This is a genomic window from Pseudomonas sp. MUP55 (assembly GCF_034043515.1).
Taxonomy (GTDB): domain Bacteria; phylum Pseudomonadota; class Gammaproteobacteria; order Pseudomonadales; family Pseudomonadaceae; genus Aquipseudomonas.
On record NZ_CP138214.1, the window covers coordinates 1,088,494 to 1,145,124 of the forward strand.

The following is a 56,631-nucleotide window of genomic DNA, read 5'->3' on the forward strand; positions in this document are numbered from 1 at the left end:
GCAGCAGTGCGCCGAACTTGCCGATAAACGCCAGGCTGATGGCAAACACCGCAGCCCAGGTCATGATTTTCGGGTTGTAGTTCTTGGTCAGCATCACCGCACCCGTCACTTCGGCGTAGGTGGTGTTCGGGGGGCCGCCGAACAGGCCTGCGGCCGTGGTGGCAATCCCGTCACCCAGCAGCGTGCGGTGCAGGCCGGGTTTCTTCAGGTAGTCGCGCCCGGTCACGCTGCCGACCGCAATCACGCCGCCAATGTGTTCGATCGCAGGGGCCAGGGCCACCGGTACGATAAACAGGATCGCCTGCCAGTTGAACTCCGGCGCGGTGAAGTGGGGCAGGGCGAACCACGGTGCGGCGGCGATCTTGGCGGTGTCGACCACGCCAAAGTAGAACGACATGGCAAAACCCACCAGCACGCCGGAGATAATCGGCACCAGGCGGAAGATGCCCTTGCCGAACACCGCGACGATCAAGGTGGTCAGCAGCGCGGGCATGGAGATCAGCATGGCTGTCTGGTAATGAATCAGCTCGCTGCCATCACCGGCTTTGCCCATCGCCATATTGGCGGCAATCGGCGCCATGGCCAGGCCGATGGAAATGATCACCGGGCCGATCACCACCGGCGGCAGCAGTCGGTCGATAAAACCGGTGCCTTTGACCTTCACGGCAAGGCCCAGGAAGGTATAGACGAAACCCGCTGCCATCACCCCGCCCATGGTCGCGGCCAGGCCGAACTGGCCCTTGGCGAGAATGATCGGGGTGATGAAGGCAAAGCTCGATGCCAGGAACACCGGCACCTGTCGCCCGGTCACCACCTGGAACAGCAACGTGCCCAGGCCAGCGGTGAACAGTGCGACGTTTGGATCAAGACCTGTGATCAGCGGCATCAACACCAACGCGCCAAATGCTACGAAGAGCATTTGTGCGCCAGACAGGATCTGGCGCCAAAGCGGGTCGTTGAATTCATCCTGCATGCTCAGGCGTCCTTCTGCTTGGTGCCGAAGATCTTGTCACCGGCATCGCCCAGGCCTGGGATGATGTAGCCGTGTTCGTTCAGGCGCTCGTCGATCGAGGCGGTGTAGATCTGCACGTCAGGGTGCGCTTTCTCGACCGCTGCGATACCTTCGGGCGCGGCAACCAGCACCATGGCGCGGATGTCGCGGCAGCCGGCTTTTTTCAGCAGGTCGATGGTGGCGACCATGGAACTGCCGGTGGCCAGCATCGGGTCGATGATCATGGCCAGGCGCTCGTTGATTTCCGGGACGAGTTTTTCCAGGTAGGTGTGAGCCTGCAGGGTTTCCTCGTTGCGGGCCACGCCAACGGCGCTGACCTTGGCGCCCGGGATCAGGCTGAGTACGCCTTCAAGCATGCCGATGCCGGCACGCAGGATCGGTACCACGGTAATTTTCTTACCGGCGATTTTCTCGACTTGTACGGGACCGGCCCAACCGGGGATCTCGTAGGTTTCCAGGGGTAAATCCTTGGTGGCTTCGTAAGTGAGCAGCGCTCCGACTTCCTGAGCAAGCTCACGGAAATTCTTGGTGCTGATGTCGGCACGGCGCATAAGGCCGAGTTTGTGTCGGATCAGCGGGTGGCGGATCTCGCGAGTGGGCATGGGAAAGGCTCCGGCGGCGGGCAAAAAAACCGGCCTAGATTAATCTATCCGAGAGTGTTGTCCTATAGACATCAAGTACGTTAGTCCATAAAGGCTTGATTGGAGCGCACGAGAAGCGTACCTTCGCCCGCTTTTCTTGCCACAGCACCCCTTGGAGAGCGCCATGTCCGCTGATCTCGAGCATATCCGTCAAATCATGCACGAGGCTGACTGCCTGTACACCGAAGCGCAAGTCGAAGCAGCGATCGCCAAGGTCGGCGAGCACATCACCCGCGAAATGGCCGACACCAATCCGGTGGTCTTCTGCGTGATGAACGGTGGCCTGATCTTCGCCGGCAAATTGCTCACCCACCTGCAGTTCCCGCTGGAAGCTTCCTACCTGCACGCTACCCGCTATCGCAACGAAACCAGTGGCGGCGACCTGTTCTGGAAGGCCAAGCCGGAAGTGTCGTTTATCGACCGTGACGTGCTGATCATCGATGACATCCTCGACGAAGGGCACACCCTGGGCGCGATCATCGACTTCTGCAAACACGCCGGCGCGCGCAAAGTGCACACCGCCGTGCTGATCGACAAAGACCACGACCGCAAGGCTCGCCCCGAACTCAAAGCCGATTTCGTCGGTCTGCCGTGCGTCGATCGCTATATCTTCGGTTATGGCATGGACTACAAAGGCTACTGGCGTAATGCCAATGGCATCTACGCCGTTAAAGGAATGTAATCGATGGCCCGCTTTCTTGATCAGACCTTATTTGCAGAATTGGCCGAGAAAGCGGGCGACAGCCCCCGTGGCCGCTACCATCACAACTTCCACCAGATGGAAGAGCCGTGTCATCGCCTCGCGGTGGCCCTGCAACCGAGTACCTATGTGCCGCCGCATCGCCACCTGAGCGCGGACAAGGCCGAAACCTTGCTGGTGCTCCAGGGACGATTGGGCTTGCTGATCTTCAGCGACACCGGTGAAGTCATCGCCAAGCGCGTCATGCAGGCGGGGGGCGAGTGTGCGGGCGTCGATCTGCCGCCGGGTGTGTTCCATGGCCTGGTGGTGCTTGAGCCAAACACGGTGATGTTCGAATGCAAGGCCGGGCCCTATCGGCCGGTGGGCGAGGGTGAGCTGGCCGATTGGGCGCCGCGCGAAGGCGAGGCCGGTGTGGCCGACTACCAGCGCTGGATGCTCGCTCAGTTCGATTGAGCTGCAGTGCTGCGCTAGCCTGAACGCAGAAGATCAAAGTGTGGGAGGGGGCTTGCTCCCGATGGCGACCGCTCAGTGAATGCATCTGTGACTGACGCCCCGCTATCGGGAGCAAGCCCCTCCCACATGGACTCTTCAACGCTTTCGAAGCCTGTGCACCACAGGTAGACTTCAAACCCCGTATCAATGTCTGCAGGCTGGAGTCGGTAATGCGTAAAGATAAAAAACAGGTGATCGGTGACGAGATCGGCGACGACCAGATCAAGTTGTTCCTGAACTTCGAGCCGGTGGATGCGACTTCTCCCTCCCTGCACAAACTGATCAAGGCCTATCGTGGCCTGCGTATCGACGACTTCGAGCGTTTCCTGGGATTCTTCAAGGAAGCCGGCCTGGACCTGGATGGCAAGGATGAGCATGGCCAGACCTTCGTCGAGCTGATCAAGGACCAGCGCAACGCCGCCGAGTACATCGAGCTGATCGACAAAGCCCGCAGCTGATTATTCGAGCCATAAAAAACGCCCCGGCCTCATAAGAGTCCGGGGCGTTTCGCTTTTAACGGTAGGAGCGAGCTTGCTCGCGAAGAACCTGAGAGTTCCGCGTCAAACCAGATGCGCTGCGCCATCGTTATCGTTTTTCGCGAGCGAGCTTGCTCCTGCAGGGTCCACCAGCTCCAGGCTGATGTTGTTCTGCGTATTGATCCTGCGATACAGCTCGGCATCCGTCTCCAGCACTTTCTCGCGTGCCGGGAAGATCTCGTGCAGCTTGGCCGCCCATTCGCCGGCAGCTTTCTCCGGGAAGCAGCGCTCGATCAGCTCCAGCATGATCGACACCGTCACCGAAGCGCCCGGCGAGGCGCCCAGCAACGCCGCCAGCGAACCGTCTTTTGCAGCCACAAGCTCAGTGCCAAACTGCAGTACACCGCCTTTCTTCGGGTCTTTCTTGATGATCTGCACCCGTTGGCCGGCCACTTCCAGGCGCCAGTCTTCGGCTTTCGCCTCAGGGTAGAAGCGGCGCAGGGATTCCAGGCGCTGCTCCATGGACTGGCGCACTTCGCTGACCAGGTACTTGGTCAGGTCCATGTTGTCGCGAGCCACGGCAAGCATCGGGCCGATGTTGCCGGCGCGAATCGACATCGGCAGGTCCAGGAACGAGCCGTGCTTGAGGAACTTGGTGGTGAACCCGGCGTATGGCCCGAACAGCAGGGACTTCTTGCCATCGACTACGCGGGTGTCCAGGTGCGGCACCGACATCGGTGGCGAACCCACCGCAGCCTGGCTGTACACCTTGGCCTGATGCTGCTTGACCACTTCCGGGTTATCGCAACGCAGCCACTGGCCGCTGACCGGGAAACCGCCGAAGCCTTTGCTTTCTTCGATGCCCGAAGCCTGCAGCAACGGCAGTGCCGCACCGCCGGCGCCGAGGAAAACGAACCTGGCATCCACTTCGCGGCTGTTGCCGCTGTTGACGTCCTTGATGCTCACGGTCCAACCAGCGCCATTGCGCTTGAGGCCGGTAACGCGCTTGCAGTACTTGACCTGGGCGTGCGCCGAACTGGTCAGGTGGTTGAGCAGCTGGTTGGTCAGGGCGCCGAAGTTGACGTCAGTACCGTTCATCACACGGGTCGCGGCGATTTTTTCGTCCAGCGGGCGGCCCGGCATCATCAGCGGCATCCACTCGGCCATCTCGCTGCGGTCTTCGGTGTAGTGCATGTCCGAAAATGCATGGTGCTGGCTGAGGGTTTCAAAACGCTTCTTGAGGAAGGCAACGCCGTTGTCGCCCTGCACGAAACTCAGGTGCGGAACCGGGCTGATAAAGGACTTGGACGAGCCAAAGGTGCCTTTTTTGGTCAGGTACGCCCAGAACTGCTTCGACACCTCGAACTGGGTGTTGATGTGCACCGCTTTCTTGATGTCGATGGAGCCATCGGCGGCCTGCGGCGTGTAGTTCAGCTCACACAGCCCGGCGTGGCCGGTACCTGCGTTGTTCCACGGGTTGGAACTCTCCGCGGCACCCGAATCCATCAGCTCAACGACTTCCAGCTTGAGGCCGGGGTCGAGCTCCTTGAGCAGTACGGCCAGGGTGGCACTCATGATGCCGGCCCCTACCAGAACTACGTCGACTGCTTCGTTATGCGCCATTTAACGCGTCTCCAAAATCTGCAGCACCAAATTGACGGCATGGCTGCCAGGAGTGACGGGGCGGTTCACGTGTTGCCCCAGGTTACCCATGGCCAGGATCGCCATGTCCGTTTCGCAATTCCTTGCAACTTCAGCGCACGCTTCCTGCCCGGCGAGTCTGCCTATGAACGCATTCATGGGCGCCTGTGGCAATTCGACTTATGGTCAACGCGTGCGATCCGTGCAATCAATCCGTAGCGGACAGGCTCAAGCTCCGGTTGTTGAGGAGTACTCGGTCCTGTGTTGGGCTGTTCCAGACGCTGATGGTGCTTGTAAACGCAAAACTATTCATTTGCTCGCCACACTCTTGTGAAGTTGTGAAAACCCGTTTTTTCACGCTCTTTTGAAGACGTGAACCTCAAAAAAGGGCTGCCCAGCTTGGCACCTGGCCCGCGAAACGGGCAAAAAACTCAAGTGGCCGAGCGCAATGGCAGCTCTGGCAGATTCGATAAAGACGGGTGGTTTGCAAAGGAAACAGCAAGCACGCCAGCTTCACTCGATCTGTGTGGGCGGCTCTCTGTGGGCGATTGGGGGGTTAATGCCGAGGCAATAACGATGCTGCGGGGCCCGATCAGGAGACGTCCTTATAATCGGGGGGAGATTGTAGCGAAGAACGCCGGGGAAATGGGCGTGTTTTATGACTTTTATTAGTGCGCTGGTCAGGAGGCCAACGCTTGTCGCGATTGTGCGCGTACAAACTGGGGGCTGACCCTGGCGCTGGCCGGTAGCGGGCGGTGCATCCAGCCCAGGTGTGTCTCCGCGACTTCCACCCAGCCTTCACCGACGGGCGGCGAGCTGCATTGCTTGAATGCCAGGCAGTGGCCGTGGGCATCGAGCAGGGCAAAGTGGCGATGACGGGGGTGTGACAGGAACAATGACTTGAGAAGGCGCATGGCTGTGTACCGGTTGCGTTACATGCTTGAAGGTTCTCAGTCTGCCATGACATTGGAATGACGATTTTATGTGAAATTGTAATTTGCCCATGCCTTCAGCTGCGGTTCAGGATTGCTGGTGAGTGATGCGCGTGCACCGTTATACTGGCCGCCTGTCTGCGCCTAGTCCTGGAGAAATGAGTATGTTGCAACGCCTGTTGTTCGGTTTGATCACTGTGACCAGTTTGGCTTTGGTTGGCTGCGCCAACAGCCCGCAACAACTCAGCCCGCAACCCAAAGTCACGGCGCAACTGGCCCCGGTCGGTCATGGCCAGCCTGTGTCGGTGCGTGTGGTGGACGGCCGTCCGTCGCCTACCCTCGGTTCGCGTGGCGGCCTGTACCCGGAGACCGCGCTGATTTCGGTGACTGGCCAGGACGTGCTGCCCAAGCTGCAGGCCCAGGCTGAAGCCGCGGTGCGCTTGCTGGGCTTCACCCCCACCAACTCGCCAGGTGCGCCGCAATTGACCGTGACCCTGGCTGAACTGAAATACCAGTCGCCCAAGGAAGGCCTGTATGTGACCGAGGCGTCCATCGGCGCGACGTTCAAGTCCGACGTCAGCGCCGGTACCCGTCGCTACAGCGGCCGCTATGCGGCCTCCCTGAACCAGCGCTTCGGCATGTCGCCGAACCAGGAAACCAACACCAAGCTGGTCAGCGACGTGCTCAGCGATGCATTGACCCGTCTGTTCAAGGACCCAAGCATCGGCCAGTTGCTCAGCTCGCAATAAGCTGTTCAAAAAAACCGGGCTCAGTGATGAGCCCGGTTTTTTTATGCCTGCGATTTTCACGCCGCTGTGTCGACATAAAAATCCAGCATGCTCACGCCAGTGAATAGATCCAGTTCCGGCAGGTCGGCGTGCGGCTGTCCGGCGAGGGCGCAATACACCAGCCAATGGCGGTCCTGGACGTTGAACGCGAGGCTGCCGATCAATGCCTCCTGCTCGTCGCTCTGGGCGATCAGATACAGCCGATCCTGGTTCTGCGCATGCAACATGACAAGCTCCTCAAGCGTCGAAGGGCAACAGAGTGGCTTGTTAAGGTGACGTTCAGGTGACGCTGTAAATTACTGGATACATTAGCCGTCAACGGGGAGGGAGCATTAAAGGCGCAGGAAGCCACTATCGTTCAGCTTTGTATCTGAATCGATACCCGAATACTGTTCCGCCGAGGTTTGCGATGGCGTGGCCCGCACTGCTCATCAATGCTGTTGCCCTACTGACTGCCTGCTCGGGCGCCGTAGTGCTGTTCATCACCCGCCTGCGTGCGCAACGTGCGATGGCCGATCTGGCCGTGCGCAGCGAGGAACGGGCCATTGACCAGCCGATGCTGTTTCTGGATACGCGCACCGAACGGGCGTATCGCCAGGCTTACCGCGTCGGGTTCGCCGGCCTGGGGCTGGCGCTGGTTCTATCCTGGCTCAGCACCCACCTTTAAAGAACACCGGAGCAAAATGTGGGAGGGGCTTGCCCCCGATGACGGTGTTCCAGTCAACATATCCACTGGCTGACCCACCGCTATCGGGGCAAGCCCCCTCCCACATTGTTTGGCCGGTGTTTTTACAACGCAATTCCGGCCTTGACCCGATACTGATTACGCACCGGCGTCGCATATTGCACCACCAGGTACGGACGGTGCTCGGACGGGCACTCGTTCAAGCGCCGCTCCCACTCCGCCTTGGCCTTGGCCAGCTCATCGGCCGGGAATAGGTCCGCAGCCTTGGGCACTTCAAGTTGCGGGTCGGCGTCGTTCCACTGGGCATACGCCAGGTAGTGCACCGGAAACAAGCGATAACCGCCCAGGATCTGCCGGTCCATTTCGGCCGCCAGCAGCTTGGTGTCTTCGAAGCGCTCGGTAATCGGCGGCGCGAAGTTCACGTGCACCCGGCCTTTGTAACCGGTGATGCCCAGCGCAATGCTTACGTCATCCTCGCCCGGTGCCTTGCTGTAGGTGCCGGTGGTGGCGCGGATGTACAACTCCCGGGCCTTGGCGGCGTCGCACGGGTCATACTCATAGCTGATCGACACCGGCGTCAGGTTCAACGACTGGATGACTTCGGCGAACGGCTCGTCCTTGCGGCTGACGTGAAACATCTTGAGGATCGCCGACTCGGTGCGATCATCCCCATCCTTTGCCCGGCCTTCGGCCTGGGCGATCCAGATGGACTGGCAGTCGTTGCGGATCGAATGGTTGATGTAGGCCGACAGCAACTGGTAGGCCGCCATCTTTTCCTTTCGCCCGGTGATCGAGCGGTGCACGATGAAGCTCTTGTTCAGGCGCATCAGGTCGCTGACAAACGGCTTTTGCAGCAGGTTGTCACCGATGGCGATGCGCGGCGTCGGCAGGCCGGCATGGTAGACGGCGTAGTTGACGAAGGCCGGGTCCATCACGATGTCGCGGTGGTTGGCCAGAAACAGGTAGGCGCTGCCGGACTTCAGTTGCTCGACGCCGGTATAGGTCACGCCGTCAGTCGCGCGGTCGATGGTATGGTCGACGTAGTACTCGACTTTATCCTGCAGCGTCGCCACGGTGGTGACGCCGGCGAATTCACGGCGCAGCTTGCGTGCGATCATCGGCTTGAGGAGCCAGCCCAGCGTGCCGGCAAAACGCGGGAAGCGGAAGTGGGTCAGGATGTCCAGAAAGGCCTTGTCACTGAACAGCCGGTCCAGCACTGCCGGGACTTCGCTGTCATTGTAAGGTCGGATGGTATCGAATTCGCCCATCATGCTCTCTTGTTAGAAACGGCTAGGGTAAGTAAAGGAAATACCAGGGTGCGGTCCAGGTAATTGGCCTGGCCGGAAATAGCCCTGTAAATAGACCGGCGATTATACGCACAAGTCACTCGGGAGACTGCGATGCTGGAATCTGCGCTGTACGATTGTCCTTATTGTGGTGAAGCGGTTGAGACGACGGTGGATTTGTCCGGCGGTGATCAGGTTTATATAGAAGACTGCCAGGTGTGCTGCAAACCGATCACTTTCAGTCTGCAGGTCGATGGTGACGAGTGGATGCTCGAAACCCGCAGCGAGAACGAATAAACAACGGGTACTTCCATGCAGCGAATCTACGAACCGGAAAACCTCATGGAAGGCGAGTTGCTGCAACAGATGCTTGCCAGCGAAGGGATCGAAGCGCACCTGGTGGGGCGCCATTTGCTCGGTGGCACGGGTGAGCTGCCGATTTTCGGCTTGCTGGGGCTGGAGGTCGATAATGACCAGGCTGCCTGTGCCCGCTCGCTCATCACCGCCTATAACGACGCGCAACCCTTGCCCGGCGACGAACCCGACAGCTTCCCCGACGTATTGGTCTGTTAGGCTGTCGGTCGGTTTACCCCAAGAGTCGTGTTGCCCCATGTGTGGACGTTATGCCCTGTTTCGCTGGAACCCCGCGTTTGCTGCCCTGCCGGGTTTTCCGGCCGACCAGAAAGCCCAGTGGAATATTTCCCCGAATGATTCGGTGCTGATCCAGCGCACCACCGATGGCCAACTGACCCTGGCGCGCGCACGTTGGGGTCTGACGCCGCCCTGGCTCACCGACCTGTCCCGTACACCGGCCCATGCCCGCGCCGAAACCCTGGCCGAGCAACCGATGTTTCGCGAAGCATTCCGCCAGCGCCGGTGCCTGCTGCCGGCCAACGGCTTTTACGAATGGCGCGGCACCCAGCGCAAACGCCCGTACTGGCTGACGCCGGGAGAGGGCTCCACGTTGTTTTTCGCGGCGATCTGGGAAGCGTATCCGGTGCAGGAACAGGTGTGGTTGAGTACCGCTGTGGTCACCCAGGCTGCGCAGGCTCAGCGTCGACCGTTGATCCTGGATGAGGCAGGGCAAGCCGCTTGGCTCAATCCCGAAACGCCGCTGCCGGTACTGCAAAGCCTTCTGGCCAGTGAGCCCACCGCGTTGCGCGAGCGGGTGCTGGCCAACATGGTCAACGATCCCAAGCTCAATGGGCCGGAGTGCCTCACCCCGGCTTGAGCCGGAGGGTTGTGAGATGCGTCCGAAATTAAGCACTTAAACCTCTGATGTATCTGGCGCTGATACAAATGTGCGCCTACGATACGCGCCATGTTTTCAGGGAGAGTGTTCATGATTAAGAAGTCATTGGCGGTAAGCGGGTTGGTCGCAGCGATGCTGCTGGCCGGGTGTCAGTCGGTCAACACCACCAGCGGCGGCGCGGTTGGGGTTGAGCGCAAGCAGTACATGTTCAGCATGCTGTCGAGCCAGGAAGTCGACCAGATGTACGCCCAGTCCTACCAGCAGACCCTGGGCGAAGCCAGTGGCAAAGGCCTGGTGGATAAAACCAGCGCCAACGCCAAGCGCGTGCAGGCCATCGCCAAGCGCCTGATTGCCCAGGCGCCCACCTTCCGCCCGGATGCGGCGCAATGGCAGTGGGAAGTGAACCTGATCAAGAGCGATGAGATGAACGCCAACTGCGGGCCGGGCGGCAAGATCCTTGTGTACAGCGCATTGATCGACAACCTCAAGCTCACCGATGACGAACTGGCTGCGGTAATGGGCCATGAAATCGCCCACGCCTTGCGTGAACACGGCCGCGAAGCCATGTCCAAGGCCTACGGCATCGAAATGGCCAAGCAGGGCGCCGGTGCGTTGTTCGGCCTGGGCCAGGACAGCCTGGCATTGGCCGATACCGTGGCCAACTACGGCATGACCTTGCCCAACAGCCGCAGCAATGAGAACGAAGCCGACCTGATCGGCCTGGAGCTGGCCGCCCGCGCCGGTTACAACCCGAATGCGGCGATCACGCTGTGGAACAAGATGGCCAAGGCCTCGGAAGGCGCGCCGCCGGAGTTCATGAGCACCCACCCGGCTTCGGACAGCCGTATCGCCTCGTTGCAGGCGGCAATTCCGAAGGTGATGCCGCTCTACCAGCAGGCCAAAAAATCCTGAAGCCTGACTGAGATCAAAATGTGGGAGGGGGCTTGCCCCCGATAGCGGCGTGTCAGTCAGCAGATGTACTGACTGAGACACCGCTATCGGGAGCAAGCCCCCTCTCACATGGATTAGATCCAGCCACTGCTTTGCATGGCTTTGTAAACCGCCACGATTGCCAGCACGAAAAACGCCGTAGCCGCCAATCGGCGAATCAACGTCAGCGGCAGTTTCTCCGCCGCAAAATTCCCCGCCAGCACCACCGGCACGTTGGCAATCAACATGCCCAGGGTCGTGCCGATGATCACCAGCCACAATTCCGGATACTGAGCCGCCAGCATCACCGTGGCGATCTGGGTCTTGTCACCGATTTCTGCGATAAAAAACGCGATCAACGTGGTCAGGAATGGCCCGAACTTGCGCGTGGTGCTGGCTTCGTCATCGTCGAGTTTGTCCGGCACCAGGGTCCAGAGCGCCGTGGCACAGAAGCTTGCCGCTAGAATCCAGTGCAGCACCGCATCGGAGAAGAAGCTCCCGAACCAGGCCCCCACAGCACCGGCCGCCGCATGGTTGGCCAGGGTCGCGGCGACGATGCCGGCGATGATGGGCCAGGGCTTGCGAAAGCGAGCAGCGAGAATAAGCGCGAGCAGTTGCGTCTTGTCGCCGATTTCGGCCAGGGCAACGATTGCGGTAGGAACGAGCAGTGAATCCAGCATCAGGTAGGTTTCCAGGGGCGGGTCGACACGGCTATGACACGTACAGCCTTCCCGCCCCGGGTAAGGTGTGCGTGTCATAGGTCTTGTCAAACCCCGGTCCGTCTGTGCGGACTCCTGGGTCGCATACGCCATGGTCTGCTGACCAAGTATGTTGACGTATGCCGGATGAGCGTGGGGCTCAAAGGAGACTACTCCCCTAGGACGGAGCGGATTCTGCCTAGGCAAAACCCATTCGGCAAGCGTTCTTTTTCAAGCGCCTGTCAGGGACGCTTGGCCCGGTAAATGCGGAAGCCGTTGCCTTCGGCCTTGACCGCGCAGATGCCCAGATGCTCTTCGATCAGCGGCTGATACTTCAGGAAGCTGTTGGCGACCAGGCGCAGTTCGCCGCCTTTTGCCAGATGTTTACCTGCTTTTCGCAGCAGGTTTTCCGTGGCGAAGTAGTCGGTGTGCACACCGACATGGAACGGCGGGTTGCTCAGGATCGCGTTCAAACCCATTGGCGCGGCGTCGATGCCGTCACCGGTCAACACCTCGGCTTCCAGGCCATTGGCAGACAGGGTCAGGCGGCTGCTGGCAGCGGCGAAGGCGTCCACGTCCAGCATCGTGACGGTGTTATGCGGGTAGCGACGTTTCACCGCGGCGCCCAAAACGCCGGCGCCGCAGCCGAAGTCGAGCAAATGCCCGCTGGGCAGCTTGTCCAGATGCTCCAGCAACAGCTCGGTGCCACGGTCCAGGCGGCCGTGACTGAACACGCCCGGCAGGCTCACCACCTTGAGCGGCCCGTCCGCCAGCGGTACTTCGAAGGTCTGCGCCAGGCTTTGCAGTTCGTGCGCTTGCGGCGCGTTCGCCACAGTGACCTGCCAGAGCTGACAATGCCGCGCGTTATCCAGCTTGCGCGGTTTGCCCAAGGGGATCATCTGCTTGGCGGCGCTTTCGATGCCGGCTTTTTTCTCGCCCACCAGGAACAGCTCGGCGCCGGGCAGGCGTGCGGCCACGGCGTTGAGCAGGTAGTCGGTGAGGTCTTTGGATTTGGGCAGGAAAATCACCGCCGCATCAAACCCGCGCTCGGGCACATTCACACCGAACTGGCTGCGCTCGGGAAAACGCGCCTCAAGCGCCGCCTGGTCACCGGCATGCCAGCACCAGCCACGGGCGTTGGGCAGGCGCCCGAGCAGATCGTCGGCAGGCAGGCCGACCAGCAACAGGTTGCCTTGAAAAAGTTCGGCCTGGCGAAGCAGTACTTCACTGCGCGGATCCATGGTCTGCTCCTTGAAAAAGGGACGCAGTTTATCAACTGACGACGCGCAGCGGGGCGCCGTTGAAAAAGCCCAGCGCGTTTTCACTCAATTGCCCGACGATCCGTTGCCGCGCCTCACGGCTGCCCCAGGCATTATGGGGAGTGACGATCAACCGAGGGATATCAGCGGCCAGCAGCGGGTTGCCGTTGACCGGAGGCTCCACACTCAACACATCGGTGGCCGCTCCGCCCAGGTGCCCACTGCGCAGCGCATCGGCCAGGGCCTGTTCGTTGATCAAACCACCGCGTGCGGTGTTGACGATAAGCGCGCCGGGCTTGAGCAATCCCAGCTCGCGCGCACTGATAAAGTCGCGAGTGTGCTCGTTGAGCGGGCAATGCAAGGTCAGCGCATCGACCTGCGCCAGCAGTTCATCCAATGGCACGCGGTCGGCGCGGGCAGGGCGGCCGGGTATGGCGCCGAGCAACACGCGCATGCCGAACGCTTCGGCCAGGCGTGCCACGGCGCCGCCCAGCTCGCCATGCCCGAGCAGGCCGAGGGTTTTGCCTTCCAGCTCGACAATTGGGTAGTCCAGCAGGCAGAACTGCTTGGCCTGCTGCCATTTGCCTTGGGCCACATCCCGTTGATAGTCCTTCAGGCGTGTGGCGAGGTTGAGCAACAGCATGATGGTGTGCTGGGCCACCGACGGCGTGCCGTAGCCCTGGCAGTTGCTCACCGTGATGCCGTGGGCGCGGGCGGCCTCAAGGTCGATGTTGTTGGTGCCGGTGGCTGAGACCAGGATCAGCTTGAGCTCAGGGCAAGCCGCCAGGGTCTGGGCGTTAAGCGGGATTTTGTTGCTGATGGCCACCTGAGCGCCCTGCAAGCGTTCGAGCACATTCTGCGGCGTGGTCTGCTCGAACAACTGCAACTCACTGAAGCAGGCGCGCAACTCGCGAAGGTCGAGATCGCCAAGGTCCAGGGAGGGGTGATCGAGGAAGACGGCGCGGCGATTGTTCATGATCAACTGTACCTTTTGCGACGAGGTTCGAAGGCGTAATCTGCTGAGCCTATCAGATGAAATAATCAGTTACTTAATGGAGTGAGCATGTACGTCGCCGAGTTTTTGACCGTAGCCTTGATTCACTTGTTGGCGGTGGCCAGCCCCGGGCCAGACTTTGCCGTGGTGGTCCGTGAAAGCGTGACCCATGGCCGTCGCGCCGGTACCTGGACGGCGCTGGGCGTCGGTTCGGCGATTTTTCTGCACGTTGGATACTCGTTGCTGGGCATCGGTTTGATCGTGTCCCAGTCCATCGTGCTGTTCAATGCGCTGAAATGGGCGGCAGCGGCCTACCTGCTGTATATCGGCTTCAAGGCGCTGCGCGCGCAACCGGCCAAGCCTGCCGCCGAAGGCGACTTGCATCGCGAGGCGGGCGAGCGCACCCCTCGCGGCGCGTTCACGGCGGGCTTCGTGACCAACGGCTTGAACCCCAAGGCCACGCTGTTTTTCCTGTCGCTGTTCACGGTGGTCATCAACCCGCACACGCCGTTGGCGGTGCAGGCCGGTTATGGCGTGTACCTGGCGGTGGCGACGGCGCTGTGGTTTTGCCTGGTGGCGATGCTGTTCAGCCAGCAGCGCGTGCGCGCCGGCTTTGCGAAGATGGGGCACTGGTTTGATCGCACCATGGGTGCGGTGCTGATTGCGATCGGGGTGAAGCTGGCGTTTACCAGCATGAAGTAGCCTGCCCGAATCCTGTGGGAGGGGGCTTGCCCCCGATGGCGGTGGATCAGCTGATAAATACTTGGCTGAAACACCGCCATCGGGGGCAAGCCCCCTCCCACATTTGATCTTCATGAATCCAGAATGATGTTGATCGTTCCCACGCTCTGCGTGGGAATGCCTCTTGGGACGCTCCGCGTTCCGCCACCGCTGCACGTTTCGGCAATTGCGCACGGGTGACGCAGAGCGTCACGGGCTACATTCCCACGCAGGAGCGTGGGAACGATCGTACACCGCCATCGGGGGCAAGCCCCCTCCCACATTTGATCTTCATGAATCTAGAATTGATCGTTCCCACGCTCTGCGTGGGAATGCCTCTTGGGACGCTCCGCGTTCCGCCACCGCTGCACGTTTCGGCGATTGCGCACGGGTGACGCAGAGCGTCACGGGCTACATTCCCACGCGGGAGCGTGGGAACGATCGTACACCGCCATCGGGGGCAAGCCCCCTCCCACATTTGATCTTCATCAGTTCAGACTGATGGCCCAAAGCTAGTATTTGCTGGGTCCTGCAAATCATTCCTTTGGCTGATTTGGCTGAAACATAACGTCTCTACAGTGCAGGTCTTCAAGCCAAGACCGCGCAGTCATAAAAGGGATTCGTATGTTGCAGACCCGTGTCATCCCACCCGCCGAAGGCGCTTACCAATACCCGCTGTTGATCAAGCGCCTGTTGATGTCCGGTACCCGCTACGAAAAGACCCGGGAAATCATCTACCGCGACAGACTGCGCTACACCTACCCGACCTTGATCGAACGCGTCGCGCGCCTGGCCAATGTGCTGACCGAAGCCGGGGTCAAGGCCGGTGATACGGTGGCGGTGATGGACTGGGACAGCCACCGTTACCTGGAGTGCATGTTCGCCATCCCGATGATCGGCGCGGTGATCCATACCATCAACGTGCGCCTGTCGCCGGAGCAGATTCTCTACACCATGAACCACGCCGACGACCGCTTCGTGCTGGTCAACAGCGAGTTCGTGGGGCTTTACCAGGCGATTGCCGGGCAACTCACCAGCGTCGACAAGACCTTGCTGATCACTGACGGCGAGAGCAAGACGGCCGATCTGCCCAACCTGGTGGGCGAGTATGAAACCCTGCTGGCCGCGGCGAGCCCGACGTACCACTTCGAGGATTTCGACGAAAACTCCGTCGCCACCACCTTCTACACCACCGGCACCACCGGCAACCCCAAGGGCGTGTATTTCACCCACCGCCAACTGGTGCTGCACACCATCGGCGTGGCGACCATCATGGGCAGCGTCGACAGCGTGCGCTTGCTGGGCACCAACGATGTTTACATGCCCATCACGCCGATGTTCCACGTGCATGCCTGGGGCCTGCCGTATGTGGCGACCATGCTCGGCCTCAAGCAGGTGTACCCCGGCCGGTACGATCCGGAATACCTGGTGGAGCTGTGGCGCAAGGAAAAGGTCACCTTTTCTCACTGCGTGCCGACCATCCTGCAAATGGTGCTCAACGCCAAAGCTGCGCAAGACGTGGATTTCGGCGGTTGGAAAATCGTCATCGGCGGCAGCGCGCTCAACCGTTCGCTGTACGAAGCTGCCAAGGCCCGTGGCATTCAATTGACCGCCGCGTACGGCATGTCCGAGACCGGGCCGCTGGTGTCCTGTGCCCACCTCAATGCCGAGCTGATGGCCGGCAGCGAAGACGAACGCACCACTTATCGCATCAAGGCCGGTGTGCCCGGCCCGTTGGTGGAGGCGGCGATCATGGACGCCGACGGCAACTTCTTGCCTGCCGATGGCGAATCCCAGGGCGAGCTGGTATTGCGCGCACCCTGGCTTACCGAGGGCTATTACAACGAGCCGCAAAAGGGCGCCGAGCTGTGGGCCGGGGGCTGGATGCACACCGGTGATGTCGCCACCCTGGACGCGTTCGGCGTGATCGACATCCGTGACCGCATCAAGGATGTGATCAAGACCGGTGGCGAATGGATCTCTTCCCTGGCCCTGGAAGACCTGGTCAGTCGTCACCCGGCGGTACGCGAAGTAGCGGTGGTGGGGATTGCCGACCCGCAGTGGGGCGAGCGTCCGTTTGCGCTGTTGGTGTTGCGTGATGGCCATGTGATAGGCGCCCGAGAGCTCAAGGAGCACCTCAAGCCGTTCGTTGAATTGGGCCACCTGAGCAAGTGGGCGATTCCGAGTCAGATCGCCGTTGTTACTGAAATTCCCAAGACCAGCGTCGGCAAGCTCGACAAAAAACGTATCCGCATCGACATCATTGAATGGCAGGCCAACAACAGCACCTTCCTGTCGACCCTCTGACGCTGCCTGCCGCGCCTGTTCGGGCGCGGCGCTGCTCTATCTCAAGCCTTTACTTGTGATTTGCCGAATTTCAGCCATCCTTCCCGCGTCGACCTTCGTCGGCGTGGCGAAAGGGTCGTGGCAGACGGGTTGGTGATGCAAATCACACTTTAGAGGGATCAAGCACTACCCCCTGCTGGCTATAGTCCCTTCCAGAGTTTTCGTAGATGTTGCGCTTCGGGTGAGGGTGGCCCGGTTGTCGCTCGGCATTGGAATCGTTGTATCCCGGCCGTTACATGCATCTTCAGAAAGAGCTCACTGCCATAACAATAAAATGCACATGGAGTAGCGTCGATGACCTCAGTAAACCAGTTCTGGCGCCGGGCACGACTGCCTTTGGCCGTCAGTCTCGCTTCTACGCTCGCCGGGCCCGCATTCGGCGTCAGTTTCAACATCGGTGAAATCGAGGGGAGTTTCGACTCATCCCTCTCGGTAGGCGCCAGTTGGAGCACGTCCAAGGCCAATCGCGACCTGATCGGCGCCAACAACGGCGGCAAGGGCCTGTCCCAGACCTCCGATGACGGGCACCTGAACTTCAAGCGCGGAGAAACGTTCTCGAAGATCTTCAAGGGCATTCACGACCTGGAACTGAAGTACGGCGACACCGGTGTGTTTGTGCGTGGCAAGTACTGGTACGACTTTGAACTCAAGGACGAAAGCCGTCCGTTCAAGGACATCAGCGACAACAACCGCAAGGAAGGCGCCAAGTCCTCGGGCGGGCAGATCCTCGATGCGTTCGTCTACCACAACTACTCGATCGCCGATGCGCCGGGTTCGGTGCGTTTTGGTAAGCAGGTAGTGAGCTGGGGCGAGAGTACTTTCATTGGCGGCGGTATCAACTCCATCAACCCGATCGACGTATCGGCGTTCCGTCGTCCAGGCGCCGAAATCAAGGAAGGCTTGATTCCGGTCAACATGTTCTACGTGTCTCAGACGCTCACCGACAACCTGTCGGCCGAGGCGTTTTACCAGTTGGAATGGGACCAGACCGTTACCGATAACTGCGGCACCTTCTTCTCGCAGCCGGACGTGATTTCCGATGGTTGCAGCAACAACCTGCGGGTGCTGAACAAGCGCTCGACCATCCCAGCCGCGGCTCTGCCGACCCTGGGCGCGCTGGGTGTGGACGTCAACAGCGAGGGCGTGCTGGTGCGCCGTGGCCCGGACCGCGATGCCCGCGACAGCGGCCAGTTCGGCGTGGCCATGCATTACAACTTCGAGCCGCTGGATACCGAGTTCGGCGCCTACTTCATGAACTACCACAGCCGTGCGCCGATCTTCAGTGCACAGGGCGCGCCATCGGCGGCCTACACCCGTCCGCTGGGCCCGCTGGGCGCATTGCGTCCGCTGATCGTGGCGGGCAGCTCGAACTACTTCGTCGAGTATCCGGAAGATATCCGCCTGTACGGCTTGAGCTTCTCCACCACCTTGCCAACCGGCACCGCGTGGAGCGGTGAGTTGAGCTACCGTCCGAACGCACCGGTGCAGTTGAGCACCACCGACATCCTGTTTGCCGGCGTCACGCCTATCCCGGGCTTTGGCAATGCGTCCGTGCTCAAGGGCACGCCAGGCCAGGACCTGCACGGCTACAACCGCAAGGAAGTGACCCAGTTCCAGACCACCTTCACACACTTCTTCGACCAAGTGATGGGCGCCAGCCGCCTGACCACCGTCGGTGAAATCGGCGTGACCCACGTGGGTGGCCTGGAAAGCAAATCCCAGGCGCGCTACGGCCGCGATCCGGTATTCGGGCCCGGTACCCTGCCAGGCGGCTTCTGCAACGCGCTCAACAACTCCACCGCCAACGGCGCCGGCTTGCCCAACGCGGCGGGCCTGAACACCAACTGCAACAACGACGGCTACACCACCGCCACCTCCTGGGGCTACCGCGCCCGTGCCATCTGGGAGTACCCGGACGTGTTCGCGGGCGTCAACCTCAAGCCCAACGTGGCCTGGTCCCATGACGTCAAAGGTTACTCGCCAGGCCCTGGCGGCAACTTCGAAGAAGGGCGCAAGGCGGTCAGCCTGGGCCTGGACGCCGAATACCAGAACACCTACACCGCGAGCCTGGCCTACACCAACTTCTTTGGTGGCAAGTTCAGCACCGTGGATGACCGGGATTTTGTCGCGTTGAGCTTTGGCGCCAACTTCTAAGCACACTCTTTCCAAGTGGCATGTATTCAGGAAGACCAGAGTATGAAAATAACAAAAAGTCTGTTGCACGTGGGTGTGCTTGGGCTGTCGATCCTGGCGAGCAACGTCATGGCGGCAGTCTCGGCGGATGAAGCGGCCAAGCTGGGCACCAGCCTGACCCCGATGGGCGCCGAAATGGCCGGTAACGCAGCGGGCACCATTCCGAAATGGACGCCGCTGCCAACCAACGCGGGCGCCGTGGATGCCAAAGGTTTCCTGGCCAACCCTTACGCCAGCGAACAGCCGCAATTCACCATCACCGCGCAGAACGTGGAGCAATACAAAGACAAGCTGGCGCCGGGGCAGTACGCGATGTTCAAGCGTTACCCGGACTCGTTCAAGATGCCGGTCTATCCGACCCATCGCGGCGCAACCGTGCCGGCGGATGTGTTCGCCGCTATCAAGAAAAACGCCACCACCACCAACCTGGTGTCTGGCGGCAACGGCCTGGAAAACTTCGAGACCGCCGTGCCGTTCCCGATTCCCAAAAGCGGCGTTGAAGTCATCTGGAACCACATCACCCGTTATCGCGGCGGCAGCGTGACCCGCCTGGTCACCCAGGCCACGCCGCAAACCAACGGTTCCTACAGCCTGGTGTACTTCCGCGACCAGTTCGTGTTCCGCGACAAGATGAAGGATTTCGACCCGAAAAACCCAGGCAACGTGCTGTTCTACTTCAAGCAGCAAGTCACCGCGCCAGCGCGTCTGGCTGGTGGTGTACTGCTGGTGCACGAAACCCTCGACCAGGTTAAGGAACCGCGTTCGGCGTGGGTCTATAACGCCGGTCAGCGCCGTGTGCGCCGGGCGCCGCAAGTGTCGTACGACGGGCCGGGGACGGCTGCCGATGGCCTGCGTACCTCCGACAACCTGGACATGTACAACGGCGCGCCGGACCGCTACGACTGGAAGCTGGAAGGCAAGAAGGAAATCTACATCGCCTCCAACAGCTACAAGATCGATGATCCGAAGCTCAAGTACGCCGACATCATCAAGGCCGGCCATATCAACCAGGACCTCACCCGCTATGAACTGCGTCGCGTCTGGCACGTGGTCGCCACCTTGAAGGAAGGGCAGCGCCACATCTACGCCAAGCGTGACTTCTTTATCGATGAGGACACCTGGCAAGCTGCCGTGATTGACCACTACGACGGCCGTGGCCAACTGTGGCGCGTCGCCGAAGCCCATGCCGAGAACTACTACGACAAGCAAGTGCCGTGGTACGCCCTCGAAACCCTCTACGATCTGCAGTCCGGACGCTACCTGGCCCTGGGCATGAAGAACGAAGAGAAACAGGCCTATGACTTCGGCTTCACCGCCACCACCAGCGATTTCACCCCGGCAGCCCTGCGCCAGGACGGTGTTCGCTAACCCGAACCTATGTTGATACCCCTGTGGGAGGGGGCTTGCCCCGATGGCGGTGGTTCAGTCAACCAAGCGTTGGCTGACACACCGCCATCGTGGGCAAGCCCCCTCCCACTTTTTGTTTGTGGCGTGTGCAGGGATATTTCTTGTCGCAGTTCTTTTTCAGGCATTTGTTGCAAAGATCTACAATCCCGCCGCTTTTACCGCTAGTCTGCGGACATCTGCAGTGCCGACAACAGCCTTCTACAAGAGCCCGGCGATGACTGATCTGTCCCGAATCCAAGGGCCTGCCAGCGCGGTAATTCCGTCCCTGGAAGGTCGTTTCTACAGGCCGCCGCTGCCTGACGGCTACGTGCTGCGTCCGCGCCTGTGTGAACGCCTGGGTGCCGGCCTGGAAGGGCGATTGCTGCTGGTCAGCGCGCCGGCCGGGTTTGGCAAGAGTTCGCTGGCGGTTGAGTTCTGCCAGAGCCTGCCCGCCCACTGGCAAAACCTGTGGCTCGGCCTGAGCCCAAGGGACAACGATCCTGGCCGTTTTCTCGAGCGCCTGCTCGAAGGCTTGCGGCAGTATTTCCCGCAACTCGGCGCCCAGTCCCTGGGCCTGTTGAAAATGCGTCAGCGTCACCAACCCTTCGCCTTTGAAGAATGGCTCGATGGCCTGCTCGATGAGCTGACCGTGCACTTGTCCGTCCAGGCGCCGCTGCTGCTGGTGCTGGATGACTACCACTTGGCCCAGGGGCCGGTGCTGGACCGTTGCCTGCAGTTTTTCCTCAATCATTTACCCGACGGCCTGGTGGTGCTGGTGACCAGTCGCCAGCGCCCGGACTGGCACCTGGCGCGCCTGCGCCTGTCGCGGCACCTGTTGGAATTGCATGAACAGGACCTGCGCCTGACCCATGACGAGTCCCTGGCCGTGCTTCACCGGCATAGCAGTTCGTTGCGCGGTGAGGCCTTGGAAAACCTGATTCGTCGCAGCGAGGGCTGGGTCGCCGGTCTGCGTTTCTGGCTGTTGGCCGCCTCCGAAGCCGGCAGTGAAAGCGCTCTGCCCCAGGGCCTGAACGGCGGCGAAGGGCTGATTCGCGATTACCTGCTCGAAGAAGTCATCGACTGCCTGCCGACGGAGGTGCAAGCGTTCCTGTATGACACCGCGCCCCAGGAGCGTTTTTGCAGCGAGTTGTGCGACGCGGTCCGTGAAGCCCATGACAGCCCTGAAATCCTGCGCTACCTGCGGGCGCATCAAGTGTTCCTGGTGCCGTTGGATGAACAGGGCCACTGGTACCGTTATCACCACTTGTTTTCCGACCTGCTACGCGCCCGTCGCGAAAAGAGCGCCACGCTGCCGCTGGCCAGTCTGCACTTGCGGGCCTGCCGCTGGTTCAATGCCCAGGGCTTGATCGACGAGGCGGTGGAGCAGGCGCTACGGGCCGGTCATCTGGATGTGGCGGCGAACCTGGTGCAAAACCTCTCCGAGGAACAGCTGCTGGCCGAACAGAATATCGGCATGCTGCTGCGCTGGAAGATGGACTTGCCCGACAGCCTGCTGATCAGCACGCCGCGATTGATCGTGCTCTACAGCTGGGCGCTGGGCCTGGCGTGCCAGCTGGATGCGGCGCAGGAACTGTCCAGCTACCTCAGTCGCTTCCTGCCGGCACCGTCGGCCACTGCGCAAAAATCCATGTTGGCCCAATGGCTGGCACTGAGCGGGATCATCGCCCGTGGGCGAGGGGACCGCGAGTTGACCCAGCGCTATTGCAACGAGGCGCTGGAGAGCCTGCCGCACAAGCGCTACGGCCAGCGTTTGATGTGCCTGTCGACCCTTTCAAACCTGGCGATTGCCGACGGCGATCTGTGGCGCGCCCGTGGCCTGAACCGCGAATCCCTGGAGTTGGCGCAGCGCGTGGGCAACCCGCTGTTTGAAGCGCTGGCCCATTACGACCGTGCCCGTGTGCTACAGGCGCGCGGCGAAATCCTGCGCGCCCTGGAGGAAGTACGCCAGGGCCTGCAGCGCCTGCAAGGGCTGGCGCCGCAGCGACTGTACGCCGTGCGTGCGCGGTTGTGGTTGTATGAAGGCTACCTGCTGCTGGTGCGTCACCAGCCCGATGCCGGGCTTGCGCGGTTGCGCGCCGGCCTGACGGAAGCCCGTGCCTGCCGTGACATCAGCGTGCTGATCGGGCATTGCGTGATCGCCAGCTTCGAAGGGCGGCGAGGCGATTTCTCCACTGCCTTTGCCGAGTTGGCCGAGGCCGAGCGCTTGATGCATATCTGGGACGTGCCGCCGATCTACTACCTGGCGATGATCACCCTGATCAAATGCGAGCTGTGGCTGGCCCAGGGCCGCACCGACCTTGCCGATGCGTGGCTGATCCGGCTGGGGCAGACGTACACGGGCGAGCAGGCTGCCGCCGCGCCGGAGTTTCATCCGCACTTGCCACAACATGTGGAGCTGCAACAGGCCGCACTGGATGCCATTCGCCATCAGCCCGAAGTGGCGCTGCAACGACTCGAGGACCTGGCGCAACAGGCGCTCGACAGTGGGCGCCAGATGATCGCCCTGATGGCGCTGGCCCAGCAGGCGCATTTGCTGCTGGCGCGTGGTCAGGAAGCCAAGGCCAGACCGGTGTTGGCGCGCGCACTCGATGCCGGCGCGGGCGGCGCGTTGCAACCGTTTCAGCGTTTGCTCGAGCAATACCCGGATTGGATGCGCGAGCAGTTGGGCAAGCGTCCACATGACGCGTTGAATCAGGCATTGCTCGCGCTGCTACCGGTCATCGTTGCCGTTGAAACCTCGCCTGGCGCTGAAACCCTGAGCACCCGGGAGCTGGCGGTACTGCAACTGATCGCCCAGGGGTGTTCAAACCAGGAAATCAGTAATCAGCTGTTCATTTCCCTGCACACGGTGAAAACCCACGCCAGCCATATCAACAGCAAGCTCGGCGTGGAGCGCCGCACCCAGGCGGTGGCCCGGGCCAAGTCGATGGGCTTACTGGGCTGACCCCGCCGCTGCTCATTGCGCGCGCGGGCACTGCTGCAGGGACGAGCCGGCCGCGCTGCTGATCAGTGCGGCGAAGCGCTTGAGGTTGTTCTGGTGCGCCAGCACCACGTCATCAATGCTCGGGCCTGCGGGCGACTGCAAGGTAGAGCGGCAGCTCAGCGCAGGGCGATCACCGCCGCCAGCCGGCCTCAGGCGCCAGCGCACGTCGAGCAGCGCGTACTGCCCGGGCACCGAATCAAAGCGCTGCACCTCGACACGCAACGACACCGCTTGCCGTGCATCGCTGCTGGCCAACTGGTCCACCAGCGCGCTTCTCAGCTCGTCGGCAAGGGTGGCGGCCCACCACTGGGTTTCCAGAATCGCCAGGCCGCTGTCGCCCTGGCGGACCACGATCTGCGCGCGGTCGACCTGAGGCGGCACGGTGATGCTTTCGATACGGACCGAATCGGCATCCGCCCGTGTGGCGTTATTCAAGTGCGCCGGGGTCAAGGTGTGGAATGCAATCGGCTCGCTGCGGCAGGCCGCGAGCACCAGCAGGGCGGTCACCAGGGTGATTTTCAACGGCAATGTCATGGCGGCTCCAATGGTCATTTGCGGGGTGGCCCTTGCAGGTCAAGCGGCGCGGCGTTATCGGCGCGACCGCGAATCAGCGATTCCGGATGCCGGCCCAGGTAATCCGAAAGCTCGCGCAAGGAGCGCGACATGCGTGCCAGTTCATCCAGGGTCTGGGTCAGTTGCTCGCGCTGCGGCGAGTCTTCGGCCAGGGTAGAACTGGCCGACTGCAGGGTCTTGCTCACGTCGGCCAGCGTGGTCTGCACGCCGGGCAGGGTCTTGGCGTTGAACTGTGCCAGGCCCTTGCGCAACTCGACCAGGCTGGCGTCCAGATTGCCGGCTATACGCTCGACAGGCAGTTGGCTGATCTTGTTGACGATGGCTTCGAATTTTTCCTGCAATTGCTCCAGGTTGCCGGGGATGGTGGGAATGCCCACGGGGCGCTGGTTCGGGTCAAACGCGACTTTGTCGGCCTTGGGGTAGAAGTCCAGGGCGATGTACAACTGGCCGGTCAGCAGGTTGCCGCTGCGCGCCTGGGCGCGCAGGCCGTTTTCGATGAAGCTGCCGATCAGGCGCACACCAGCCGCCTCATCGTTCGGGTTGTGATTCATTGCCTTGAGCAGCTTGGTGTGCGCCTGGCCGAGCAGCTGCGGATAGATCACGATGCCGACGTTGACCGGGAAGCTGCGCTTCTTGGCATCGAAATCCAGGTTGATCGAGACCACCTTGCCGAACTCGACACCGAGGAATTCCACCGGTGCGCCTACCCTCAGCCCGCGCAGGGCCTGGTCAAAACGCAGCACCATGTATTGCCCTTCGCCATTGGGCGGGGCGAGGGCACTTTGCTGGTCGTCGAACAGCTCAAAGTTGCGGTTTTCCTCGGCGGGCTTGTCGTTGGGGCTGTAGGGCGGTGCCTGGAAGGAGATCCCGCCCATCAACATCGACGACAACGATTCGGTCTTCAGTTCGAAACCATTGGCCCCGACATTGAGATCGACACCGCTGGCGTTCCAGAAGCGTGTGTTTTCGGTGACGTACGCGTCATTGGGCGCGTGCACGAACACTTCGATATTCACGCCCTTGCCCTCGCTGTCCAGTTCGTAGGCAACCACTTGGCCGACCGGGATCTTGCGGTAATAGATGGGCGAGCCGATATCCAGCGAACCCAGGCCCTGGGTATGCAGGGTGAAGCGTTTGCCTGGCTCGCCATAGGTGATGGGCGGCGGGTTTTCCAGGCCTTTGAACTGTTTGGCGCGGGTGTTGGATTGGCCGATATCGGCACCGATGTAATCGCCGGACAGCAGGGTATCGATGCCGGACACGCCGCCTGCACCGATGCGCGGGCGGACCACCCAGAACTTCGAATCTTCGCGGGTGAAGCTTTCAGCCTGCTTGGCCAGTTCGACGGTGGCGTTGACGCTTTTCTGGTCATCGCTCAAGGCGACATCGGTGACGTGGCCGATGACCACGCTGCGGTACTTCACCTCCGTCTTGTTGGCCACCAGCCCGCTGCCGGTCTTGAAGTTGAGGATGATGGTCGGGCCCTGTTGCAGCACGCTATGAACCACCAGCGAAACTCCCACCAGCACGGCGACAATCGGCACGATCCATACCAGCGAAACGCTGAAGCGGCGTGTCTTGATCTCGGGTTGCCCCGCAGGCTTGTCAATATCAGCGTCAGCCTTGGATGAGCTCATCCGAGGTCTCCTCATTGTGTGAATTTTCCCAGATCAGCCGGGGATCGAAACTCATGGCCGCCAGCATCGTGAACACGACCACCAGCCCAAAAAACAGAATGCCCAGGCGCGGCTCGATATTGCCCAGGGCCTGGAACTTCACCAGCGCGGCCACGAGTGCGACCACGATTACGTCCAGCATCGACCAGTAACCGATCAGCTCGATAAACCGAAACAGCTTGGAGCGTTCCTTGCGCGCCCAGCCGCTATTGCGCTGCACGGTGATCAGCAGCAACCCCAGTGACAAGAACTTGATGCCAGGCACGGCAATGCTGGCGATGAAAATGATCAGGGCGATATCCCAGGCGCCATGCTGCCAGAACTCCAGCACGCCGCTCATGATGGTGCTGTCTGCCCCGGAGCCGAGCATGGTGGTGTTCATCACTGGCAACACATTCGCCGGCACATAAAAGGCCAGAGCCGTGAGCAAGTAGGCCCAGGTGCGGGTCAGGGACTGCACCTTGCGTCGATGCAGGGGGGCGCCGCAACGATCGCATTCGGTGGGTTCGTTGCGCATGTCGCAAGGCTGGCCGCAGGTGTGGCACAAGCACAGGTTAAGCTCGCGGGCGGTGGGTGGTGAGGTCATAGGGTGTCCCACAGGTCGCGCACATCGCGCCCGGCAATGCGGATCAGCAAAAGGCTAAGGGTGGCCAGCGCGAACAGGCCGATGCCGGGTATCACATCGAGCATGCCGGCCAGCTTGATCACCGCCACCATTGCGCCCAGCAGGCACACCTCCAGCATGCTCCAGGGCCTGAGTGCTTCCAGCCAGCGCATGCACAGCTTGAAAGCTGGCGAGCGTGTGCCCCTGAGGGCGAAACCCAGCACCCAAATGAGCAACAGCAACTGGAACACCGGCGCGATGATGATGGCAATCGCCGCTACCAAGGCGATAAACGTGATGGGCCCCAGGCTCAGCGCGACTACCGAATCCCAGAGCGTCGCGCTGTTCTTCAGGCCCTGCAGGCTGATGCTCATCACCGGATAGAAATTGGCGAACGCCCACAGCACTGCCGCCGTGACGGTCAAGGCGAGACGCTGTTGCACGGACAGGCCGTTATAGCGCTGCAACACCCCGTCGCAGCGGGTGCACAGGGCTTTTTGATGCCTGGCGAGCGTGACTTTTTGATACACGCAGTCGCAGTGTTCGCAGATGACCTGTTGGTTCGCCATACGTATTGCTCCAGATGCGACTGACTGCAGTGTTGCTGATTGCCGTGGGGTTCAATGGCGTTTGCGTAGCTTAGCAGTAGCGCAGCCTTGATCGCTTCCAGCGTGGGGGCAAGCTCCACCATACTGTACTTGGAACGTGCCATAGAGCTTGCAGGACACCTATGAATACCGAAAAAAAACCAGCGCTGATTCGCGAAACCTTCCCCGTCGGCCCGCTGCAGTGCAACTGCACCATCATTGGCGACCCGATCACTAAAAAGGCCATCGTTGTCGACCCGGGCGGCAACCACGAGCTGATCCTGGCGCGTCTTGAAGCGCTGGGTCTGAAGGTGGTGAGCATTATCCACACCCATGCCCATCTCGATCACTTTCTGGCGTCCGGCCAATTGAAGGAAAAGACCGGCGCCACATTGCACCTGCACAAGGAAGACCAATTCCTGTGGGATAACCTGGAAATGCAATGCCAGATGTTCCGCGTGCCCTATACGCCCGTGCCGTCCCCGGACCGCTGGCTGGAAGACGATGAAGAACTGGCCTTTGGTTGCGGCGTGGCGCTGCACACGCCAGGGCATACCCCAGGCTCGATGAGTTTCTGGTTTGCCGACGCCAAACTGTTGATCGCCGGCGATACCTTGTTCCGGCGTGGGGTAGGGCGTACGGATTTGTGGGGCGGTGATCAGGCAACCATCGTGCGCTCGATCAAGCAGCGCCTCTATACGCTGGATGAAGGCGCCACCGTGGTGACCGGGCACGGGCCGGATACGTGCCTGGGCGATGAGATGCGGGAGAACCCTTTTGTGCGGGCTTGATTGACGCGCATGGCCGGAAACACATTCGTGTCTCCTTGGTTCAGGTGAAACTCGCTATGCTTTGTTACAGCACAAGCGGCGCTCGTGGAATTTTTACCGCTTGTCGTGTTCCAAACCCGGCACAGGTCCATTGCCCATGTCCTCTGCATCTCAGAATGCAAAAGTAGGAGCTTCCTTCATGTTCACTCCGCGTCGTCTGCTTGTTGTCGCCACCGCCGTAGCCCTGTTGTCCGGCTGCGCTTCCCCTAATCCTTATGACGGCAGCCAGGGACAGGCCAGCAATGGTTCCGAAAGCGGCATGAGCAAGACCGCCAAGTACGGCGGCCTCGGCGCGCTCGCTGGCGCATTGGCCGGTGCGGCCATTGACCATAACAACCGTGGCAAGGGCGCGCTGATTGGCGCAGTAGTGGCCGGTGCTGGCGCTGCCGGCTACGGCTACTACGCTGACCAGCAAGAGAAAAAGCTGCGCGAAAGCATGGCCAATACCGGGGTTGAAGTGCAGCGCCAGGGTGACCAGATCAAATTGATCATGCCGGGCAATATCACCTTCGCCACCAACTCCGACGCGATCTCCAGCAGCTTCTACACGCCGCTGAACAACCTGGCCAATTCCCTCAAACAGTTTAACCAGAACACCATCCAGATCGTTGGCTACACCGACAGCACCGGCAGCCGTCAGCTGAACATGGACCTGTCCCAGCGCCGTGCGCAGAGCGTGGCCAACTACCTGACTTCCCAGGGTGTGAGTGCCGCCAACCTGAGCGCACGGGGTGCCGGCCCGGATAACCCGATTGCCAGCAACGCAGACGTGAATGGCCGTGCCCAGAACCGTCGCGTGGAGGTGAACCTTGGTCCGATCCCTGGCCAGCAGTACGGCCAGCCAGGTGCCCAGCAACAGGCGCCACAACAGAACAACCAGTTCCAGGGCAACCCGTACTCGCAGTACCAGTAAACAATCGCCACAAAAAAGGGCGCCGTGCAGTCCATGCACGGCGCCCTTTTTTGTGGGTGACGGTTACATCAGTCGATGTATTCGAACACCTTGACGATTTTCTGCACACCGGACACGCCCTGTACCAGGTTGGCCGCGCGGGTGGCTTCAGCCTGGGTCAGCAGGCCCATCATGTAGACGATGCCGTTGTCGGTAACGATCTTGATGCGTGAGCCCGGAACGGCGCTGTCGGTGAGCATCTGCGCCTTGATCTTGGTGGTCAGCAAGGCATCGTTGCTGATGGCCAGCAGCGTGATCGGGTCCATGACCTGCAGCTCGTTGTGAACCTTCTTGACCCGCTGCACCGTCGAGGCGGCTTGTTCAGCCTGGGCCTTGAGTTCGGCGCGCGGGGTCTGCCCGGCCAGCAGCACGACGCCATTGAAGCTGGTCACCACAATGCGCGATGCGCCGTTGCCCAGGTCTGTAGCGGCTTTGGCAACGTTGACCTTGACCTTGGTTTCGATCAGCGAGTCATCGATGGTGCTGCCGAAGGTGCGTGTGCCCCTGTCGTCCTGGATGGGGGTGTCCCGTGTGGCGGTGATTGCCGTGCTGCAGCCGCTGATGGCGAGGCACAGCGTGATGGCCAAAAGGCTGAGGCGGTTAACGGTCATTCTTCACTCCCGAACAGTTGGCTGTCGATCAGATCGCACAGGCAGTGGATCGCCAGCAGGTGGACTTCTTGAATGCGTGCAGTGACATTGGCCGGAACGCGAATCTCCACGTCTTCAGGCAGCAGTAGCGAGGCCATGCCGCCGCCATCGCGCCCGGTCAATGCTACGACAATCATTTCGCGATCATGTGCGGCCTGGATCGCTTGAATGATGTTTGCCGAGTTGCCGCTGGTGGAAATCGCCAGCAGCACATCGCCCGGCTGGCCGAGGGCGCGGATCTGTTTGGAGAAGATTTCGTTGTAGCTGTAGTCGTTGGCGATCGAGGTGATCGTCGACGAATCGGTGGTCAGGGCGATCGCCGGCAGGCTTGGGCGCTCGCGCTCGAAGCGGTTGAGCAGCTCCGAGGAAAAGTGCTGGGCGTCGCCGGCCGAGCCGCCGTTACCGCACGAAAGCATTTTGCCTTCGTTGAGCAAGGCGTTGACCATGACCTGACTGGCTTGCTCGATGTGCGGTGCAAGTACGTCCATCGCCTGTTGCTTGGTGTCGATGCTGGCCTGGAAAAGCTGGCGAATTCGGGATTGCATGTCCATCTGTGTGACCTTAATTAGCGCGGCTGTTTGGCACAGAAATGTGCAGCCCGCAAAGCAAAGAGCAAAAGTGTGGGGTGAAGGTGCCGGGTGTGTCAGCTGTCGAAGGCATCTTTGAGCCAATTCAGATCAGCGGGGCCCGACGGTGTGCTTTCTATGGCAACCACATCGAAACGGCAGGGGCTGTCGGCCCAGCGATGCTCTTTTTGCAGAAAGAACTGCGCGGCGAGTATCAGCTTTTGACGCTTGCGCCCGTCGATACTGGCGAGCGCGCCACCCCATTGTGCGTGTTTTCTGTAGCGGACTTCGACGAATACTACTGTATCGCCGTCAAGCATGACCAGATCAAGCTCGCCGCGTTTACATAACCAGTTCTGCGCCAGAAGGCGCAGACCCTGTTGTTGCAGATAGCTCAGCGCGTGGAGTTCGGCATCCTTGCCGCTTTGTGCGCTGGACCGCTCGGGCATCAGCGCGGGGTGTCCGGCAGGCGCTGGATCTCGCCGCCAACGAATTTCGCCCACGGCATCTGGCGGTCAACACGCTGGTTGGCGCTGATGCCCAGGTTGCCGGAAAGGCCATCGACACGGGTGTCCGGCAGCGCCTTGAGCTGGCCCAGGCGTGGCGCCAGGCGATAGGCATCGACGCCCATTGCATACAGGCGGCCCAGGCTGCCATTGGCTTGCGGCCATTGGGCGGCGACCTGGTTGCGCAGCGGGTCGGTGGTGTTGAGCAGCCAAGGGGTTTCGCAGAACATCACGTTGGTCATGTCCAGGTACTGGTTGCGGTCGCCACTGGCGCTGAATACGTGGGAGGTCGCATAGACAGGCACATCACCGGCGTACTGGAAGTTCAGGGTCGGCTTGATCTGCTGGGCCAGTTGCGGGGTGACGGCCAGGAAGATGAACTCGATGTCCTGGCGACGCGAAGGCTGGGCTGCAACGTCAGTACCGACGGTATTCTGCAGGCTCTTGGCGCGACCTTCGCTTTTGCGCAACTGGAACAGGTCTGCGATCTGCTGGGCCAGTGCCACGGGCTGATCGACATACTCGACGCCCATTACGGTCCCGCCGTTGGCTTCCCAGTCCTGGCGGAAGGCTTTGTAGACACGCTCGCCCCACTCGCCACGGGGCACCATGGCGGCGGCGCGATGCAAGCCGTCGGCACGGGCACGGCGCGACACTTCACGGGCTTCGTCTTCAGCGGCCAGACCGAACTGGAACAACTGCGCCGGGGCTTGATCGGTCTCGCTGTAGTTCAGGGCCAGGGTGGTGATCGGCAATTGCGGGCGTGCGCTGAGTTGCTTGACCAGCGGCTTTTCCAGCGGGCCGACCACCAGTTGCACGCCGGCGGCCTGGGCCTTGGCGTAGAAGTCGTCGATGGAGGTCAGGCGCGAGCTGTCATAGAACTCAATCACTGGCGGCTTCTGCCCGGCCTGTTCGGCCTGGTAGTGAGCCGCCATGAAGCCTTCACGCAGCGCCTTGCCGACCGACGCCAGGGCGCCTTCCTGCGGCAGCAGCAGAGCGATCTTGGTCAGCGGCTGGCTGGCCAGTTCCTTGAGTTTGGTCAAGGGCGTTGGCAACTGCACGGCGGCCGGATGGCCCGGGTTGCGTGCGCGCCAGGTGTCGATAGCGGCTTGTTGCTGCTCCAGCGTGCCGGCGCCCTTGACCGCCTGGGCCAGGGAGATCCAGCCATCGAGTGTCGGGTTGCCGCTGGCTTGCAGCTGCTCGGTCGGCAGTGCGGCAATCAACACCCAGATCGCTTCGTGGTTGCTGTTGGCCGCGTCGCCGGTGAGCAGGGGCGCCATGTCGACACGCTCCCGAGCCGCCGCCAGGGTCTGGCCGTCGGCTTCATAGGCGCGGGCATGCACGGTGCCGGTGCGGATCTGCTGTTCGACCGGCAACTCCTTCAGGCTTTGCAGGCTGGGGTGGTTCAGCGCCGACAACGCAGCCTTGGGCTGGTTGCGGGTCATCGCCAGTTCGGCGGCCAGGGTGCTGGCGAACACTTGCGCGGCGGGCTTCAGGACATCCAGAGGCACCTGCGCAAGAATCTGCGAGGAGCGCCCGGGGTTGTTCTGCCGGTAGGCCAGGTCAGCCGCACTCAGGCGCAGCAAGGCGGCCTTTTCCGGCGTTTTGGCGGAGGTGGCCTGTTCGAGCAGTTGCTCGATACTGGCGTCGGGCGTGCGTGGAAGGTCGCCAAGGCTGGACGAGGGCGAGCTGGCGCAAGCGGCCAGCAAGGCAGCGAGGCAGAGGGCGGAGAGCAGCCGCAGGCAAGCGATCATGTAAGTGTTCCTGATACCGATCAAATTAGCGTGGAAGTGTACCCAAGCACTGGCCCAGGTGCGATGTTCGTGGCGTGAAACCGTGGATTTAGGTCGTGCAATTGTTGCAATTGACTAACAGTGGCTGAAACGTCATCCGCCGTGACGGCATATTTTCAGCGCGTTGACGCGCTACAATGTGGCTTTTGCCAATCATCGAGGTGTGCGTTTTGACTGCTCCAGGTCCTTTGAATTCCACTGCAGGCTCGCTTTTTGTCGTGGCGACGCCCATTGGCAACCTGGACGACATCAGTGCCCGGGCGCTGAAGGTGTTGCGCGAGGTTAAATTGATCGCGGCGGAAGACACTCGGCACTCCCAGCGGTTGATGCAGCATTTTGGAATCAGCACGCCACTGGCGGCGTGCCATGAACACAATGAGCGCGAGGAGGGCAGCCGTTTCATCACCCGCTTGCTGGCCGGTGATGATGTTGCGCTGATCTCCGATGCGGGCACCCCGCTGATTTCCGACCCGGGGTACCATCTGGTGCGCCAGGCGCGTTCCGCTGGTATCAATGTAGTGCCTGTTCCGGGAGCGTGCGCGCTGATCGCTGCATTATCTGCAGCCGGCTTGCCGTCGGACCGCTTTATCTTTGAAGGCTTCCTGCCGGCCAAAGCGGTGGGGCGTCGTGCGCGTCTGCAGGCGCTGAAGGAAGAGCCGCGCACCCTGATTTTCTACGAGGCTCCCCATCGCATCCTGGAGTGCCTGCAGGATATGGAGCTGGTGTTCGGTGGCGCACGCCTGGCGCTGTTGGCGCGCGAGTTGACCAAGACCTTTGAAACCCTCAAGGGTCTGCCGCTGGAAGAGCTGCGTGGGTTTGTCGAGGGTGACAGCAATCAGCAGCGCGGCGAATGCGTCGTGCTGGTGGCAGGCTGGACGGCTCCGGAAAGTGAAGATGCGGTCGGCAGCGAAGCCATGCGCATCCTCGATTTGCTGCTCAAGGAAATGCCGCTCAAGCGTGCCGCCGCCCTTGCAGCGGAGATTACCGGGGTGCGCAAGAATGTGTTGTATCAGGTTGCGCTCGATAAACAGAAAGCCGAATAGTTCCGGGGCCGGGCCGGTGTTTCGTCCGAACGTGATGGCAATGCTGCACTTTTAGTACTTGTCCTGAGGCCCTCCTGCCGTTAACCTGCGCGGCGGAGAGTCGATTGGACAGTCGCTGCCCTCTATGAAAATTAGGGGGGGGAGGAAAGTCCGGGCTCCATAGGGCGAAGTGCCAGGTAATGCCTGGGAGGCGTGAGCCTACGGAAAGTGCCACAGAAAATAACCGCCTAAGCACTTCGGTGCCGGTAAGGGTGAAAAGGTGCGGTAAGAGCGCACCGCACGACTGGCAACAGTTCGTGGCTAGGTAAACCCCACTTGGAGCAAGACCAAATAGGGTCCCAAGGCGTGGCCCGCGCTGGGACCGGGTAGGTTGCTAAAGATGTCCAGTGATGGCCATCGTAGACGAATGACTGTTCAAGACAGAACCCGGCTTACAGATCGACTCTCCACCTTTTTCTTTCCGCTCGAGTCTCGGGCAGAAAACCGGTAGTAACGCAAGAATCCCTCCCTGCCAAATCATTGGCAGATGCGTCTTCGTAATACCAAAAAAATCTTACTCTTAACAAATCACTTTAACTTTGAGCTGCAGCTCTTTGAGTTGTTTGTGCTTGTTGAGTCAAAAACCACGCTGAAGTCGGGTTTCTCCTTCCGTTACGCTCGTAAATCTCCGTTCTGTAAGGCTTTTCCTTGTATCCGCGCCTTGACGGTGTGGTGGGCGCATTCCTATAGTGTGCGCAAGTGGCGGAAAGTGGCACAAAGTGGGTTTTTTGAACGTAAAACGATAAAATTTGGAGAAACGCACCTGTGTTTCGCGGAGCTAACGCTATCAGTCTCGATGCAAAAGGCCGTCTCGCCATGCCGAGCCGGTATCGTGACGAGCTCATTTCGCGAAGTTCGGGCCAGTTAATCATCACGATTGACGCTGTTGACCCCTGTTTATCTGTTTACCCCCTCGACGAGTGGGAGTTGATTGAAACCAAGTTGCGCGCTCTGCCTTCGTTGCGTGAAGAAAACCGCCGCCTCCAGCGTTTGCTGATCGGTAATGCCGTCGACCTTGAACTCGATGGCAGCGGTCGTTTTCTGGTGCCTCCGCGTTTGCGCGAATACGCCAGGCTCGACAAGCGCGCAATGCTGGTAGGCCAACTGAACAAGTTCCAATTGTGGGACGAAGATGCCTGGGATGCTGTTTCTGCAGCTGACCTGGCTGCTATTCAACAACCGGGCGCCATGCCTGACGAACTGCGTGATTTGATCCTGTGACTATTGATAGCGGCTTTAACCACATCACCGTACTGCTTGACGAAGCCGTTGAGGCTCTCGCCGTACGCGCGGATGGCTGCTATCTGGATGGCACCTTCGGCAGGGGCGGGCACAGTCGGTTGATACTCAGCCAGCTCGGGCCCAACGGTAAACTCCTCGGGTTCGACAAAGACCCTCAAGCGATTGCCACCGGGCAAGCGCTAGCGGCCGAAGACGGCCGCTTTGTCGTTGTGCAGCGCAGCTTTGCCGAGCTGGGCGCCGAAGTCGCCGAACGCGGCATGGCGGGCAAGGTGGCCGGGGTTCTGCTCGACCTGGGCGTGTCTTCGCCGCAGCTCGATGACCCGGAGCGCGGCTTCAGTTTCATGAATGACGGCCCCCTCGACATGCGCATGGACCCTACCCGTGGCGTCAGCGCTGCGCAGTTCATCGCCACTGCGCCAGTCGAGGAAATTGCCCGTGTGTTCAAGGAATACGGTGAGGAACGCTTCGCCGGTCGCATGGCCCGCGCCGTGGTCGAGCGCCGCGAGATCCAGCCGTTCGAACGCACCGCTGACCTGGCCGAAGTGCTGAAGGTCGCCAACCCGGCATGGGAGAAGGGCAAGAACCCGGCTACCCGTGCGTTCCAGGGCCTGCGCATTCACGTCAATAACGAACTGGGTGACCTGGAGGCTGGCCTTGAGGCTGCCCTGGACGCACTGGAAGTGGGTGGGCGCCTGGTGGTGATCAGTTTCCACTCCCTGGAAGACCGCATCGTCAAACTGTTCATGCGTCGTCTGGTCAAGGGTGAGTCCGACAACCTGCCGCGTAACCTGCCGGTGCGTTTCGAAGCCTTTGTGCCGAAAATCAAAATCCATGGCAAAGCGCAGTTCGCCTCCGAAGCCGAACTCAAGGCCAACCCGCGTTCGCGCAGCGCCGTCATGCGCGTCGCGGAGAAGTTGCGGTGAGCAAGCTTTTCGCCAAACCCCTGCCAGGTGGCAGCTTCTTTATGTTGCTGCTGTTTGTCGGCGTACTGGTGTCCGCGATTGCGGTCTCCTACAGCGCGCATTGGAACCGTCAGCTACTCAATACCCTGTACGGGGAGTTGAGCGTGCGTGACAAAGCGCAGGCGGAGTGGGGCCGGTTGATCCTGGAGCAGAGCACCTGGACGGCCCACAGCCGTATCGAAGTGCTGGCCACCGAACAATTGAAGATGCACATCCCGGGCGCGGCCGACGTACGCATGGTGGCGCCATGATGAAGCTTGAAGGCGCACTCTACCCGTGGCGCTTCCGCCTGATGCTCGGCTTGCTGGCATTGATGGTGGGCGCGATCGTCTGGCGCATCTTCGACCTGCAGGTCGTGGACCGTGACTTCCTGATCGGCCAGGGTGATGCCCGTAGCCTGCGGCATATCCCGATTCCCGCGCACCGCGGCCTGATTACCGACCGCAACGGCGAGCCGCTGGCTGTGAGTACTCCGGTGACCACCCTGTGGGCCAACGCCAAGGAACTGCAGGTTGCCAAGGACAAGTGGCCGGAACTCGCTGCTGCCCTGGGGCAAGACCGCAAAGCACTGACCGAGCGTCTGGAAGCCCAGGCCAATAAAGAATTTATCTACCTGGTTCGCGGGCTCACCCCCGAACAGGGCCAGCAGGTGCTCGACCTCAAGGTTCCCGGTGTCTATGGCATCGAGGAATTTCGTCGTTTCTACCCGGCCGGTGAAACCACCGCGCACATGGTTGGCTTCACCGATATCGATGACCACGGTCGCGAAGGCGTCGAGCTGGCCTACGACGAGTGGCTGGCCGGCGTTCCCGGCAAGCGCCAGGTCATCAAGGATCGGCGCGGCAGACTGATCAAGGATGTCCAGGTCACCAAAAACGCCAAGGCCGGTAAGCCCTTGGCGTTGTCGATCGACCTGCGCCTGCAGTACCTGGCCAACCGCGAACTGCGTAACGCGATCATCGAGAACGGCGCCAAAGCCGGCAGCCTGGTGATCATGGACGTGAAGACCGGCGAGATCCTCGCCATGGTCAACCAGCCGACCTACAACCCGAACAACCGTCGCAATCTGCAACCGGCGATGATGCGCAACCGCGCAATGATCGACGTGTTCGAGCCGGGTTCGACCATGAAAGCCATCTCCATGAGTGCCGCCCTGGAAACCGGACGCTGGAAGCCCAGCGACAAGGTGGAGGTGTATCCGGGTACGTTGCAGTTGGGCAAATACACCATTCGTGACGTGTCCCGCACCGAGGGCCCGGTGCTCGACCTGACCGGCATCCTGATCAACTCCAGTAACGTGGGCATGAGTAAGGTTGCTTTCGATATCGGCGGCGAAACCATTTACCACCTGGCACAGAAAATCGGCCTGGGCCAACCCACTGGCCTCGATTTCCCAGGTGAGCGCGTCGGCAACCTGCCGAACTACCGTGACTGGAAAAAAGCCGAGACCGCCACGCTGTCGTACGGCTACGGTCTGTCGGTAACCGCGATCCAGCTGGCCCACGCGTTCTCGGTGTTGGCCAACAATGGCCGCATGGTTCCGCTGAGCCTGATCCACGTGGACGAAGCGCCGAAAGCTACCCAGGTGATCCCGGAAAAAGTCGCCAAGACCATGCAAGGCATGCTGCAGCAAGTGATCGAGGCGCCGCGTGGCGTATTCCGTGCGCAGGTGCCGGCCTATCACGTGGCCGGCAAGTCCGGTACCGCGCGTAAAACCTCGGTGGGCACCAAGGGCTACGCCGAAAACTCCTATCGCTCGCTGTTCGCCGGTTTCGGCCCGATGAGCGACCCGCGTTACGCCATCGTCGTGGTCATCGACGAACCGAGCAAGGCCGGTTACTTCGGTGGCCTGGTGTCGGCGCCGGTGTTCAGCAAAGTGATGTCCGGCACCCTGCGCCTGATGAACATCACGCCGGACAATCTTCCGCCGACCCAGCAGGCAAACGCCGCTCCACCGGCCGCTGCGGTCAAAGCCAATGGAGGGCGCGGCTGATGTCTCTTAGCCTGAACAAGATTTTTGCCCATGCCGGCCGCGATCTGCTGATTCGCGAGTTGAGCCTGGACAGCCGCAATGTACGCGCCGGTGACCTGTTCCTGGCGGTGCCCGGTGGCAAGTTCGATGGCCGTGCGCATATCGCCGACGCCCTGCAACGTGGTGCTGCCGCCGTGGCCTATGAAGTGGACGGCGCCACCGTGCTGCCAATCACCGATGTGCCGTTGATTCCGGTCAAGGGTCTGGCTGCTCAGCTGTCCGACATTGCCGGGCGTTTCTACGGTGAGCCGAGCCGCCACCTCAACCTGGTAGGCGTGACCGGCACCAACGGCAAGACCAGCGTGACTCAACTGGTCGCCCAGGCGCTGGACCTGCTGGGTCAGCACTGCGGCATCGTCGGTACCCTGGGCACCGGCTTCTATGGCGCGCTGCAAAGCGGCCTGCACACCACACCGAACCCGATTGCCGTGCAAGCGACCCTGGCCGACCTGAAAAAGGCCGGTGCCAAGGCGGTTGCGATGGAAGTCTCGTCCCATGGTCTCGACCAGGGCCGCGTCACCGCATTGGCGTTCGACGTGGCCGTGATGACCAACCTGTCCCGCGACCACCTCGATTACCACGGCACGATGCAAGCGTACGCAGCGGCCAAGGCCAAGCTGTTCGCCTGGAACGATCTGAAGTGCCGCGTCGTGAACCTGGATGACGCTTTCGGCCGCGAGCTGGCAGCTCAAGACAGCGAAGCACGGTTGATCAGCTACAGCCTGGAAGACGTCAGTGCCTACCTATATTGCCGCCAAGCGCAGTTCAGCGACGAGGGCGTGCGCGCCACGTTGGTCACGCCGCAGGGCGAGCACCATTTGCGCAGCACGCTGCTGGGGCGTTTCAACCTGAGCAACGTACTGGCGGCTATTGGCGCCTTGCTTGGTCTGGATTACGCGCTCGACGAAATTCTGAGCGTGCTGCCCAAGCTGGAAGGTCCGGCCGGCCGCATGCAGCGCCTGGGTGGCGGTACGCAACCGCTGGTGGTGGTCGATTACGCCCACACCCCTGACGCACTGGAAAAAGTCCTGCTGGCGCTGCGCCCGCATGCCAAGGGCAAGCTGTTGTGCCTGTTCGGCTGCGGTGGGGACCGCGATCGCGGCAAGCGTCCGTTGATGGCCGAAATCGTCGAGCGCCTGGCCGACGGTGTGCTGGTGACCGACGACAACCCGCGCAGCGAAGACCCGAGCCGGATTTTCGACGATATCCGTGAAGGCTTCAAAGATACCGCCAAGGTCACCTTCGTGGCCGGTCGCGGCGCAGCCATTGCCCAACTGATCGCCAGCGCCAGCGCCGATGACGTGGTGGTACTGGCCGGCAAGGGCCATGAGGATTACCAGGAAATCAACGGCGAACGCCATGCCTTCTCCGATCTGGTCGAGGCTGATCGTGCCCTGACTGCCTGGGAGGTCGCCCATGCTTAAGTCGATGACATTCAGCGAACTGGCCCAGGCGTTGTCAGCCCGTGTGTTGTCGAGCGATTGCACGTTCGACGGCGTCAGTATCGACAGTCGCAACATCAAGCCCGGCCAGTTGTTCGTTGCACTCGCCGGCCCGCGTTTCGATGGCCACGACTACCTGAACGAAGTCGCCGCCAAAGGCGCCGTGGGTGCCCTGGTGCAGCGTGAAGTGACCCACGCCACCTTGCCGCAGTTGCTGGTCGCCGATACCCGCCTGGCCCTGGGCCAACTGGGCGCGCTGAACCGTGCCGCTTTCGACAAGCCGGTTGCCGCCATCACCGGTTCCAGCGGCAAGACCACCGTCAAGGAACTGCTGGCCGGCGTACTGCGCACCCGTGGGCCGGTCCTTGCTACCCGTGGCAACCTGAACAATGATTTCGGCGCACCGCTGACCCTGCTCGAACTGGCCCCGGAACACACGGCGGCCGTGATCGAGCTGGGCGCTTCACGCATCGGCGAAATTGCCTACACCGTGGCGCTGACCAAGCCCCATGTTGCAATTATCAACAACGCCGGTACCGCCCACGTCGGTGAGTTCGGCGGCCCGGAAAAAATCGTCGAAGCCAAGGGTGAAATCCTTGAGGGCCTCGACGCTTCGGGCACCGCTGTATTGAATCTGGATGACAAGGCTTTCGAGACCTGGCGCGTTCGCGCGGCCGGGCGCAAGGTGCTGACGTTTGCCGTGCACAACGCTGCGGCCGATTTCCATGCCTCCAATATTACTGTCGATGCGCGGGGCTGCCCCTCCTTTACCTTGCACACGCCGCAAGGCAGTGAGCACGTGCAACTGAACCTGCTGGGCAACCATAACGTCGCCAACGCCCTGGCCGCTGCCGCCGCTGCCCACGCCCTGGGCGTGTTGCTGTTCGGCATCGCCACAGGCCTGGGGGCGGTGCAGCCGGTCAAGGGCCGCACCGTGGCGCAATTGGCCACTAACGGCATGCGCGTCATCGATGACACCTACAACGCCAACCCGTCTTCCATCAACGCCGCCGTGGACCTGCTCAAGGGCTTCGATGGGCGCAAGGTGCTGGTGCTCGGCGATATCGGCGAGTTGGGCGACTGGGCTGAACAAGGCCACCGCGAAGTCGGCGCCTATGCCGCCGGCAAAGTCGATGCGCTCTACGCCGTCGGCCCGAACATGGCTCACGCGGTAAACGCCTTCGGCCTCGGCGCGCAGCATTTCGCCAGCCAAGCCGAATTGATCCAGGCGCTGACTGCGGCTGAACACGATAAACACACAACCATTTTGATCAAGGGATCGCGCAGCGCGGTGATGGAAAACGTCGTCGCAGCCTTGTGTGGCTCAAGTACGGAGAAACATTAATGCTGCTGCTGCTGGCTGAGTATCTGCAACAGTTCCACAAAGGCTTCGCGGTCTTTCAGTACCTGACCCTGCGCGGGATCCTGGGTGTGCTGACCGCGTTGTGTTTGTCGCTGTTTCTGGGGCCGTGGATGATCCGCACCCTGCAGAACCTGCAAATTGGTCAATCGGTTCGCAATGACGGCCCGCAGTCGCACCTGTCCAAGTCCGGTACCCCGACCATGGGCGGCGCATTGATCCTGTCGTCCATCGGCGTCAGTACCTTGCTCTGGGCCGACCTGCACAACCGCTATGTTTGGGTGGTGCTGCTGGTGACCCTGCTGTTCGGCGCCATCGGCTGGGTGGATGACTACCGCAAAGTGATCGAGAAGAATTCCAAGGGGCTGCCAAGCCGCTGGAAGTACTTCTGGCAGTCGGTCTTCGGCCTGGCGGCGGCGATCTTCCTGTACACCACCGCGCCAAGCGCAGTGGAAACCACCTTGATCATCCCGATGCTCAAGGACGCCAGCATTCCACTGGGCGTCGGCTTCGTGGTGCTGACCTATTTCGTCATCGTCGGCTCGAGCAACGCGGTGAACCTGACCGATGGCCTCGACGGCCTGGCGATCATGCCAACGGTGATGGTGGGCGGCGCGCTCGGCATTTTCTGCTACCTGTCGGGTAACGTGAAATTTGCCGAATACCTGCTGATTCCCTACGTACCGGGCGCGGGAGAACTGATCGTGTTCTGCGGCGCGCTGATCGGCGCAGGCCTTGGGTTCCTGTGGTTCAACACCTACCCGGCGCAAGTCTTCATGGGTGACGTCGGCGCATTGGCGCTGGGCGCGGCCCTGGGCACCATCGCGGTGATCGTGCGCCAGGAAATCGTGCTGTTCATCATGGGCGGTGTGTTCGTGATGGAAACCCTGTCGGTGGTCATCCAGGTGGCTTCCTTCAAATTGACCGGGCGCCGCGTCTTCCGCATGGCGCCGATTCACCACCACTTTGAACTCAAGGGCTGGCCCGAGCCACGCGTGATCGTCCGTTTCTGGATCATCACCGTGATTCTGGTACTGGTCGGCCTTGCCACCCTGAAACTGAGGTAGAAACGAGTGTCCCTGATCGCTTCAGACCACTTCCGCATCATTGTCGGCCTCGGCAAGAGCGGCATGTCCCTGGTTCGCTTCCTGGCGAACCGGGGCACGTCGTTCGCCGTGGCCGATACGCGGGAAAATCCACCGGAGCTGGTCACGCTGCGCCGTGACTACCCGCACGTGGAAGTGCGTTGTGGCGAGTTGGATGTCGAGTTTCTGTGCCGCGCCGACGAGCTGTACGTGAGCCCTGGCCTGGCCTTGGCGACACCGGCCCTGCAAGCTGCCGCCGCGCGTGGCGTGAAGTTGTCGGGTGACATCGACCTGTTTGCGCGTAACGCCAAGGCACCGATCGTGGCCATCAGTGGTTCCAACGCGAAAAGCACTGTGACCACCCTGGTCGGCGAAATGGCTGTGGCTGCCGGCAAGCGCGTGGCGGTGGGCGGCAATCTCGGGGTGCCTGCGCTGGACCTGCTCAGCGACGATGTCGAGCTGTACGTGATGGAGCTGTCGAGCTTCCAGCTGGAAACCACCCACGAGCTCGGTGCCGAAGTGGCCACCGTGTTGAACGTCAGCGAAGATCATATGGACCGCTACAGCGGCCTGCCGGCCTACCACCTGGCCAAGCACCGGATTTTCCGTGGCGCCAGGCAGGTGGTGGTCAACCGTCAGGATGCTCTTAGCCGTCCGCTGATGGGCGAGGGCCTGCCGTGCTGGACCTTCGGCCTGAGCAAACCCGATTTCAAGGCGTTCGGTATCCGTGAAGAGAATGGCGAGAAATACCTGGCCTTCGAATTCCAGAACCTGATGCCGGTGCGCGACCTGAAAATCCGCGGTGCCCATAACCAGTCCAATGCACTGGCGGCCTTGGCGCTCGGCCACGCAGTAGGCCTGCCATTCGACGCCATGCTCGCCAGCCTGCGCACCTTCGCCGGTCTCGAGCATCGCTGCCAGTGGGTACGGGACCTCGATAGCGTCAGCTATTACAACGATTCCAAGGCCACCAACGTCGGCGCTGCCCTGGCCGCCATCGAAGGCCTGGGTGCCGATATCGACGGCAAGCTGGTGCTGATCGCCGGTGGCGACGGCAAGGGTGCCGACTTCAAGGACCTTAAAGCGCCGGTCGCTGCGCATTGCCGCGCCGTGGTGCTGATGGGCCGCGATGCGGACCTGATCGCCGCCGCCCTGGGCGACGCCGTGCCGCAAGTGCGCGCCACGTCCCTGGATGACGCGATTGCCCAGTGCAAAGCCTTGGCCCAGCCGGGCGATGCGGTGCTGCTGTCGCCGGCCTGCGCCAGTTTCGACATGTTCAAGAACTATGAAGAGCGCGGCCAGCTGTTCGCCCGCGCCGTGGAGGCTTTGGCATGAGCCTCAACCTGAAGAACATCATCAAGCCGTACCCGTCGCCGATCATTACCGGGCGCGGCATCGACCTTGATTTCCCAATGCTCGCCGGCTGCCTGGCGCTGCTCGGCCTGGGCCTGGTGATGATCACCTCGGCGTCCTCCGAGGTGGCCGCCGTGCAGTCGGGCAACACCCTGTACATGATGATCCGCCACCTGGTGTACCTGGTGATCGGCCTCGGCGCGTGCATCGTCACCATGATGATCCCGATCGCCACCTGGCAGCGCCTGGGTTGGCTGATGCTGATCGGGGCGTTTGGCTTGCTGATCATGGTGATCCTGCCCGGCATCGGCCGCGAAGTGAACGGTTCGATGCGCTGGATCGGCTTCGGTGCGTTCAACGTGCAGCCGTCGGAAATCGCCAAGGTATTCGTGGTGATCTACCTGGCCGGCTACCTGGTGCGCCGCCAGAAAGAAGTACGCGAAAGCTGGATGGGCTTCTTCAAGCCGTTCATCGTGTTGCTGCCCATGGCCGGCCTGCTGTTGATGGAACCCGACTTCGGTGCCACCGTGGTGATGATGGGCGCCGCCGCAGCCATGCTGTTCCTCGGTGGTGTCGGCCTGTTCCGCTTCACCTTGATGGTGGTGCTGGCGGTCGCGGCCGTGACGATTCTGGTGCAGGCGCAACCCTACCGGATGGCTCGTCTGATCACCTTTACCGACCCGTGGTCCGACCAGTTCGGTTCCGGCTACCAGTTGACCCAGGCGCTGATTGCCTTCGGTCGCGGCGAGTGGCTGGGCGTGGGCCTGGGCAACAGTGTGCAGAAGCAGTTCTACCTGCCGGAAGCCCACACTGACTTCGTGTTCTCGGTACTCGCCGAAGAACTGGGCGTGGTCGGTTCGCTGTGCACCGTCGCGCTGTTCGTGTTCGTCTGCGTGCGCGGCATGTACATCGGCTTGTGGGCCGAGAAGGCCAAACAGTATTTCGCCGCCTATGTGGCGTACGGCTTGTCGTTCCTGTGGATCGGCCAGTTTCTGATCAACATCGGAGTGAACGTCGGGCTGCTGCCGACCAAGGGCCTGACCTTGCCGTTCCTCAGCTACGGCGGCAGTTCGCTGGTGATCTGCTGCGCCTGTCTTGGCCTGTTGCTGCGCATCGAGTGGGAGAGTCGTACTCACCTGGGCAGCGAAGAGATGGAATTCAGCGAAAGCGACTTCGCCGAGGAGCCGACCCATGGGCGCTAACGTGCTGATCATGGCGGGCGGCACCGGGGGCCATGTGTTCCCGGCCCTGGCCTGCGCGCGCGAATTCCAGAACCGTGGCTACACCGTGCACTGGCTGGGTACGCCGCGTGGCATCGAGAACGAACTGGTGCCCAATGCCGGCTTGGCGCTGCACCTGATCAACGTCACAGGCTTGCGCGGCAAGGGCAAGTTGTCGCTGCTCAAGGCGCCCTTTGTGTTGCTCAAGGCCGTTTGGCAGGCGCGCAAGGTCATCCGTCAATTGAAGCCGGTCTGTGTACTCGGTTTTGGTGGGTACGTGACCGGCCCTGGTGGCGTTGCCGCCAGGCTCTCGGGCGTGCCGGTCATCGTGCACGAACAGAACGCCGTCGCCGGGACTGCCAACCGCCTGCTGGTGCCCTTGGCGGCGCGTGTATGCGAGGCCTTCCCGAACACATTCGGCACTTCGAGCAAACTGCGCACCACCGGCAACCCGGTGCGCACCGAACTGTTCATGGGCATCGCCCGTGAAGCACTGGCCGGACGCAAGGCGCACCTGCTGATCATGGGCGGAAGCCTGGGCTCCGAGCCGCTGAACAAACTGCTGCCTGAAGCGCTGGCGCAACTGCCGATGCACGTGCGCCCTGAGGTGTTCCATCAGGCCGGCAAGCAACATGGTGAAGCCACCGCCACGCGCTATCGCGAAGCCGGTGTCGAGGCGAATGTACAGCCCTTCATCAAAGACATGGCCCAAGCCTATGGCTGGGCCGACCTGGTGGTCTGCCGCGCTGGTGCGCTGACCGTCAGTGAATTGGCCGCCGCCGGTCTGCCGTCGTTGCTGGTGCCTCTGCCCCATGCAATCGACGATCACCAGACCCGCAACGCCGAATATTTGGCCGGGGAGGGCGCTGCCTTCCTGCTGCCGCAAAGAACGACTGGCGCCGCCGATTTGGCCGCACGCCTGACCGAGGTTTTGATGCAACCGGAACGACTCAACAGCATGGCGAGCACCGCAAGCCGCCTGGCCAAACCTGACGCAACCCGCACCGTGGTCGATATCTGCCTGGAGGTGGCCCATGGTTGAGAATCAGAAAGCCATGCCGCAACCGGAAATGCGCCGCATCCGTCGCATCCACTTCGTCGGTATCGGCGGCGTGGGCATGTGCGGCATTGCCGAAGTATTGCTGAACCTGGGCTATCAGGTGTCCGGCTCTGACCTCAAAGAGTCGCCGGTTACCGACCGCCTGAAATCCTTTGGCGCGCAGATCTTCATTGGCCACCGCGCCGAGAACGCCGCCGAGGCTGACGTGCTGGTGGTGTCCAGCGCTGTGAACACCTCCAACCCGGAAGTGGCCACCGCCCTCGAACGCCGTATCCCAGTGGTACCGCGTGCCGAGATGCTCGCCGAGCTGATGCGCTATCGCCACGGCATCGCCGTCGCCGGCACTCACGGCAAGACCACCACCACCAGCCTGATCGCCTCGGTGTTCGCCGCCGGTGGCCTGGACCCGACCTTCGTCATCGGTGGCCGCCTGAACGCAGCCGGCACCAATGCCCAGCTCGGCACCAGCCGCTACCTGATCGCCGAAGCCGATGAAAGCGACGCGAGCTTCCTGCACCTGCAACCGCTGGTCGCCGTCGTCACCAACATCGACGAAGACCACATGGCGACCTACGACGGTGACTTCAACAAACTGAAGAAAACCTTCGTCGATTTCCTGCACAACCTGCCGTTCTACGGGTTGGCGGTGGTGTGCCTGGACGATCCGGTGGTGCGCGAGATTCTGCCGCAGGTCAAACGCCCTACCGTGACCTACGGCTTCAGCGAAGACGCCGACGTGCGCGCGATCAATGTGCGCCAGGAAGGCATGCAAACCTTCTTTACCGTGCTGCGCCCCGACCGCGAGCCGCTGGATGTCTCGGTCAACATGCCGGGCAACCACAACGTACTCAATTCGCTGGCAACCATCTGCATCGCCAGCGACGAAGGCGTCAGTGATGAAGCCATCGTCGAAGGCCTGTCGCGCTTTGCCGGCGTGGGCCGACGCTTCCAGGTCTACGGCCAGCTGCCGGTTGAAGGCGGTGACGTGATGCTGGTGGACGACTACGGGCACCACCCGACCGAAGTCGCCGCTGTGATCAAGGCCGTACGCGGTGGCTGGCCGGAGCGCCGCCTGGTGATGGTCTACCAGCCGCACCGCTACAGCCGCACCCGCGACCTGTACGACGACTTCGTCAATGTATTGGCCGATGCCAACGTGCTGCTGCTGATGGAAGTCTACCCGGCCGGTGAAGAACCGATTCCGGGCGCCGACAGCCGCAAGCTGTGCAACAGCATCCGTCAGCGTGGCCAGTTGGATCCGATCTACATCGAGCGCGGTGTCGACCTGGCCCCTATCGTCAAGCCGCTGCTGCGCGCCGGTGACATTCTGCTGTGCCAGGGCGCCGGTGATATCGGTGGCCTTGCGCCTAAATTGCTGGCCAGCCCATTGTTCGTAAAAGAAGAGCTTGCGGTTGAGCAGGGGAAGTCGAAATGATCACTGACTACGCCTCCCTGTTCTCCACCATCACGCCTGCCGACTTCGGCCGCGTCGCCGTGCTGTTCGGCGGCAAGAGCGCCGAGCGCGAAGTGTCGCTCAAGTCCGGCAATGCCGTGCTTGAAGCGCTGCAAAGCGCCGGTGTGGACGCGTTCGGCATCGACGTGGGTGATGATTTCCTGGCCCGCCTGCAGGCTGAAAAGATCGACCGCGCCTTCATCATTCTTCACGGCCGTGGCGGTGAAGACGGCAGCATGCAGGGCCTGCTCGAGTGCGCCGGCATTCCGTACACCGGCAGCGGCATCCTGGCTTCGGCACTGGCGATGGACAAGTTGCGCACCAAGCAGGTGTGGCACAGCCTGGGCATTCCAACCCCGCGTCACAGCGTATTGCGCAGCGAAGACGATTGTATTTGTGCAGCCAAGGAACTGGGGCTGCCTTTGATCGTCAAACCAGCCCATGAAGGCTCCAGTATCGGCATGGCCAAAGTGAACTCGGCCGCCGAATTGATCGACGCATGGAAAGCGGCAAGTACCTACGATTCGCAAGTGTTGGTGGAACAGTGGATCCAGGGTCCCGAGTACACCATCGCCACCCTGCGTGGCCAGGTATTGCCGCCCATCGCATTGGGCACCCCCCATTCTTTTTACGATTACGACGCCAAGTATGTGGCTTCCGATACCCAGTACCGGATTCCATGCGGTCTTGACGCAACCAGGGAACAGCAATTGATGGACCTCACGGCGCAAGCCTGTGAGGCGCTGGGTATCGCCGGTTGGGCGCGGGCAGACGTGATGCAGGATGACCAAGGGAATTTCTGGTTCCTGGAAGTCAACACTGCACCCGGGATGACCGACCACAGCCTGGTACCTATGGCCGCCCGTGCCGCCGGTCTGGATTTCCAGCAGTTGGTGCTGGCGATCCTGGCCGACAGCATTGAGCCAAGAGGCTAAGCACATGAAAGGCGCATCGCTTCGTCATCAGCCCCCACAAGCACCGAGCCGCAAGCCGGTGCCACGGGGTGCCAGCCGCATGGTGGCCAAAGAGCCGATGTCGGCGCGCCTGCCCAAAGCCAACTTTGGTTTCATCAAGGCGCTGTTCTGGCCGGTGTTGCTGGTGGTGCTGGGCTTTGGCACCTACGAGGGCGCGCAGCGCCTGTTGCCGTATGCCGACCGGCCGATCACCAAGATCAGCGTGCAGGGCGACTTGAGCTACATCAGCCAGCAAGCGGTGCAGCAGCGTATCGGTCCGTTCCTGGCCGCGAGCTTCTTCACCATCGACCTGGCCGGTATGCGCGCAGAGCTGGAACAGATGCCGTGGATCGCCCACGCCGAAGTCCGCCGGGTATGGCCGGACCAGGTGACGATCCGCCTGGAAGAGCAACTGCCCGTGGCCCGTTGGGGTGATGGTGCGCTGTTGAACAACCAGGGGCAGGCGTTTGCGCCGCGTGAAGTGGCGAACTATGAGCACCTGCCGCAGCTGTTCGGGCCGCAGCGGGCGCAACAGCAAGTGATGCAGCAGTACCAGGCCTTGAGCCAGATGCTGCGGCCACTGGGCTTCTCCATTGCACGCCTGGAGTTGCGTGAACGGGGCAGCTGGTTTCTGACGACCGGGGCAGGCAGTTCCGGCCCGGGCATCGAGTTGTTGCTGGGACGCGACCGCTTGGTGGAAAAGATGCGCCGCTTTATTGCCATCTATGAAAAAACCTTGAAAGAACAGATCACGAACATTGCGAGCGTCGACCTGCGTTACGCCAACGGCCTGGCCGTCGGTTGGCGTGTACCGGCGGCGCCCACGGCAGCACAACCCGCTGTCGCGAAGAATTAAGAAGAGGCAGGACCCATGGCAAACGTGCAAAGCGGCAAAATGATCGTCGGTCTCGATATCGGCACCTCCAAGGTGGTGGCGCTGGTGGGCGAGGTCGGTGAAGACGGCACGATCGAAATCGTCGGTATTGGCACGCATCCGTCCCGGGGCCTGAAGAAGGGCGTGGTGGTGAACATCGAGTCCACCGTGCAATCGATCCAGCGCGCCATCGAAGAAGCGCAGCTGATGGCCGGTTGCCGGATTCACTCGGCGTTCGTCGGCGTGGCCGGCAACCATATCCGCAGCCTGAACTCCCACGGCATCGTGGCGATCCGCGACCGTGAGGTCAGCTCGGCCGACCTTGAGCGCGTCCTCGACGCCGCCCAGGCCGTGGCGATCCCGGCGGACCAGCGCGTGCTGCACACCTTGCCGCAGGACTACGTGATCGATAACCAGGAAGGCGTGCGCGAACCGCTGGGCATGTCGGGCGTACGCCTGGAAGCCAAGGTCCACGTGGTGACCTGCGCCGTCAACGCCGCACAGAACATTGAAAAATGCGTGCGCCGCTGCGGCCTGGAAATCGACGACATCATCCTCGAGCAGTTGGCCTCGGCCTACTCGGTCCTGACCGACGACGAAAAAGAACTGGGCGTGTGCCTGGTGGACATCGGCGGCGGCACCACCGACATCGCGATCTTCACCGAGGGTGCGATCCGTCACACCGCCGTGATCCCGATTGCCGGCGACCAGGTCACCAACGACATCGCCATGGCGCTGCGTACACCGACCCAGTACGCCGAAGAAATCAAGATCCGTTACGCCTGCGCCCTGGCCAAGCTGGCCGGCGCCGGCGAAACCATCAAGGTGCCAAGCGTTGGCGACCGTCCACCGCGTGAGCTGTCGCGCCAGGCCCTGGCAGAAGTGGTCGAGCCGCGCTACGACGAGCTGTTCACCCTGATCCAGGCCGAGCTGCGCCGCAGCGGCTACGAAGATTTGATCCCGGCCGGCATCGTGCTGACCGGTGGCACCTCGAAGATGGAAGGCGCGGTCGAACTGGCCGAAGAGATCTTCCACATGCCGGTTCGCCTGGGCGTGCCCCATGGCGTCAAAGGCCTCGGCGACGTGGTGCGCAACCCGATTTATTCCACTGGTGTGGGCTTGCTGTTGTACGGGCTGCAGAAGCAGACCGACGGGATTTCCCTGTCGGGGCCGAGCATCCGTGACAGCTACCGCAGCGATGACGACGCGAAAGCGCCGTTGTTCGAGCGCTTGCAGGCTTGGGTAAAAGGGAACTTCTGACGAAGTTAGCTACAAGCTACAAGCTACAAGCTACAAGGTTCAAGTGACACGCTTCAAGCTTGCGGCTTATAGCTTGCAACTTGAAGCTGATGTAAAGCAGTAGGCGAAAAAACTAGAGAAAACGAAAGGAGAGGGAACATGTTTGAACTCGTAGACAACATCCCCGCTAGCCCGGTTATTAAAGTAATCGGTGTCGGCGGTGGCGGCGGTAACGCTGTCAACCATATGGTCAAGAGCAACATTGAAGGCGTTGAATTCATCTGCGCCAACACTGATGCCCAGGCGCTGAAAAGCATCGGCGCGCGGACCATCCTGCAATTGGGCACAGCCGTGACCAAGGGCCTCGGCGCAGGCGCCAATCCGGAAGTCGGCCGTCAAGCCGCCCTGGAAGACCGCGAGCGCATTGCCGAAGTGCTGCAAGGCACCAACATGGTGTTCATCACCACCGGCATGGGCGGCGGTACCGGTACCGGTGCAGCCCCGATCATTGCCGAAGTGGCCAAGGAAATGGGGATTCTGACCGTCGCTGTGGTGACCCGTCCGTTCCCGTTCGAAGGCCGTAAGCGCATGCAGATCGCCGACGAAGGTATCCGTCTGCTGTCTGAAAGCGTCGACTCGTTGATCACCATTCCCAACGAGAAACTGCTGACCATCCTGGGCAAGGACGCAAGCCTGCTGTCCGCGTTCGCCAAGGCTGACGATGTACTGGCCGGTGCCGTTCGCGGTATCTCCGACATCATCAAGCGCCCAGGCATGATCAACGTCGACTTTGCCGACGTGCGTACTGTCATGAGCGAAATGGGCATGGCGATGATGGGCACTGGCTGCGCCAGCGGTCCGAACCGTGCACGCGAAGCCACCGAAGCGGCCATCCGCAACCCGTTGCTCGAAGACGTGAACCTGCAAGGTGCACGCGGCATTCTGGTGAATATCACCGCAGGTCCTGACCTGTCCCTGGGTGAGTACTCCGACGTGGGTAGCATCATCGAAGCCTTCGCTTCCGAGCACGCGATGGTCAAGGTCGGTACCGTTATCGATCCGGACATGCGCGACGAGCTGCACGTGACCGTGGTTGCGACCGGTCTGGGTGCGAAAATCGAGAAGCCTGTGAAGGTCATCGACAACACCCTGCACAACAGCCAGGCCAACCAGGCGGCCGCCGTTCCAGCCCCTGCTCGTCAGGAACTGCCGTCGGTGAACTACCGCGACCTGGACCGTCCAACCGTGATGCGCAACCAGGCTCAGGCCGGTGCTGCAGCGTCCCGTAGCCCGAATCCGCAAGACGATCTGGACTACCTGGACATTCCGGCATTCCTGCGTCGTCAGGCCGATTGATGGAATGTATCAGGGCTATGAAGGTGATTGGTGTTCAGCAAAGGTCTGGTCTGCTATTATCGCCAGCCTTTGTTGATACCAGTTCGCAATTTGCGCTGAAGCGGTCCAAGCCATGATTAAACAACGCACCCTGAAGAATATTATTCGTGCCACAGGTGTAGGTCTGCACTCCGGGGAAAAGGTCTACCTGACCCTCAAGCCTGCACCTGTCGACACCGGCATCGTGTTTGTGCGTGCCGACCTGGACCCTGTGGTGCAGATACCTGCTCGCGCGGAAAACGTTGGCGAAACCACCATGTCGACCACATTGGTCAACGGTGACGTCAAAGTGGACACGGTGGAGCACTTGCTCTCGGCCATGGCCGGTTTGGGCATCGATAACGCCTACGTCGAGCTCTCCGCGTCCGAAGTCCCGATCATGGATGGCAGCGCTGGACCCTTCGTATTCCTGATTCAATCTGCCGGCCTGGAAGAACAGGACGCAGCCAAGAAGTTCATTCGCATTCTGCGGGAAGTGACAGTAGAAGACGGCGACAAGCGCGCCACCTTCGTCCCGTTCGAAGGCTTTAAAGTGAGCTTTGAGATCGATTTCGATCACCCGGTATTCCGTGACCGCACCCAAAGTGCAAGCGTGGATTTTTCCAGCACTTCGTTCGTAAAAGAAGTCAGCCGCGCCCGTACCTTTGGTTTCATGAGTGACATCGAGTACCTGCGCAAGCACAACCTCGCACTCGGCGGCAGCGTTGAAAACGCCATTGTGGTCGACGCGGATGGTGTACTGAACGAAGACGGCCTTCGCTACGAAGACGAATTCGTGAAGCACAAGATCCTCGATGCAATCGGTGACCTCTACCTGCTGGGCAATAGCCTGATAGGCGAGTTCAAAGGCTTCAAGTCGGGGCACGCCCTTAACAACCAGCTGCTGCGCAAGTTGATTGAGCAGACAGATGCTTGGGAAGTCGTGACCTTCGAAGATGCCAGCACCGCACCGATCTCTTACATGCGTCCCGTTGCGGCGGTGTAAGTAACAACTCTCTTTCTTTAGTTTTTAAAGGCTGCCTTCGGGTGGCCTTTTTTTATGTCCGGGTGTTCTGTGCTTTTCGTAGGAGCGAGCTTGCTCGCGAAGGTCGTCAATGCTGACGCTGGCAATCTGGTTGAACTCGGTGTCTTTGGGTTTTTCGCGAGCAAGCTCGCTCCTACAAGGGCAGGGTTGAGGCCTCCACGATGCGATTACGCCCCGTGTGCTTGGCCTCGTACAGCGCCTGGTCGGCCCTGAGCAGCAGGTCCTCAAGGGACAGGCCGCTGCGCTTTTCCCAGGTGCTCATGCCGATGCTCACCGTTATCGGCTGCTCATCCCACGCCACCCGCGGCAAGTGCTCCACAGCACTGCGGATATGCTCGGCGATCACCCATGCGCCCTTGGCGTCGGTATGGGGCAGCACCACGGCGAATTCTTCACCGCCGTAGCGTGCCGCCAGGTCCGCCGGGCGGCGGATATTGCTGTCGATCACGTGCGCCACCGTGCGCAGCGCATTATCTCCGCCCTGGTGACCATGGCGGTCGTTGAAGGCCTTGAAGTGGTCCACGTCGATCATCAATACCGTCAGCGGCTCGGTTGAGCGTTGGGCGCGGTCCCATTCCAGGCGCAGGCGCTCGTCCAGGGTACGGCGGTTGGCCAGGCCGGTGAGGGCGTCGGTGCCTGCCAGTTCTGACAGCACCTGCTCAGCCCGGTGGCGGCGTCGCAGCTCCATGCACAGCGCCCAGGTCAACCACAACAGGCCAATGCACAACACCCCGGTCGCGAGGCTGACCATCCAGGCCGCCCGTCGCCATGGGGCGAACACTTCATCACTGGCCAGGGCTACCGCCACGATCAGCGGCAAATCGCCCACGTTCGAGAAACTGTAGAGGCGAGGATGGTTATCGACGCTGGAGATGCTGCGGAAGTTGCCGTCCCGCTCGCGCAGCATGCGTGCCACATTGGGTCGTTGGCTCAGGTTTTTGTTGATGATGTCCACTTCCAGCAACGGCTCTTGCGCCAGCAGGATGCCCTGGTGGTTGAGCAGGTTGATGGTGCTGTTGTTGCCGATATTCAGGCTGCTGAACAGTTGGTGGAAGTACGACAGACGCATGGAGGCCACGGCTACCCCCAGGAAACCTCCGTCCGGTGACGAAACGCGGCGACTGAATGCAATGCGCCAGGGGTCATCGCATTCACAGCGAGCCCTGAACGGTCGGCTGACATACAGGCCGATGTCGCGATTGTCGCGATGGATCTGGAAATAGTCCCGGTCGGCGAAGTTGCCGGATTTGGGCGTGAGCAAGGATGAGTCGGCGATTACCTCGCCACTCGCGTCCAGCAGCAGGATGTCGCCCTTGTACGGCGCCGCGGCGGAGCGATCGAACAGCACCAGGTGCCGAATGCTTGCGGACACACCCTGCAGGTCAGTGCGTTCAGTCGCGGCGATCAGGCCCTTGAGGGCCATGTCATAGAGTTCGACGTTTCGCAGTACGTCGGCATCGATCAACTGAGTGATGGTGTTGGCGTTGCGCTTGGCCGTCTGCAACGTGTTGGCGTGTTCACGAATCAACAGTGCGGTGACGATCCCCACGATCAGCAGCACCGTGAGGGTGCTGCCCAGAATCAGCAGGCGCTCCGGGCGGCGGGTAAGGCGGGTAAGGCGGGTAAGGCTTGAACTCATCGGGCGTACTTCTGCTCTGAGGATGCCTTTAGCGTAGTAGCAACTCTGGAAGATGGCGCAGAACACAAAAATGTGGGAGGGGGCTTGCTCCCGATGGCGGCGAATCAGTCAAAGTGTTGTTGACTGACACTCCGCCATCGGGAGCAAGCCCCCTCCCACATTGGATCTGTGTAGTTATTCAGATGGGGTTAGAACACGTTGATCGGATAATCCACAATCACGCGGTACTCATCCACATCCCGATCCACCGCCGAGTAACCCTGGCCGCCGCGGTTGGTCGCCCATTGCAGGCGTACCGCCAGGTCTTTGGCCTTGCCGCCTTGCACCACGTATTTCAGGTCGATATCCCGCTCCCAGTGTTTGGCGTTCTTGCCATCGGCGCTGTACCAGCTGCTGTAGCCGCGGCTGTTGGGGTCGACGCGGGTCAGGTCGGTCTTGCCGCTGATATACGACACGGCGGAGGTGAGGCCGGGCAGGCCCAGGCCGGCGAAATCATAGGCGTACTTGAGCTTCCACGAACGCTCGTTGGGGCCGTTGAAGTCCGAGTACTGCTGGGAGTTGTCCAGGTACACGCTGTCGCCCTGGGTGATGTAGTCGAACGGCGTGTTGCCGTTGACGCGCTGATAGGCAGCAGTGAGGCTGTGGTTGCCCACGCCCAGGGTGAGATGCAGGCTGTAGGTGTTGTTGTCGATATCGCCCAGCAGTGCCTGGCCGGTGTCTTGGGTGTGATAGTAATGCAGGCCGGGAGTCAGGCTGACCAGGTCGTTCAGGGCGTAGGTGTATTCGAGGTCGTAGTAGTACTGGTGCCACACGTCCTTGAGTTCGGAGGCGTACAGGTTGCTGGTCAGCCCGGCGATGCCGCTGAACGAAACGCCCGCCCAGTCCAGGTGCTGGCTGTCGGCATTGGCGGGCAATGCGCCGTAGCTGGTGCCGATGCGCCGATGGCCGCTCTGGTTGTAGAGCTTGGTGAAGCTGGCCTGGCCGCCTTCGAACATCCAGCCATCGAGGCTGTGGTTGGTCAGGCTGACGCCGCGAAACGTCTGGGGCAGCATGCGGGTCATGCCGCCGGCGATCACCGGGTTGTTGAGGAACAGGTCGCCGGCTTTCAATTCGGTATCGAACGCACGCATTTTCAGGGTGCCGCCAGCGGTGGAGAACGCGCCGGGCGCCTTGCCGTTGCCGCTGCCGTACGGAAGGATGCTGGAACCGTCGGTGCCGCCGCCGCCGTCGAGCTTGAGGCCGAGCATGGCGTTGAGGTCCAGGCCGAAACCGACGGTGCCCTGGGTGTAGCCGGATTCGAAGGTGCCGATAAAGCCCTGGCCCCATTCCTTGCTGTCATCGGTGTGGATGTCGCGACGGTCGCGATTCATGTAGTAATTGCGGGTGTTGATCTTGAGGTGGGAGCCCTCGACAAAACCTTCTTGGGGCGTGGCGTCTGCCGCGTGGGCAAGGGGGATGATCGTTGCTGCGATTGCGAGGAATAACGGGGTGAACGTCAGCGAGTTCTTCACCGGTGGAGCTCCTTTGGTCAATCATTAACGGCCAGTGTCGTGGGGGCTGCCTGGCCTTTTTTTCGGCAAAAAAAAGCCGCTGAAGTCAGCGGCTTTAAGACAGATTCCCAGTGTAGAGCCCTGGAAATAAGTCGAGGGAAATTCGGGTGAGCGGGTAGCTGTCTTTGCCGTCGCGCTCATCGATGCGTCAAAGTAACGCAGGCGAGCGGTGCGATATAGAGTGTAACAAGATAATGACTGTTGCCCAAACCGCAACAGTGAGCATGCGGTGATACATACGTGGGAGGGGGCTTGCCTCCGATAGCGGTGGGTCAGCCGGATTATCTGCAGCTGACTCACCGCCATCGGGGGCAAGCCCCCTCCCACATTTTGATCGAGGTGTGTCAGACGGGCAGGGTGATGCCGAAGGTATTGCCGCCGCCTTCGCTGCGCACGAACACATCCCCGCCGTGCATCAGGGCAATTGCCTTGACGATGGCCAAGCCCAATCCGTGATTCGCGCCGCTGTTGCTGCGCGATGCATCCACGCGATAGAAACGCTCGAACAGGCGCGGCAAGTGTTCGCTGGCAATCGCATCCCCCGGGTTGGTCACGCCGATGGTGACCCAGCGTTCATGAGCTTCGATATTCACCTCAATGACGCTCCCCGGCGCTGTGTGCTGCACCGCATTGCTCAACAAGTTGATCAGCGCGCGGCGCAGGTGGGCTTTTTCGATGTGCACCTGGGCGTCACCCTGCACCCGTACCTGAACCTGGGCGTCTTCGAGGATGAAGTCCAGGTAGTCGAGGGTGGTAGCGACTTCGTCGGCGAGGGAGCTTTCGATCAGCTTGGTGGCCTTGCTGCCCTGATCGGCGCTGGCGAGGAACAGCATGTCATTGATGATCGAGCGCAGCCGCTCCAGCTCTTCCAGGTTCGACTGCAGCACTTCGAAGTAATGCTCGGCCGAACGCCCGCGGGTCAGCGCGACCTGGGTCTGACCGATCAGGTTGGTCAAGGGCGAACGCAGTTCATGGGCCACGTCGGCATTGAAGGATTCGAGGCGCGAGTAGGCGAGTTCGACGCGGTCGAGGGTGGCGTTGAACGAGTTGACGAACTGGCTCAGTTCCGGCGGCAGCGGTGACAATTGCAGGCGCCCGGAGAGTTTCGGTGGCGCGAGTTTCTGTGCTTCGTCCGAAAGTTTTTCCAGTGGCTTGAGGCCGATGCGCGACACCCAGAAGCCCAGTAACGAGGCCATGACCACCCCGACCAGCGCCAGGCTGATCAGCGCCACCAGCAGATGGTGCTGGGTGGCGCGGAAATTCTCGGTGTCGATGGCGATCATGAAGCGCAGCGGCGGGCGCTGGTCCTTGGCGGCGAACTGGCTCACCAGCACCTTGAACGGGTAAGCGTGGCCGGGCAGGTGCAGGTCGCGTTTACCGGTGGGGCCCTGGGCAAACGCACGGATCTGCGCGTCCGGGTCACCGTATTCGTAATTCGGGTCGCTGCTGACCACCCAGAAGCGAATGCGCTTGTCCTCTTCCCCCAGCAGCTTG

Annotated in this window: 53 protein-coding genes, 1 other RNA gene and 1 riboswitch (2 of these 55 cut by a window edge); of the genes, 34 read left to right on the plus strand and 20 right to left on the minus strand. The window is 61.3% G+C overall.

Features of this window, described 5'->3' with window-relative positions; translation table 11 throughout:
* Together SC318_RS04795 and upp are read right to left on the minus strand one after the other, a co-directional pair.
* Nucleotides 1–973, minus strand: partial view of a uracil-xanthine permease family protein gene (locus SC318_RS04795; RefSeq protein WP_017138224.1) — the 5' portion only. 302 nt of this gene lie to the left of the window's left edge; only the first 973 of its 1,275 coding nucleotides appear in the window; its start codon is at nt 971–973; the stop codon falls past the left edge of the window.
* Between the two features lie 2 nt (nt 974–975).
* Nucleotides 976–1,614: a uracil phosphoribosyltransferase gene (upp, locus tag SC318_RS04800; protein WP_003188608.1), complete on the minus strand. Its 639-nt coding sequence runs from the start codon at nt 1,612–1,614 to the stop codon at nt 976–978.
* A 163-nt stretch (nt 1,615–1,777) separates the two neighbouring features.
* On the opposite strand from upp, the gene SC318_RS04805 reads away from it, so the two are divergent.
* The 3 genes from SC318_RS04805 (at nt 1,778) to SC318_RS04815 (ending at nt 3,303) form a co-directional block, all read left to right on the plus strand.
* Nucleotides 1,778–2,335, plus strand: coding sequence for a hypoxanthine-guanine phosphoribosyltransferase (locus tag SC318_RS04805; RefSeq protein WP_153838886.1), 558 nt, complete (start codon nt 1,778–1,780; stop codon nt 2,333–2,335).
* A gap of 3 nt (nt 2,336–2,338) precedes the next feature.
* Nucleotides 2,339–2,806 (plus strand): WbuC family cupin fold metalloprotein, encoded by a 468-nt coding sequence (locus SC318_RS04810; RefSeq protein WP_320429863.1) that lies wholly within the window; start codon nt 2,339–2,341, stop codon nt 2,804–2,806.
* A 209-nt stretch (nt 2,807–3,015) separates the two neighbouring features.
* The gene (locus SC318_RS04815) at nt 3,016–3,303 is read left to right on the plus strand and encodes a PA4642 family protein (RefSeq protein ID WP_320429864.1); all 288 of its coding nucleotides are present in this window, start codon (nt 3,016–3,018) and stop codon (nt 3,301–3,303) included.
* Between the two features lie 102 nt (nt 3,304–3,405).
* Here the strand turns inward: SC318_RS04815 and mqo are convergent, their stop codons facing one another.
* Nucleotides 3,406–4,944, minus strand: a complete 1,539-nt coding sequence (gene mqo / locus SC318_RS04820; RefSeq protein WP_320429865.1) for a malate dehydrogenase (quinone) — start codon at nt 4,942–4,944, stop codon at nt 3,406–3,408.
* Nucleotides 4,945–5,642: 698 nt separating this feature from the next.
* On the minus strand, nt 5,643–5,876 hold the full coding sequence (locus SC318_RS04825; RefSeq protein ID WP_306491650.1) for a hypothetical protein: 234 nt from the start codon (nt 5,874–5,876) through the stop codon (nt 5,643–5,645).
* A gap of 182 nt (nt 5,877–6,058) precedes the next feature.
* On the opposite strand from SC318_RS04825, the gene SC318_RS04830 reads away from it, so the two are divergent.
* A complete protein-coding gene (locus SC318_RS04830; RefSeq protein WP_057724591.1) occupies nt 6,059–6,643 on the plus strand; it encodes a YajG family lipoprotein in 585 nt (194 codons plus the stop codon).
* Between the two features lie 56 nt (nt 6,644–6,699).
* Here SC318_RS04830 and SC318_RS04835 read toward each other — a convergent pair whose 3' ends face one another.
* Complete coding sequence (locus tag SC318_RS04835) at nt 6,700–6,909, minus strand: hypothetical protein (protein WP_306491651.1); 210 nt, start codon at nt 6,907–6,909, stop codon at nt 6,700–6,702.
* A 182-nt stretch (nt 6,910–7,091) separates the two neighbouring features.
* On the opposite strand from SC318_RS04835, the gene SC318_RS04840 reads away from it, so the two are divergent.
* Nucleotides 7,092–7,349, plus strand: coding sequence for a hypothetical protein (locus tag SC318_RS04840; protein WP_320429866.1), 258 nt, complete (start codon nt 7,092–7,094; stop codon nt 7,347–7,349).
* A gap of 122 nt (nt 7,350–7,471) precedes the next feature.
* Here SC318_RS04840 and SC318_RS04845 read toward each other — a convergent pair whose 3' ends face one another.
* Nucleotides 7,472–8,635, minus strand: coding sequence for a 1-acyl-sn-glycerol-3-phosphate acyltransferase (locus SC318_RS04845; protein ID WP_320429867.1), 1,164 nt, complete (start codon nt 8,633–8,635; stop codon nt 7,472–7,474).
* A 132-nt stretch (nt 8,636–8,767) separates the two neighbouring features.
* On the opposite strand from SC318_RS04845, the gene SC318_RS04850 reads away from it, so the two are divergent.
* The 4 genes from SC318_RS04850 to SC318_RS04865 all read left to right on the plus strand — a co-directional run bounded on the left by SC318_RS04850 (nt 8,768) and on the right by SC318_RS04865 (nt 10,817).
* Nucleotides 8,768–8,950 (plus strand): CPXCG motif-containing cysteine-rich protein, encoded by a 183-nt coding sequence (locus SC318_RS04850; protein ID WP_124385178.1) that lies wholly within the window; start codon nt 8,768–8,770, stop codon nt 8,948–8,950.
* Nucleotides 8,951–8,965: 15 nt separating this feature from the next.
* Nucleotides 8,966–9,226 (plus strand): putative signal transducing protein, encoded by a 261-nt coding sequence (locus SC318_RS04855; RefSeq protein WP_320429868.1) that lies wholly within the window; start codon nt 8,966–8,968, stop codon nt 9,224–9,226.
* Nucleotides 9,227–9,263: 37 nt separating this feature from the next.
* A complete protein-coding gene (locus SC318_RS04860) occupies nt 9,264–9,884 on the plus strand; it encodes an SOS response-associated peptidase (protein WP_320429869.1) in 621 nt (206 codons plus the stop codon).
* A gap of 111 nt (nt 9,885–9,995) precedes the next feature.
* A complete protein-coding gene (locus SC318_RS04865; protein WP_306491656.1) occupies nt 9,996–10,817 on the plus strand; it encodes a M48 family metallopeptidase in 822 nt (273 codons plus the stop codon).
* A gap of 113 nt (nt 10,818–10,930) precedes the next feature.
* Here the strand turns inward: SC318_RS04865 and SC318_RS04870 are convergent, their stop codons facing one another.
* The 3 genes from SC318_RS04870 to SC318_RS04880 form a co-directional block, all read right to left on the minus strand.
* On the minus strand, nt 10,931–11,515 hold the full coding sequence (locus SC318_RS04870) for a TMEM165/GDT1 family protein (protein WP_124361337.1): 585 nt from the start codon (nt 11,513–11,515) through the stop codon (nt 10,931–10,933).
* An 89-nt stretch (nt 11,516–11,604) separates the two neighbouring features.
* A riboswitch (yybP-ykoY riboswitch) is annotated at nt 11,605–11,724 on the minus strand.
* Between the two features lie 51 nt (nt 11,725–11,775).
* The gene (locus SC318_RS04875) at nt 11,776–12,774 is read right to left on the minus strand and encodes a methyltransferase (protein WP_320429870.1); all 999 of its coding nucleotides are present in this window, start codon (nt 12,772–12,774) and stop codon (nt 11,776–11,778) included.
* A 31-nt stretch (nt 12,775–12,805) separates the two neighbouring features.
* A complete protein-coding gene (locus tag SC318_RS04880; RefSeq protein WP_413817605.1) occupies nt 12,806–13,768 on the minus strand; it encodes a 2-hydroxyacid dehydrogenase in 963 nt (320 codons plus the stop codon).
* Between the two features lie 87 nt (nt 13,769–13,855).
* Here SC318_RS04880 and SC318_RS04885 point away from each other — a divergent pair, with 87 nt between their 5' ends.
* The 5 genes from SC318_RS04885 (at nt 13,856) to SC318_RS04905 (ending at nt 23,396) form a co-directional block, all read left to right on the plus strand.
* Entirely contained in the window at nt 13,856–14,488 is a 633-nt protein-coding gene (locus SC318_RS04885) for a LysE family translocator (protein WP_058409869.1), read from the plus strand.
* Between the two features lie 642 nt (nt 14,489–15,130).
* Nucleotides 15,131–16,813: a fatty acid--CoA ligase gene (locus SC318_RS04890; protein ID WP_320429871.1), complete on the plus strand. Its 1,683-nt coding sequence runs from the start codon at nt 15,131–15,133 to the stop codon at nt 16,811–16,813.
* Between the two features lie 333 nt (nt 16,814–17,146).
* Entirely contained in the window at nt 17,147–19,006 is a 1,860-nt protein-coding gene (locus tag SC318_RS04895) for a DUF1302 domain-containing protein (protein ID WP_124385184.1), read from the plus strand.
* 42 nt (nt 19,007–19,048) lie between these two features.
* Nucleotides 19,049–20,413, plus strand: a complete 1,365-nt coding sequence (locus SC318_RS04900) for a DUF1329 domain-containing protein (RefSeq protein ID WP_306491660.1) — start codon at nt 19,049–19,051, stop codon at nt 20,411–20,413.
* A 253-nt stretch (nt 20,414–20,666) separates the two neighbouring features.
* A complete protein-coding gene (locus tag SC318_RS04905) occupies nt 20,667–23,396 on the plus strand; it encodes a winged helix-turn-helix domain-containing protein (protein WP_320429872.1) in 2,730 nt (909 codons plus the stop codon).
* 12 nt (nt 23,397–23,408) lie between these two features.
* Here the strand turns inward: SC318_RS04905 and SC318_RS04910 are convergent, their stop codons facing one another.
* Genes SC318_RS04910 through SC318_RS04925 form a run of 4 tightly spaced genes read right to left on the minus strand, consistent with a single transcriptional unit; the run spans nt 23,409 to nt 26,857 of the window.
* Nucleotides 23,409–23,969 carry a PqiC family protein gene (locus tag SC318_RS04910; protein WP_320429873.1) on the minus strand — a complete coding sequence of 187 codons (561 nt, stop codon included), beginning with the start codon at nt 23,967–23,969 and terminating at the stop codon, nt 23,409–23,411.
* Nucleotides 23,970–23,983: 14 nt separating this feature from the next.
* Complete coding sequence (locus SC318_RS04915) at nt 23,984–25,645, minus strand: PqiB family protein (protein ID WP_124385188.1); 1,662 nt, start codon at nt 25,643–25,645, stop codon at nt 23,984–23,986.
* Nucleotides 25,626–26,270 (minus strand): paraquat-inducible protein A, encoded by a 645-nt coding sequence (locus SC318_RS04920; RefSeq protein ID WP_124385189.1) that lies wholly within the window; start codon nt 26,268–26,270, stop codon nt 25,626–25,628. The genes SC318_RS04915 and SC318_RS04920 overlap by 20 nt, the downstream gene beginning before the upstream one ends.
* A complete protein-coding gene (locus SC318_RS04925) occupies nt 26,267–26,857 on the minus strand; it encodes a paraquat-inducible protein A (protein WP_320429874.1) in 591 nt (196 codons plus the stop codon). Before SC318_RS04925 ends, SC318_RS04920 begins: the two co-directional genes overlap by 4 nt.
* Nucleotides 26,858–27,018: 161 nt before the next feature.
* Here SC318_RS04925 and SC318_RS04930 point away from each other — a divergent pair, with 161 nt between their 5' ends.
* Both SC318_RS04930 and SC318_RS04935 read left to right on the plus strand, forming a co-directional pair.
* The gene (locus tag SC318_RS04930; RefSeq protein WP_320429875.1) at nt 27,019–27,666 is read left to right on the plus strand and encodes an MBL fold metallo-hydrolase; all 648 of its coding nucleotides are present in this window, start codon (nt 27,019–27,021) and stop codon (nt 27,664–27,666) included.
* 178 nt (nt 27,667–27,844) lie between these two features.
* Entirely contained in the window at nt 27,845–28,618 is a 774-nt protein-coding gene (locus tag SC318_RS04935) for a YiaD family glycine zipper/OmpA-like lipoprotein (protein WP_124385191.1), read from the plus strand.
* Between the two features lie 68 nt (nt 28,619–28,686).
* Here the strand turns inward: SC318_RS04935 and SC318_RS04940 are convergent, their stop codons facing one another.
* The 4 genes from SC318_RS04940 to SC318_RS04955 all read right to left on the minus strand — a co-directional run bounded on the left by SC318_RS04940 (nt 28,687) and on the right by SC318_RS04955 (nt 32,133).
* Nucleotides 28,687–29,268, minus strand: a complete 582-nt coding sequence (locus tag SC318_RS04940; RefSeq protein ID WP_124385192.1) for a BON domain-containing protein — start codon at nt 29,266–29,268, stop codon at nt 28,687–28,689.
* Nucleotides 29,265–29,858 (minus strand): phosphoheptose isomerase, encoded by a 594-nt coding sequence (locus tag SC318_RS04945; protein ID WP_007904374.1) that lies wholly within the window; start codon nt 29,856–29,858, stop codon nt 29,265–29,267. Before SC318_RS04945 ends, SC318_RS04940 begins: the two co-directional genes overlap by 4 nt.
* Before the next feature lie 92 nt (nt 29,859–29,950).
* Nucleotides 29,951–30,322 (minus strand): YraN family protein, encoded by a 372-nt coding sequence (locus SC318_RS04950; RefSeq protein ID WP_124385193.1) that lies wholly within the window; start codon nt 30,320–30,322, stop codon nt 29,951–29,953.
* Nucleotides 30,322–32,133, minus strand: coding sequence for a penicillin-binding protein activator (locus SC318_RS04955; RefSeq protein WP_320429876.1), 1,812 nt, complete (start codon nt 32,131–32,133; stop codon nt 30,322–30,324). Before SC318_RS04955 ends, SC318_RS04950 begins: the two co-directional genes overlap by 1 nt.
* Nucleotides 32,134–32,309: 176 nt before the next feature.
* On the opposite strand from SC318_RS04955, the gene rsmI reads away from it, so the two are divergent.
* From rsmI to lpxC, 18 genes are all read left to right on the plus strand, one after another.
* Nucleotides 32,310–33,215 carry a 16S rRNA (cytidine(1402)-2'-O)-methyltransferase gene (gene rsmI, locus SC318_RS04960; RefSeq protein ID WP_320429877.1) on the plus strand — a complete coding sequence of 302 codons (906 nt, stop codon included), beginning with the start codon at nt 32,310–32,312 and terminating at the stop codon, nt 33,213–33,215.
* A 96-nt stretch (nt 33,216–33,311) separates the two neighbouring features.
* Nucleotides 33,312–33,665: RNase P RNA component class A (gene rnpB, locus SC318_RS04965), an RNA gene on the plus strand.
* 354 nt (nt 33,666–34,019) lie between these two features.
* Nucleotides 34,020–34,475, plus strand: coding sequence for a division/cell wall cluster transcriptional repressor MraZ (gene mraZ, locus SC318_RS04970; RefSeq protein WP_320429878.1), 456 nt, complete (start codon nt 34,020–34,022; stop codon nt 34,473–34,475).
* A complete protein-coding gene (rsmH, locus tag SC318_RS04975; RefSeq protein WP_164485554.1) occupies nt 34,472–35,419 on the plus strand; it encodes a 16S rRNA (cytosine(1402)-N(4))-methyltransferase RsmH in 948 nt (315 codons plus the stop codon). Before mraZ ends, rsmH begins: the two co-directional genes overlap by 4 nt.
* Complete coding sequence (gene ftsL, locus SC318_RS04980) at nt 35,416–35,709, plus strand: cell division protein FtsL (protein WP_057724615.1); 294 nt, start codon at nt 35,416–35,418, stop codon at nt 35,707–35,709. The genes rsmH and ftsL overlap by 4 nt, the downstream gene beginning before the upstream one ends.
* Complete coding sequence (locus SC318_RS04985; RefSeq protein ID WP_306494868.1) at nt 35,709–37,451, plus strand: peptidoglycan D,D-transpeptidase FtsI family protein; 1,743 nt, start codon at nt 35,709–35,711, stop codon at nt 37,449–37,451. Before ftsL ends, SC318_RS04985 begins: the two co-directional genes overlap by 1 nt.
* A complete protein-coding gene (locus tag SC318_RS04990; protein ID WP_320429879.1) occupies nt 37,451–38,914 on the plus strand; it encodes a UDP-N-acetylmuramoyl-L-alanyl-D-glutamate--2,6-diaminopimelate ligase in 1,464 nt (487 codons plus the stop codon). The genes SC318_RS04985 and SC318_RS04990 overlap by 1 nt, the downstream gene beginning before the upstream one ends.
* Complete coding sequence (locus SC318_RS04995) at nt 38,907–40,277, plus strand: UDP-N-acetylmuramoyl-tripeptide--D-alanyl-D-alanine ligase (protein WP_320429880.1); 1,371 nt, start codon at nt 38,907–38,909, stop codon at nt 40,275–40,277. The genes SC318_RS04990 and SC318_RS04995 overlap by 8 nt, the downstream gene beginning before the upstream one ends.
* Nucleotides 40,277–41,359: a phospho-N-acetylmuramoyl-pentapeptide-transferase gene (gene mraY / locus SC318_RS05000; RefSeq protein WP_320429881.1), complete on the plus strand. Its 1,083-nt coding sequence runs from the start codon at nt 40,277–40,279 to the stop codon at nt 41,357–41,359. Before SC318_RS04995 ends, mraY begins: the two co-directional genes overlap by 1 nt.
* 6 nt (nt 41,360–41,365) lie before the next feature.
* Nucleotides 41,366–42,712, plus strand: coding sequence for a UDP-N-acetylmuramoyl-L-alanine--D-glutamate ligase (gene murD, locus SC318_RS05005; RefSeq protein WP_320429882.1), 1,347 nt, complete (start codon nt 41,366–41,368; stop codon nt 42,710–42,712).
* The gene (gene ftsW, locus SC318_RS05010; protein ID WP_124385200.1) at nt 42,709–43,932 is read left to right on the plus strand and encodes a putative lipid II flippase FtsW; all 1,224 of its coding nucleotides are present in this window, start codon (nt 42,709–42,711) and stop codon (nt 43,930–43,932) included. The genes murD and ftsW overlap by 4 nt, the downstream gene beginning before the upstream one ends.
* Nucleotides 43,922–44,992, plus strand: coding sequence for an undecaprenyldiphospho-muramoylpentapeptide beta-N-acetylglucosaminyltransferase (gene murG / locus SC318_RS05015; protein ID WP_320429883.1), 1,071 nt, complete (start codon nt 43,922–43,924; stop codon nt 44,990–44,992). Before ftsW ends, murG begins: the two co-directional genes overlap by 11 nt.
* On the plus strand, nt 44,985–46,445 hold the full coding sequence (murC, locus tag SC318_RS05020; RefSeq protein WP_320429884.1) for a UDP-N-acetylmuramate--L-alanine ligase: 1,461 nt from the start codon (nt 44,985–44,987) through the stop codon (nt 46,443–46,445). Before murG ends, murC begins: the two co-directional genes overlap by 8 nt.
* Nucleotides 46,442–47,398, plus strand: coding sequence for a D-alanine--D-alanine ligase (locus SC318_RS05025; protein ID WP_320429885.1), 957 nt, complete (start codon nt 46,442–46,444; stop codon nt 47,396–47,398). Before murC ends, SC318_RS05025 begins: the two co-directional genes overlap by 4 nt.
* A 4-nt stretch (nt 47,399–47,402) precedes the next feature.
* Entirely contained in the window at nt 47,403–48,272 is an 870-nt protein-coding gene (locus SC318_RS05030; RefSeq protein ID WP_306491677.1) for a cell division protein FtsQ/DivIB, read from the plus strand.
* Nucleotides 48,273–48,287: 15 nt separating this feature from the next.
* The gene (gene ftsA / locus SC318_RS05035) at nt 48,288–49,550 is read left to right on the plus strand and encodes a cell division protein FtsA (protein ID WP_306491678.1); all 1,263 of its coding nucleotides are present in this window, start codon (nt 48,288–48,290) and stop codon (nt 49,548–49,550) included.
* Between the two features lie 138 nt (nt 49,551–49,688).
* Nucleotides 49,689–50,885 (plus strand): cell division protein FtsZ, encoded by a 1,197-nt coding sequence (gene ftsZ, locus SC318_RS05040; RefSeq protein WP_320429886.1) that lies wholly within the window; start codon nt 49,689–49,691, stop codon nt 50,883–50,885.
* Nucleotides 50,886–50,997: 112 nt separating this feature from the next.
* Nucleotides 50,998–51,909: a UDP-3-O-acyl-N-acetylglucosamine deacetylase gene (gene lpxC, locus SC318_RS05045; protein ID WP_003171886.1), complete on the plus strand. Its 912-nt coding sequence runs from the start codon at nt 50,998–51,000 to the stop codon at nt 51,907–51,909.
* 172 nt (nt 51,910–52,081) lie between these two features.
* Here the strand turns inward: lpxC and SC318_RS05050 are convergent, their stop codons facing one another.
* The 3 genes from SC318_RS05050 to SC318_RS05060 all read right to left on the minus strand — a co-directional run.
* Complete coding sequence (locus SC318_RS05050) at nt 52,082–53,587, minus strand: diguanylate cyclase (RefSeq protein ID WP_320429887.1); 1,506 nt, start codon at nt 53,585–53,587, stop codon at nt 52,082–52,084.
* Between the two features lie 188 nt (nt 53,588–53,775).
* Nucleotides 53,776–55,098 carry an OprD family porin gene (locus tag SC318_RS05055; RefSeq protein WP_320429888.1) on the minus strand — a complete coding sequence of 441 codons (1,323 nt, stop codon included), beginning with the start codon at nt 55,096–55,098 and terminating at the stop codon, nt 53,776–53,778.
* Between the two features lie 383 nt (nt 55,099–55,481).
* Nucleotides 55,482–56,631 carry the 3' portion of a heavy metal sensor histidine kinase gene (locus tag SC318_RS05060; RefSeq protein ID WP_320429889.1) on the minus strand. 215 nt of this gene lie beyond the right edge of the window, so the window shows 1,150 of its 1,365 coding nt (coding positions 216–1,365); its start codon lies beyond the right edge, outside the window; the stop codon is at nt 55,482–55,484.

Coding starts and splice junctions, on each gene's coding strand:
- upp (WP_003188608.1), bottom strand. CDS start 1,614: ATGCCCACTCGCGAGATCCGCCACCCGCTGATCCGACACAAACTCGGC.
- SC318_RS04805 (WP_153838886.1), top strand. CDS start 1,778: ATGTCCGCTGATCTCGAGCATATCCGTCAAATCATGCACGAGGCTGAC.
- SC318_RS04810 (WP_320429863.1), top strand. CDS start 2,339: ATGGCCCGCTTTCTTGATCAGACCTTATTTGCAGAATTGGCCGAGAAA.
- SC318_RS04815 (WP_320429864.1), top strand. CDS start 3,016: ATGCGTAAAGATAAAAAACAGGTGATCGGTGACGAGATCGGCGACGAC.
- mqo (WP_320429865.1), bottom strand. CDS start 4,944: ATGGCGCATAACGAAGCAGTCGACGTAGTTCTGGTAGGGGCCGGCATC.
- SC318_RS04825 (WP_306491650.1), bottom strand. CDS start 5,876: ATGCGCCTTCTCAAGTCATTGTTCCTGTCACACCCCCGTCATCGCCAC.
- SC318_RS04830 (WP_057724591.1), top strand. CDS start 6,059: ATGTTGCAACGCCTGTTGTTCGGTTTGATCACTGTGACCAGTTTGGCT.
- SC318_RS04835 (WP_306491651.1), bottom strand. CDS start 6,909: ATGTTGCATGCGCAGAACCAGGATCGGCTGTATCTGATCGCCCAGAGC.
- SC318_RS04840 (WP_320429866.1), top strand. CDS start 7,092: ATGGCGTGGCCCGCACTGCTCATCAATGCTGTTGCCCTACTGACTGCC.
- SC318_RS04845 (WP_320429867.1), bottom strand. CDS start 8,635: ATGGGCGAATTCGATACCATCCGACCTTACAATGACAGCGAAGTCCCG.
- SC318_RS04850 (WP_124385178.1), top strand. CDS start 8,768: ATGCTGGAATCTGCGCTGTACGATTGTCCTTATTGTGGTGAAGCGGTT.
- SC318_RS04855 (WP_320429868.1), top strand. CDS start 8,966: ATGCAGCGAATCTACGAACCGGAAAACCTCATGGAAGGCGAGTTGCTG.
- SC318_RS04860 (WP_320429869.1), top strand. CDS start 9,264: ATGTGTGGACGTTATGCCCTGTTTCGCTGGAACCCCGCGTTTGCTGCC.
- SC318_RS04865 (WP_306491656.1), top strand. CDS start 9,996: ATGATTAAGAAGTCATTGGCGGTAAGCGGGTTGGTCGCAGCGATGCTG.
- SC318_RS04870 (WP_124361337.1), bottom strand. CDS start 11,515: ATGCTGGATTCACTGCTCGTTCCTACCGCAATCGTTGCCCTGGCCGAA.
- SC318_RS04875 (WP_320429870.1), bottom strand. CDS start 12,774: ATGGATCCGCGCAGTGAAGTACTGCTTCGCCAGGCCGAACTTTTTCAA.
- SC318_RS04880 (WP_413817605.1), bottom strand. CDS start 13,768: ATGAACAATCGCCGCGCCGTCTTCCTCGATCACCCCTCCCTGGACCTT.
- SC318_RS04885 (WP_058409869.1), top strand. CDS start 13,856: ATGTACGTCGCCGAGTTTTTGACCGTAGCCTTGATTCACTTGTTGGCG.
- SC318_RS04890 (WP_320429871.1), top strand. CDS start 15,131: ATGTTGCAGACCCGTGTCATCCCACCCGCCGAAGGCGCTTACCAATAC.
- SC318_RS04895 (WP_124385184.1), top strand. CDS start 17,147: ATGACCTCAGTAAACCAGTTCTGGCGCCGGGCACGACTGCCTTTGGCC.
- SC318_RS04900 (WP_306491660.1), top strand. CDS start 19,049: ATGAAAATAACAAAAAGTCTGTTGCACGTGGGTGTGCTTGGGCTGTCG.
- SC318_RS04905 (WP_320429872.1), top strand. CDS start 20,667: ATGACTGATCTGTCCCGAATCCAAGGGCCTGCCAGCGCGGTAATTCCG.
- SC318_RS04910 (WP_320429873.1), bottom strand. CDS start 23,969: ATGACATTGCCGTTGAAAATCACCCTGGTGACCGCCCTGCTGGTGCTC.
- SC318_RS04915 (WP_124385188.1), bottom strand. CDS start 25,645: ATGAGCTCATCCAAGGCTGACGCTGATATTGACAAGCCTGCGGGGCAA.
- SC318_RS04920 (WP_124385189.1), bottom strand. CDS start 26,270: ATGACCTCACCACCCACCGCCCGCGAGCTTAACCTGTGCTTGTGCCAC.
- SC318_RS04925 (WP_320429874.1), bottom strand. CDS start 26,857: ATGGCGAACCAACAGGTCATCTGCGAACACTGCGACTGCGTGTATCAA.
- SC318_RS04930 (WP_320429875.1), top strand. CDS start 27,019: ATGAATACCGAAAAAAAACCAGCGCTGATTCGCGAAACCTTCCCCGTC.
- SC318_RS04935 (WP_124385191.1), top strand. CDS start 27,845: ATGTTCACTCCGCGTCGTCTGCTTGTTGTCGCCACCGCCGTAGCCCTG.
- SC318_RS04940 (WP_124385192.1), bottom strand. CDS start 29,268: ATGACCGTTAACCGCCTCAGCCTTTTGGCCATCACGCTGTGCCTCGCC.
- SC318_RS04945 (WP_007904374.1), bottom strand. CDS start 29,858: ATGGACATGCAATCCCGAATTCGCCAGCTTTTCCAGGCCAGCATCGAC.
- SC318_RS04950 (WP_124385193.1), bottom strand. CDS start 30,322: ATGCCCGAGCGGTCCAGCGCACAAAGCGGCAAGGATGCCGAACTCCAC.
- SC318_RS04955 (WP_320429876.1), bottom strand. CDS start 32,133: ATGATCGCTTGCCTGCGGCTGCTCTCCGCCCTCTGCCTCGCTGCCTTG.
- rsmI (WP_320429877.1), top strand. CDS start 32,310: ATGTGGCTTTTGCCAATCATCGAGGTGTGCGTTTTGACTGCTCCAGGT.
- SC318_RS04985 (WP_306494868.1), top strand. CDS start 35,709: ATGAAGCTTGAAGGCGCACTCTACCCGTGGCGCTTCCGCCTGATGCTC.
- SC318_RS04990 (WP_320429879.1), top strand. CDS start 37,451: ATGTCTCTTAGCCTGAACAAGATTTTTGCCCATGCCGGCCGCGATCTG.
- SC318_RS04995 (WP_320429880.1), top strand. CDS start 38,907: ATGCTTAAGTCGATGACATTCAGCGAACTGGCCCAGGCGTTGTCAGCC.
- mraY (WP_320429881.1), top strand. CDS start 40,277: ATGCTGCTGCTGCTGGCTGAGTATCTGCAACAGTTCCACAAAGGCTTC.
- ftsW (WP_124385200.1), top strand. CDS start 42,709: ATGAGCCTCAACCTGAAGAACATCATCAAGCCGTACCCGTCGCCGATC.
- murG (WP_320429883.1), top strand. CDS start 43,922: ATGGGCGCTAACGTGCTGATCATGGCGGGCGGCACCGGGGGCCATGTG.
- murC (WP_320429884.1), top strand. CDS start 44,985: ATGGTTGAGAATCAGAAAGCCATGCCGCAACCGGAAATGCGCCGCATC.
- SC318_RS05025 (WP_320429885.1), top strand. CDS start 46,442: ATGATCACTGACTACGCCTCCCTGTTCTCCACCATCACGCCTGCCGAC.
- SC318_RS05030 (WP_306491677.1), top strand. CDS start 47,403: ATGAAAGGCGCATCGCTTCGTCATCAGCCCCCACAAGCACCGAGCCGC.
- ftsA (WP_306491678.1), top strand. CDS start 48,288: ATGGCAAACGTGCAAAGCGGCAAAATGATCGTCGGTCTCGATATCGGC.
- ftsZ (WP_320429886.1), top strand. CDS start 49,689: ATGTTTGAACTCGTAGACAACATCCCCGCTAGCCCGGTTATTAAAGTA.
- lpxC (WP_003171886.1), top strand. CDS start 50,998: ATGATTAAACAACGCACCCTGAAGAATATTATTCGTGCCACAGGTGTA.
- SC318_RS05050 (WP_320429887.1), bottom strand. CDS start 53,587: ATGAGTTCAAGCCTTACCCGCCTTACCCGCCTTACCCGCCGCCCGGAG.